The following is a 57671-nucleotide window of genomic DNA, read 5'->3' on the forward strand; positions in this document are numbered from 1 at the left end:
GTTTATAAATACAACCAATTATATTTTAACAGCCCGATAGATCATTATCGGGCTGTTTTTGTTTTTGTAAAACTTGTCAGCTCATTCTTTCAGTTGGGGCACGCTTCTGCTAAGCGAAAAAGTGAATCTTGCAGTGCCTTTTTAGTATCAGGATCAATGATCGTACCTTGTTTGTTGATTTTCATCGTAATATGAGGAATTGTATGTGAGGCATCATCCAGGACGAGGGCATTGATCATGTTTAAAGTCAGCAATATGGATGTATGTGCTTGATTACCGCCCAAAGGGCTGGGGGATGCTGCGATGACCACTGTAGGCTTATTCACCCATTCTCCGGAGGATACAATCCAATCTAAAGCATTTTTTAAGACACCGGGAATACCATTTCCATACTCAGGTGTACAGATCAGGACACCGTCTGCTTGCTTTAATTGGGATCTGAAGTATTGAACGGAAGCAGGACCATCATCTACATCAAGATCAGGATTGAAGTGTGGAAGATCATTCAGTTGATCATATACCTGAAATTTTAAAGTAGTAGGGGCAAGCGCCATCATGGCGTGCATTAGCATAGTGTTTGTGGATTGTTTCCGTAGACTTCCTGAAATTGCAAGGATGTTTATTTCTCTTTCCATTCTGTAATCCCCCATCTTGTCAAATGTCTATCAGTAATATGAATTGATTTATCTATTTTCCATCTTTCCTTACGAAGAGTCTACAGATAACGGCTATTATTAAGGCATTCTTCATACTAAGCCGAGTATGGTTATTCTTCTTCATTGGATCTACATACCAAGTGTGAGGAGAATGGACCAGAGGGGGTGCTTTTGTGTATCAACAGAGAAAACAATAAAAATTTTATCATAAATTAGTACCAAGTACTAAGACTTAGTGCTATAATAATAAAAAACAAAACGAGGTGACTGACACTATGATGCAATCAAAAGCCAGCATTACTGCATTCGGAACCTATGTGCCGGAGCGTATTCTAAATAACGCGGATTTGGAGAAAATGGTCGAAACGAACGATGAATGGATCGTACAACGAACAGGCATGAGAGAGCGGAGGATTGCCGCAGAGGATCAGTTCGTTTCTGATTTGGCAGTTAAGGCTGTGGAAGACATGATTCAGCGTTATGAGGTTGACGTTCATGATGTGGATATGATCCTCGTAGCAACAAGTACGCCGGAGTATGCATTTCCCAGTACAGCTTCTAGAGTACAGGCCCGTTTGAACATTGCTCAGACGGGAGCGCTGGATTTGAGCGCAGCATGCGCAGGCTTTGTCTATGGATTACAGCTGGCCGATAGCATGATTACAAGTGGCATGTATCGCAAAGTGCTCGTGATCGGGGCAGAGACATTATCCAAAATTACAGATTACACTGATCGTACGACATGTATTTTGTTTGGGGATGGAGCCGGAGCGTTTCTGTTGGAACGAACCGAAGGCCAGGGCAGTACTCTGGCAGCACTTTCCGGAACTCAGGGTGATGGTGGGTTACATGTTTATAGCAGTGGGCTTTCCTCCGAGATGAATGGGGTACCTCTTCAAGGTGACGGACGTCTTGTGCAAAACGGCAGAGAAGTATACAAATGGGCTGTACGGCTGATACCGGAGCAATTGCCGAAACTTATCGCTAGCTCAGGCTTGCAGAAGGAGCAAATCGACTGGTTCGTACCGCACAGCGCAAATATGAGAATGATTGAAGCTGTCTGCGAGCGTGGTCCTGTACCGTTGGAACGCACGCTAACCAGCATGGAGTACCGTGGAAACACATCAGCTGCATCCATACCTCTGGCCATTCAGCTGGCCGTCGATGAAGGGAAAGTGAAGCAGGGTCAGCGCCTCGCCTTATTCGGTTTCGGTGGTGGCTTAACTTATGCGGGCCTTGTGTTGGAATGGAGTGTACCAGACGCTGGTTCAACGAATTAACGTAGAAAGTTGAGATTAAGCGGGAAAGACAGTGTGTCTTACTAGGATCATAAAAAAAGTACACTTTCCTCCGATGTGGAGGCGAAGTGTACTTTTTGTTTATTAAGCTCTTTCTAATTCAATAAAGGAGTTATGGCGTAAGTTTAGGAGCTTGGCGGTGGTGGGTTCCCTGCTCATAACTATATGCGAGTTTAATCAATGTTCCTTCATCAAAGGCGCGGCCCAGGAATTCAATACCTACGGGTAGACCCTCTGTAGTGAAGCCAGCAGGTACGGTGATAGCCGGGAACCCGGAGAATGGGCTTAGTCGGTTATTCCCGCCGGAGTTTTGGCCTTCGCCGATCACGGCAGCAGCCTGGGTGGATGTAGGATAAACGATGGCATCCAGGTTATTATCAGCCATCACTTTTAGAATAGCTTCGCGCGTGATTTGAGTACGTTTCAATACGATGTCTTTGTACTCAGTTGTCTCCAGCGTTTCCCGTGCATCGCGTGCCTTCATGGATTGTTCCTGTGTTTTATCAAATTCACCTGAAGCGATGATGTCCGACAGACTGTGGTATGGAGCATCTTCACCAAGTGACTCCAGATAGTCGTTGAGCTGGAATTTGAATTCATATCCGCTCAAGCTCGGGTATTTGTTGATTTCGTCCAGGTTCGGAATACTGATGGGAACAGCAGTTGCACCCAGAGATTTCAATTCTTCCACGGCATTGTTGATCACAACGGCAACGGCTTTTTCTTCTGCTTTGGTGCTTGGGATGAGCTCTGTGGCCACACCAATTCGTGCACCTTTCAAACCGTTCACATCAAGGAAATCGGTATAGCTGGATGGGATTTTCCCTACAGCATAGGCTGTAGCCACATCATCTTTGTCATAACCGGCTGTAGCGTCCAGCATGATCGCAGCATCGCTAACTGTACGAGCCATAGGGCCGCCTACATCCTGAGTCAGAGCAAGCGGGATAATCCCTTCACGGCTGGATAGTCCAATCGTTGGACGAATTCCGACAAGGCTGTTGAAGCTGGATGGAATACGGATCGATCCACCAGTATCGGTACCCATGCCTGCTGCAGCAAAGTTGGAGGCAATCGCTGCCCCTGTTCCGCCGCTGGAACCGCCAGGATAGTGATCCAGTGCGTAAGGGTTCAGGGTTTGTCCACCCAATGAACTGGATGTAGTAATGCCAAATGCAAATTCATGCAGATTTGTTTTACCGAGGATAATGGCACCAGCTTCTTTGAGCTTCTTCACTTGCTCAGCGTCTTGAGCAGGCACGGAGTCCTTCAGACAGATACAGCCGGCAGTGGTAGGCATATCATTCGTATCAAAGTTGTCCTTCACAAGAACCGGAATACCGTGCAGTGGTCCGCGTGCACCTTTGGCTGCACGTTCTTCGTCCAAAGCCTGGGCAAGTTCAAGTGCTTCCGGGTTTAAGGTTAGTATGGAATTAATGCTAACTCCCTGATCATCGTATTTCTCAATCCGATCCAGATACATTTGAACCAATTCCTTGGATGTAAGCTTTCCTTGCGTCATTGCAGCCTGGAGTTCCGTAATCGTTGCTTCCTCCAGAACAAATGGTTTTATGTAGTTATAAATGCGATCTTTCAATATGGCGACATCATATTCCGTCAGGACAGCGTTAGGGAGAAAGAGGGAATCAGTATATCCTTTCATCAACCCTGCAGCATTCAAAGCACCGATGGCACCTGCATAGCTGGATCGGTCCGGTACGTCTTTGAACGACTCTGTGGTGGACTCCAGCTTCAACCAGGTTTGAAGAGCTAGAGCAGCATCCTTACGCTGAACGGTTTTGCCTGAGAGCTCGTCCATTGAAAAAGGCACACCTGCAAGTGTCGCTGCTTCTTCCATGGCTTCAATAAATGCGGCAGACGTGGCAGGTGCCTTCCCTACAGCTGTTGCTGCGACCGTTGTTTTGCTTGATGGGGTTGCTGCTCCGGCTGATGCCAGCGGTACGGAAGCTCCTCCCCAAGTTGTAACCATTACTGCTCCTGTCAGTAACAGAGCTCCACTTTTTTTCAATACAGATCCATGATAAGTCATGCATCCACGCTCCCTTCTGTCGCAATGATGTGTGTGATGAAACGGCTGTATATGCTTTTGTCACATTCTAATAACATGTCAGGTATTCTTACAACGCTCATATTTATCCAAAAAAACGTATACAAGTTGTATAAAGGTGATTATTTCTTTCAGATGCTCTTATTTTCATTCCTAAAAGAAATTTAAGTGTTCACAAATGTGTTATATTATCTTACATGTAATCTGGAGCAGTAATTTATCAGGTTAATAGTTCCCCTGGGATATGCCAAGAAACGATTGGTCTGAAATGATATAATGAAAGGATAGGAACTTGGGTTACAAGGTGTATGAAGAAAGGAAGAGATACGAAGTGAAAACATTGGTACTCGCTGAGAAACCATCTGTGGCACGGGAAATTGCCAGAGTTATGGGAGCGCGTGATAAACATAAGAGTTATTTGGAAGGTCCTAAATATATCGTAACGTGGGCACTTGGGCATTTAGTGGGACTTGCGGAACCAGAAGATTACGACAAGAAGTACGCCACCTGGAATCTTGAAGATCTGCCGATTCTGCCGGAGCGGGCGAAACTCAAGGTGCTAAGAGAGACGAATCATCAATACAAGGCCGTACAACAGCTTATGAAACGCCAAGATGTTGGTGAACTGGTCATCGCGACGGATGCCGCCCGGGAGGGAGAACTGCTTGCCCGTTGGATCATGCAAATGGCGCAGTGGAAGAAGCCCTTCAAACGATTGTGGATTTCTTCTCAGACGGATAAGGCAATCAAAGAAGGATTTGCTTCGCTGAAGCCAGGGAGTCAGTTTGACCGTCTCTATGAATCGGCACGGTGCCGGGCAGAAGCGGACTGGATGATTGGGCTTAATGTGACACGAGCGCTGACCGTTCGATTTAATGCACAGTTGTCTGCAGGACGGGTACAGACGCCAACCCTGGGCATGATCATGGACAGGGAAAATGAAATCAATGGTTTTCGGTCACAGGAGTATGAGACATTAACTGCAGATTTTGGAGGTTTTCAAGCCGTGTGGCGGGCCTCAGGCGGAGATTCACGCATCTTTGATACTCAAGATACCCAGGCATTGAAGAAACGAGTGGATGGACGTAAGGGAACCATTGCTCAGGTCAAAAAGAGTGAAAAAGTCGAGCCGCATCCTCTGGCCTATGACTTGACGGAGCTGCAGCGTGATGCCAACCGCAAGTATGGTTTTTCAGCCAAGCAGACTTCCAACGTCCTGCAGCGTCTATATGAGCAGCATAAGCTGGTTACATATCCGCGTACGGATAGCCGTTACCTGACATCGGACATGACAGATACGCTGAAAGAAAGACTGGATAGTGTAGCAGTTGGACCGTATGCATCATTAGCGCGTCCCTTGCTGCGGAAAAATCTGAATATCACCAAACGAATTGTGGATGACAGTAAGGTAACGGATCACCATGCCATCATCCCAACAGAACAGACCGTGCTGCTGAATCAGCTGAGTCCAGAGGAACGCAAACTGTATGATTTGATCGTACGCCGGTTTATCAGTTTGTTCTATCCAGCTGCCAGATACGATTCAGTAGCGATTACTGTGCAAGTGGGTGAAGATTCCTTCCATGTTAAAGGTACAACGGTAAAAGACAGTGGCTGGCGTGAAGTATACGGCGGAGACTACAGTGACGAAGATGATGAGCGCACAGATGAGCAAGCAGACAATGGCCACACTCTTTTGCCAGACGTACAGCAAGGTCAGTCGGTTACCGTTCAGCGTTGTCATATTAAAAGTGGAAGAACCATGCCACCTAAACGGTACACGGAGGCTGCATTGCTCGCACAAATGGAGAAGCACGGACTCGGTACCCCGGCTACGCGTGCAGATATTATCGAGAAATTGGTCAGCTCGGATACCATCGACCGCCAAGGCAACAGCATGCATCCTACAGGCAAAGGGAAGCAATTGATTGAGCTGGCTGCTCCGCAGCTGCGCACACCTGAACTGACGGCACGTTGGGAGGCTGAACTAGAACGGATTGCTCGTGGACAAGGGAAACCAGGTCCTTTCCTAGAAGGCATACGTTCGATGGCTAAAGAACTGGTGTCCACTGTAAAAGGAAGCAAGGCAGAGTATAAACCGCATAACGTGTCGAGCAGCCACTGCCCGGATTGCAATGCGCGTCTGCTTGAGAAGAAAGGGAAACGCGGCAAGTTTCTCGTATGTCCCACGGAGGATTGTGGCTATCGTCGCTCTGCAGAGAAGCGGTTATCCAACCGTCGTTGTCCGCAGTGTCACAAGAAGATGGAAATGAAAGAAGGCAAAGCGGGCCTCTATGTGCAGTGTCTGCCTTGCGGAATCACGGAAGCGCTGGATAAAGATAAACAGCATGTCAACAAACGCGAACAGCAAAAGCTGGTCAAACAGTATGCCAAGCAGGAATCCATCGGATCCAATCTCGGAGACTTGTTGAAAGCAGCGATGGAGAAAAAAGGGGACTAGTGCCCCTGAAAGAGTTTGGACCAAGTTGAATGGATACCGGCGAGGTCATGCTCAATAAACCGCTTCGCATGGTGTCGTATAAGATCCCTCCTTTTCAGGCAACGTAAGCCAAGGAGGTGACACAGATGCCACACAACAAACCAGAGAAAATTCATAATCAGCAGAATAAGGACAGTATCCGGGAAGAAAGCATCGGAGCACGTCCAACCAAGGCCGGCAAAAGAGTTCCCAGCCTGAACGGTATTCCGAAACAGGAGTCCTAGGTTCTACCCGGAACGGATGATTCCAATAAGCAATCTATGCGGCTCCCTTCTCTCGTTGATCATGTCCCTGCAGAGGACTATAATGGAGGAACAGGGAGATGTCCCGGGATAGGGGGACCGCTAGAATTATATGCAAACCGGACTCATATTGTGGTTTTTATTTATTAACGTGGTAGGTTATCTGGTGATGTCAGATGACAAAAAACGGGCGCAGCGACGTCGTGATCGTACACCCGAACGGACGTTATTCCTGCTGGCGTTTATCGGAGGCGCGCTTGGAGTCTGGATTGCAATGTACCGGAAAAGGCACAAAACCAAACATCCGAGCTTTACCATCGGGATTCCACTTCTGCTATTTCTGAATGCCGTAATCTATGGTTATTTTCTGAAATAGAACTTAGAGGTGGCGACACTGCAAAACCAGGCTAATGGTTCATACTGCATGAAGAACGTTTATAGGGTTACATGGTGCTGGATTTAGTTTTATGTCAGACCGAAGCTTCCAGCTTCGGAGTTTCTACATATACGGAAGGGACGGGATTTACATGTTATTCTCCAAAATTTTAGTAGCTTATGATGGATCAAAAGCTTCAAACAAGGCACTGGATCGTGCCATTGAGCTGGCTAAGGTGTCTCCGGATTCAGTCATTGATGTCATTCATGCCTTTGATTTCCCGCGCGTATTTATTGGAGAAGGACTCGCACCGCTGCCGCCATCTCTGAATAACGATTACTACAACCTGGCTGTGCAAACAACCGATGAAGCAAAAGAACGGATCAAAGCTGCAGGCGTTACAGCCAACGTAGACCTGATTCAAGGAGCCGCAGCTGAAGTGCTGCTTGATTATGCTAAGGAAAATGGATCGGATGTTATCGTCATCGGAAGTCGTGGACTTGGTGGCATTCGTGAATTTGTCTTGGGCAGTGTAAGCCACAATGTGGTGCAGCATGCTCAAGTTCCTGTATTGATCGTTAAATAATGCAATAGATTGTGAATTACAATACGCGGTGAGCCGGCTGTCTTCATTTCATTGAAGAGAAGTCGGCTTTCTTTTATGGGATGAAATGGATATGAAGTTCAAAAGAAACGCCTTAATCACGAACATTATATTTGTCAATATGTTAAATGTTCGTCTTTAAGTTGACATTAGCTGTAGGGGATTGTTAGAATGTTAGATGTGTCGATCAGGTGAGAATAAGGTCGAGTAGGAACGAAAGATGTACCAAGGTTGACCGAAATGAGTCGCTTGGATTGAATAGATATTTGCTCGTATAACGCCGGGGATAAGGCCCGGAAGTCTCTACCCGGAGACCGTAAATTTCCGGACTACGAGGAGATACGGCTGAGAGTCGCATGAATATGGATGCGGACAGCAAGCCCCCTTTTGGCATGCCCAAATGAGGGATACGTATTTCTTGGAGTCCGGTGTCCGGAGAAAATGTGATGTTTTCGCGGGTAGCGGATTTTTTTGTTTCAAAAGGGAACACGTATGGCTAGAGTGGTTGTTATCAAAATAAGCTCAGACGGGAGTTGGATGTATTCATGTCAGTGCAGGTCGCTGTAATTATGGGCAGCAAGTCGGATTGGGAAACGATGAAGCATGCGTGTGAGGTGCTGGATGAACTGGAGATCGGGTATGAGAAAAAGGTTGTATCCGCGCATCGTACACCGGATCTGATGTTTGAATATGCCGAGCAGGCTACTGAGCGCGGATTCAAGGTTATCATTGCAGGTGCAGGCGGAGCAGCACATCTCCCAGGCATGGTTGCTTCCAAAACGATGCTGCCGGTAATCGGCGTACCTGTGCAGTCCAAGGCACTGAATGGTCTCGATTCCCTACTATCCATTGTTCAGATGCCGGGCGGCATTCCTGTCGCAACGGTAGCGATTGGCAAGGCGGGTGCTACCAATGCAGGGCTGCTTGCGGCACAGATGATCGGTGCATTCGATGAGGATGTCCGTAATCGCTGCGAAGCCCGCAGAGAGCGGATCAAACGTGAAGTACTCGAAAGCAGTGATGAGCTATGAGTAAAACTGAACTGAATCTTTCCGGTATGGCTGAACGTGTGCTGCTCCCAGGCAAAACAACCATTGGAGTTCTCGGGGGCGGACAGCTTGGACGAATGTTGACGCTCGCCGGGACAGCGATGGGATACCGCTTTGTTACGCTTGATCCGGCACCAGATTCGCCTTGCGGACAGGTTGCCCGCCAGATTGAGGCCGGATATGACGATGAAGCTGCAGCGCTTGAACTGGCCCGTCAGTGTGATGTGATCACGTATGAGTTTGAAAATGTGGATGCAGGTGTAGCGGGCTTGCTGGAACGTGAATCCTATGTGCCGCAAGGAAGTGCGTTATTGTATACAACTCAGCATCGGTTGCGTGAAAAACGAGCGATCGAAGCTGCTGGAGTAAGAGTAGCGCCTTATAGGGAGATTACAAGTAAGGATACGATGCAAGCAGCAGTAAGCGAGCTTGGTGTACCTTGTGTTTTGAAGACGGTAACCGGAGGATACGATGGTAAAGGCCAGCGAGTCATTCGCGAAGTGAGCCAGGCTATACCGGCTTACGAAGAGCTTGCAGCGACCGGAGCGGAACTGGTGCTGGAGCAATTTATCAAATTTGACTGCGAAATCTCCGTCGTCGTTGCCCGAAGCACGAGTGGAGAGATCAAGACATTCCCGCCAGCGGAGAACATTCATGTGAACAACATTCTGCATGCCTCGATCGTACCGGCCAGAGTGGCTACGGACATACAGATCGAAGCCCAGAAACTTGCAGCGGCTGTGGCCGAATCCATGCAGGCTGTTGGATTGCTGGCGGTGGAACTCTTTGTTGCGGCAGACGGAAGATTGTATGTGAACGAACTGGCTCCAAGACCTCATAATTCCGGTCATTACACGATGGAAGCCTGTGCGACGTCACAGTTCGAGCAGCATATTCGTGCCATCTGCGGGCTGCCATTAGGAGACACAACACTGTTAAGTCCGGTTGTTATGGTCAATGTGCTTGGAGAACATCTGGAAGGAATTATCGCCAGAACGGGTCAACCTGATGCAGAAGCAATGGAACTCGGTGTTATTCCCAAGCTTCACATATATGGCAAAACCGAAGCGAAAACGGGACGGAAAATGGGGCATGTCAATCTGCTCTGTCAGGATGTTGAAGAAGGATTACAATGGATTGAACAAACTAATATCTGGAGGAATACAAATTCATGATCGAACGTTATAGCAGACCCGAAATGAGAGCCATCTGGACGGAGGAAAACAAATTCAAGTCCTGGCTGGAAGTTGAAATCTGTGCATGTGAAGCTTGGGCGGAACTCGGAGTTATTCCTAAGGAAGAAGCAGCATTGCTTCGTCAAAACGCTTCTTTTGATATTGATCGCATCTATGAAATCGAACAGGAAACGCGCCACGACGTTATTGCTTTTACACGCACGGTATCCGAGAGTCTGGGTGCAGAACGCAAATGGGTGCACTACGGACTGACATCCACGGATGTGGTAGATACGGCTCTGGGGTACGTACTGCGCCAGGCCAATGAAATTCTGGAACGCGACATCGTGAACTTTATCGAGATCTTGCGTGAGAAGGCCCTCGCTTATCAGCATACGCCAATGATGGGTCGCACACACGGGGTGCATGCCGAGCCAACAACCTTTGGTTTGAAAATGGCCCTGTGGCATGAAGAGATGAAACGTAATCTGGAGCGTTTCCGCCATGCGGCAGACAACGTGCAGTACGGAAAAATCTCCGGTGCGGTAGGAACTTACGCGAACATCGATCCGTTTGTTGAAGAGTTTGTCTGCGAGAAGCTGGGCACGAAGCCTGCGCCAATTTCGACACAAACCTTGCAGCGTGACCGTCATGCAGAATACATGGCTACCCTGGCATTGATCGCAACATCACTGGACAAGTTTGCTACAGAAGTTCGTGCACTACAAAAGAGTGAATTCCGTGAAGTGGAAGAAGCGTTTGCCAAAGGTCAAAAAGGATCTTCCGCCATGCCGCACAAACGTAATCCGATTGGTAGCGAAAATATCTCGGGTCTGTCCCGCGTCATCCGCGGACATATGGTGTCGGCATACGAGAACGTAACACTATGGCATGAACGTGATATCTCACACTCTTCCGTAGAGCGTGTCATCCTGCCAGATGCAACGATGCTGCTGAACTACATGCTGAACCGTTTCGGTAACATCGTGAAAAACCTGACGGTGTTCCCTGAGAACATGAAACGCAACATGGAGCGTACCTTCGGTGTACCATTCTCAGGACGTGTACTGACGAAGCTGATCGACAAAGGCTTCAGCCGTGAACAGGCATATGATACCGTTCAACCACGTGCCATGCAGGCATGGGAAGAACAGCGCCACTTCAAGGATATCGTGAAAGCGACACCGGAAATCACCGAGGTGCTGAGCGATGAAGAAATCGAAGATGCATTCAACCCGTCCTGGCACTTGAAACATGTCGATACAATCTTCAAGAAACTTGGTTTGACCAACTAATATACTCCAATAAGGCTAGAGAGCAGAATGATGGACCAGCAAGGAACGGAGAGGACAGAGCAAATCTGTAGAAGCGAAGCGCTCGCCTTTATCCCCGGATTTACACTTTGGGAAAAGTGGATCAAAAAAATCCGGGGATAACAGTGATCGAAAGATTGTTCTGTTATCGGAGTGGAGTGTGCTCCATCGCGGTTCTGTCTGTAGCCTTATATCTCCTGAAAGAAGGTGAGCCTCCATGGCACTGTCCACAGCGGCAGATCTCGTTAAAGCACCTCTGTTATATAAAGGAAAAGTACGTGAATTGTACGATCTGGGGGAACATTTTCTGATCGTGGTAACGGACCGGATTTCAGCTTTTGACTACGTGCTGGACCCAGCGGTGCCCGAGAAGGGTAATGTGCTGAATAAACTCAGCAGCTTCTGGTTTGAACTGACGAGTGACATGATGGACAACCACGTGGTTCATACGGACGTCAACCGGCTCGGTGATCTCATTGTGGACCCGGAGCTTCTGAAAGATCGCATTATGGTGACACGCAAAGCGGAACGCATCGATATCGAATGCGTCGTACGCGGATACATTACTGGCGGCGGATGGAGACAATATGAGAATAGCGGAGAGGTGAACGGTATCAAACTGCCGGAAGGGCTTCGCAAAAACGCCAAGCTCGAAAACCCTATTTTCACCCCGGCTGCCAAAAATGATGTGGGTCATGATGAAGACATTCCGATGGACCGCATGAAAGAACTGGTTGGCGATGAGCTGGCTAGCGAGCTTCAGGAAAAAAGCCTGCGACTGTACGAGTTCGCCCGGGATTATTGTGATCAGCGTGGTATTATTCTCGCAGATTGCAAATTCGAGTTCGGTGTCGTCGATGGCAAGGTCATCCTGATCGACGAAATCTTCACCCCGGATGCATCACGGTTCTGGGCGAAAGAGAACTACGCACTAGACATCGAGATCGACAGCATGGACAAGGAGCCGGTGCGCACCTATCTGGCAGGAACCGATTGGGACAAAAACAGTAAGCCTGACCCGCTGCCACAAGCGGTGGTGGAGGCAACAACGGCAAGATACGTCGACATCTATAACCGTTTAACGAAACAATAAATGGAAAGTTTGAGGTGAGCTGCGGGAAAGTTTGGCTTTCGATCGCTGTTGCCCCCGGAATGTATTGATTGGAATCTTTTTTCAAAAGGAAACATTCCGGTTGCAAAGGCGAACGCTCCGCTTCTCCAGCTCAATCTTTCCCTCCGCCAGTATCAAACTGGGGATAAGGAAATTAAGTGCGGAGGCTTCCCACAGGTAGGAAGCCTGAAAAATTACGAGAATTAAATTCTTTGATTACTAAAGTATTTTATAGACCATTTATTATTTAAACGTAATGGTCAGACTATACCATTACACACCGTGTAACGTAACAGAATTAGGCCTTTCAAAAAACGCCGCATGGACAAGCGGAGGGGCGGAGTTGTTCGTGAAGGAACGAAGTGCTCGCCTTTGTCCCCGGGTTTTGACCGCAGAGCGGGCCAAAACAATTCAGAAAAACCCGGGGACAACAGCGACCGGAAGAACAATCCGCCCCGGAGCAAGCTCCCAAAGCCCTTTTTTAACAGCATAAAGCATTTATCCCGTTCATTACTGAGGAGGAACATAGGATCATGATCAAAGCAACCGTCTATGTCACTATTAAGCAAAGCGTTCTCGACCCGCAAGGAGTAGCCGTTCAAGGTGCCCTGCACTCGATGGGATTCAATGAAGTGGAAAGTGTACGGATCGGTAAAGTCATGGAACTGAACCTGGATACAACTGATCGCGCAGAAGCGGAAAAACGTTTGACTGTGATGTGCGAGAAGCTGCTGGCCAACACCGTTGTTGAAGATTACCGCTACGAATTGGAGGGTTAATCCCATGAAATTTGCAGTTCTTGTGTTTCCTGGCTCCAACTGCGACATTGACTGTTACAAGGCAGTGGAAGATGCCATTGGGCAAGAGGTTGATTATGTATGGCACACGGCAACGGATCTTTCGGCATATGACTGTATCCTGGTTCCGGGTGGTTTCTCCTATGGAGACTACTTGCGTTGTGGGGCGATTTCTCGCTTCGCACCTGTAATGAATGAGGTAGCCAAAGCTGCTGAACAAGGTAAATATATTCTGGGGATCTGCAACGGATTCCAGATTCTGACTGAAGCCGGATTGCTTCCAGGCGCGTTAATTCGCAATATGTCACTGAAATTCCGTTGCCACGATACGGTCTTGAAAGTAACGAATACAGATACACCATTTACACGTGACTATGCACCTGGGGAAGAGATTATCATTCCGATTGCTCACGGTGAAGGCAACTATTACTGCGATGAAGAGACGCTCGCGAGTTTGCAAGCGAACAACCAGATCGTATTTACGTACGGCAGCAACCCGAACGGTTCCCTGGGCGATATCGCAGGAATCTGTAATGAGGGTGGAAACGTGGTCGGCATGATGCCGCATCCGGAGCGTGCGGTGGATTCACTGCTGGGCTCAGAAGACGGCAAACGTATGTTTACATCTATTTTGAAAGCATGGAGGGATCGACATGACGCAGCAGCTATCCGCTAAGGAACCGACGGCAGAACAGGTCGCAGAACATAAACTTTACGCACAAATGGGCGTGTCGGACAGCGAGTATGAGCTGATCTGTGAATTCATGGGACGCAAGCCGAACTACACGGAAATCGGTGTATTTAGCGTTATGTGGTCCGAGCACTGTGCATACAAAAACTCCAAGCCGCTGCTGCGCCGTTTCCCAACTAGTGGACCACGTGTCCTGATGGGACCAGGTGAAGGTGCCGGGATCGTTGACATTGGCGACAACCAGGCTGTTGTTTTCAAAATTGAAAGCCATAACCACCCTTCCGCTGTAGAGCCTTATCAAGGGGCAGCAACAGGCGTGGGCGGTATCATCCGTGATATTTTCTCCATGGGTGCAAGACCGGTAGCTCTGCTGAACTCGCTTCGTTTCGGGAAATTGGAGAGCGATCGCGTGAAATACCTGTTTGAACATGTCGTATCCGGTATTGCCGGATATGGTAACTGTATCGGGATTCCAACGGTAGCCGGTGAAGTCATGTTCGACGAAAGTTATGAAGGCAATCCACTCGTTAATGCCATGTGCGTAGGCTTGATCGATCATGACAAAATTCAGCGCGGTGTAGCCAAAGGCGTAGGAAACCCGGTGTACTATGTTGGTCCTCCAACGGGCCGCGATGGAATTCACGGTGCAACGTTTGCATCGGTAGAACTGACAGAAGAATCCGAATCCAAGAAGACAGCGGTTCAAGTCGGCGACCCATTCATGGAAAAACTCGTCATGGAGTCCTGCCTTGAGCTGATCGACACGGGTATCGTACTTGGTATTCAGGATATGGGTGCAGCTGGCCTGACTTGCTCCAGTGCGGAGATGGCAAGTAAAGCCGGTAACGGTCTGGAACTGTATCTCGATCAGGTACCACAGCGCGAAGAAGGCATGACACCTTATGAGATGATGCTGTCCGAGTCTCAGGAACGGATGCTGTTCGTGGTTGAGCCGAAGGATGAAGCCCAAGCGATGGAGATCTTTGAGCGTTGGGGCGTAATCTGTGCGAAAGTCGGTAAAGTTACCGATGATGGACGTCTGAAGCTGTATCACCACGGCGAAGTGGTTGGGGACATGCCAGTGACGGCATTGGTCGACGAGTGTCCGGTGTACAACAAGCCATCCTCTGTACCGGCTTACTACGAGCAAAGCGCTTCAATCGACACGCTACGTTACGATGAAGTGTCGGATCTCGGCGGTGCGTTGAAACAGGTATTGGCTTCGCCAACGGTAGCAAGCAAGAAGTGGGTTTACGATCAATACGACTATATGGTTCGTACAAGTACAGCTGTTCGTCCGGGTTCGGATGCTGCCGTGGTAACGATTCGCGGAACACGCAAAGGTCTGGCGATGACAACGGACTGTAACGGACGTTATGTATATCTGGATCCTGAAGTGGGTGGCCGCATTGCAGTTAGTGAAGCTGCTCGTAACATTGTATGTTCCGGTGCGGAGCCACTGGCGATTACGGACAACCTCAACTTCGGTAACCCGGAGAAGCCGGACATTTTCTGGCAGATGGAAAAAGCCGTAGACGGTATGGCGGAAGCTTGCCGCGTGCTCGACACGCCGGTTATTGGTGGTAACGTGAGTCTTTATAACGAAAACGCCAAAGGCTCAATCTATCCAACGCCAGTAGTCGGTATGGTAGGTCTCGTTCATGATACGGATCATATCACCACACAGGGATTCAAATCCGAAGGCGATGTGATCATCCTCCTCGGAGAGACCAAAGCGGAGCTTGGCGGCAGCGAACTGCAATATGCGGTTCATGGCAAAACGGAAGGCCGTCCGCCGCAACTTGATCTGAACACGGAGAAGGCGCTGCTCAGCACCGTGCTGGAAGCCATCCAATCCGGACTTGTTCGCTCGGCACATGACTTGTCTGAGGGAGGATTGGCTGTAGCTTTGGCTGAATCCTGCATCAGCGGCAACGTGGGTGCACAGGTGAATGTGGAGACTGCACTGCGTGCAGATCATGCACTCTTCAGTGAGAGCCAATCCCGCATTCTGCTGTCCGCTACGCCGGAGCAAGCAGGCAAACTTGAAGCATTTGTACGTGAGCGCGGTGTACCCGTAGCTGTTATTGGACGTGTGGAAGGAAGCAACTTGACGATCGAATTGAACGGAACATCAGCCGTGAACGAACCCGTAGGAGGTTTGGCTCAGGTCTGGGAGGATGCGATTCCATGTCTCATGAACTGACGACAGGACAGTGGTGGACAGGCGATTATTATAACGAAGGGTCCGGTAAGGAAGGACTCGATAAATTGAAGGAAGAATGTGGCGTATTCGGGGTGTTCAGACACCCTGATGCTGCTTCGCTCTCCTATTATGGACTTCATGCGCTTCAACATCGGGGCGAAGAAAGTGCAGGCATGTGTGTGAGTGATGGTACCCAGTTTAACTACCATCGTGGTATGGGTCTGGTGAAGGAAGTCTTCACCAAAGACCTGATGCAGACCTTGTCTGGTGATATTTCCATCGGTCACGTTCGGTATTCCACGAGCGGCGACAGTAAACTGACCAACGCACAACCCCTGGTTTTCAAGTATCGTGACGGGGATCTGGCTGTTGCCACGAACGGGAATATCGTGAATGCACCAACGATTCGCCGTGAGCTGGAACAGAGCGGGTCGATCTTCCAAACAACTAGCGATACGGAAGTTATTGCGCATTTGATTGCACGTTCATCGAAGGGTTTAGTGGAAGCAGCAAAAGATGCATTCCAGCGGATTGTGGGTGGTTATGCATTTCTGATCATGACCAACGACAAGCTGCTGGTGGCTTCCGATCCGCACGGGTTGCGTCCGCTGACGATGGGCAAGCTCGGAGATGCATATCTGTTCGCATCTGAGACGTGTGCACTCGAAACGATCGGCGCAGAATTGATTCGCGATATTGAACCTGGTGAACTGCTGGTGCTTGACGCAGAAGGTCTGCACGAGGATCGCTTCGATCATCACAAACACCGCAAGGCACTGTGTGCAATGGAATATATTTATTTTGCCCGTCCGGATAGTGACATGAACGGAGCCAACCAGCATGCTGCCCGGAAGCGGATGGGTGGACGCATGGCGATTGAATCTTTTGTGGATGCCGACCTGGTAACAGGTGTACCGGACTCCAGTATTTCCGCGGCAATAGGATACGCTGAGCAAACCGGGATTCCGTATGAAATGGGCATGATCAAGAACAAATACACCGGACGTACGTTTATCCAGCCTAGTCAGGAATTGCGTGAACAGGGCGTGAAGATGAAGCTGAGTGCGGTGCGCCGCGTCGTAGAAGGCAAGCGCGTTGTCATGATTGATGATTCCATCGTCCGGGGGACGACTTCGAGACGGATTGTGAACATGCTGCGTGATGCCGGAGCAACTGAGGTGCATGTACGCATAACCTCACCTCCGTTCAAAAACCCATGTTTCTATGGAATTGATACGCCTGACAGCCGTGAACTTATTGCTTCATCCTTGTCAGTAGAAGAGATCTGCCGTGAGATCAACGCAGACTCTCTGGCGTTCCTCAGTCCCGATGGACTGATTGCATCCATTCAGGGAGATAATCAGGATGATTACAAAGGCGGGCTCTGCCTCGCTTGCTTCGATAATGATTATCCAACTAACCTTGACTTCGGTGGCGAAGAGAAATTCGGCTGCAGCTGTTAGGAGACAGGCTTATGGGTAGGAAAAGCTATAATGAGGGCGATATTTTTCTGATTCCGATGCATGATGGACGGTTTGCCGTGTGTCAGGTGATATGTGCACTGAGAGACCGGTTCAAAAAGGCATTTTCGTTCGGCGTGATGAGCATTCAGCGTGACGAAACTGTAAGTTTGGAAGACGGCAAATTCCTTGTCTATTCTTATGGTAAACGTAAGAGCAGCGTGATCTTCACGTCACCCAAGCTGCTGAAAGATGGCACATGGAGCATTGTTGGTAACATCCCGCTGACACCTGCAAAGAAGGAACTGCAAGTATTCCAGTGTGCCGGAGGGGTATACAACGGTGACGAATTCATTCGAATGGTTCCACCAGAAGAGTATAGTCAGTACGTTACAATGGGTGTAGCTGGATTTGAATTGGTACAGAATCATCTTTTAGATATGAGCAAAAATCAATAAATTGTACTACCCATTTACACAAAACGGAGAGGACAGAAAAAACCTGAAGAAGCGAAGCTAAAAGCTTTCTGAAAGAAAGCTACATCGGAAGCATAGGCTTCGCCTTTATCACCGGATTTTCCCTTTGAAAAAAGGGAATCAAAACTCTGGGGATAACAGCGATTGGAAGGTTATTCTGTCATTGGAGTGTTACGGTGTTGTAAATATCTTTAGTTCAATTTATACAAGATACGAAGGGTGCGATGGTAGTGTCAGAAGCATATAAAAAGGCCGGCGTCGATATCGCGGCAGGTAATGAAGCGGTTGAACGGATGAAAAAACACGTGAAGCGTACCTTCCGTCCGGAAGTGATGACAGATCTGGGCGGATTCGGAGCCCTGTTCGGTTTGAACAAAGACAAATATGATGAGCCGGTGCTCGTTTCCGGCACTGACGGTGTAGGAACCAAGCTGAAAATCGCGTTTGCCATGGACCGTCACGATACCATTGGAATCGACGCTGTGGCCATGTGTGTGAATGACATTGTTGTGCAGGGTGCGGAGCCGCTCTTTTTCCTCGATTACCTGGCATGTGACAAAGTCATCCCTGAGAAGATCGAAGCCATCGTTGCCGGAATCGCTGAAGGATGTCACCAGTCCGGATGTGCGCTGATTGGCGGAGAAACGGCAGAAATGCCGGGCATGTACAGCGAAGGGGAATACGATATTGCCGGATTTACCGTGGGAATCGTGGATAAAGCTAAAATCATCAACGGCACGACCATCTCTCCAGGTGACACGGTAATTGGACTGGCTTCAAGTGGTGTACACAGCAATGGATTCTCACTGGTCCGCAGACTTTTGCTGGAGGAAGCCGGGTTGGATCTACATGAGGAAGTATCTGAACTGGGCGGCAAGCTAGGTGATGCACTGCTGGAACCGACAAAAATCTATGTAAAACCACTTCTGTCCCTGCTGGAAAAGGTCAACGTCAAAGGCATGGCACACATTACGGGGGGCGGATTTATCGAGAATATCCCACGGATGCTGCCTAGCAGCGTCAATGTAGATATCGATTACGGCTCATGGCCGATCCTGCCTATCTTCAACTTGCTGCAGCAAAAAGGGTCGGTCTCGAACCGGGATATGTTCACTACGTTTAACATGGGAATCGGACTTGTGCTTGTTGTGAACGAAGCAGACGCAAACGAAGCTCTGGAACAGCTGAAAGCTTCTGGAGAAGAAGCGTACATCATTGGACGTGTGACTGAAGGAGATGCGCGAGTAACCTTCACGGGAGCGGATGTTTAATGGCGGACTACCGGATTGCCGTATTTGCCTCTGGTGAAGGGTCGAACTTTCAGGCATTGGTGGATGCAGCGAAAAACGGAGGGTTGAATGCATCCGTAGACTTGCTGGTGTGCGACAAACCTGCTGCACGCGTTGTGCAGCGGGCCAAGGATGCAGGTATCGACTGCCATCTGTTCACTCCAAAAAATTACGAATCCCGCGAGGCCTACGAGGCTGAGATCGTGGAAGTGCTTGAATCCAAAAACATTGATTTGGTTGTTCTTGCCGGATACATGAGATTGCTGACTTCAGTCGTTGTGGATCGGTATGCCGGACGGCTGATTAACATCCATCCGTCTTTGCTTCCCGCATTTGCAGGTAAGGATGCAATCGGGCAGGCATTGGAGTACGGTGTAAAAATTACCGGGGTAACCGTACACTTTGTGGATGGTGGCATGGATACCGGGCCTATCATAGCCCAGCATCCCGTGCCGATTCTGCCTGAGGATACCGCAGAATCGATCAGCCGTTCCATCCATGCGGCAGAACAGCAGCTGTATCCGGAGGTCGTTTCCTGGTTTGCTCAAGGATTGGTTCGGCTGGAGGGCCGTCAGGTTACGGTTCGGAAAGCGGATTGATATAAGTTGGACTACGTTTACACCTTAACGGAGAGGGCAGAAGTTTGTTCTGACCTCGTAGTGGTCCAGTGTAAAATCATTCGTCTAACTTATAGGGTAGAGTCGAAAATTGGTACGCATTTTGTGATATTTCTCGGGAAATAAATCGCCTGTGTTTCGTCATGAAACGCGGGGCCATGGGACATTAAAGGAGGAGCATATTGTGAGTATCAAAAGAGCTTTGGTCAGTGTGTGGGATAAAACAGGCATCGTGGACTTTTGCCGCGAGCTGTCGCAAATGGGAGTGGAGATTATTTCGACAGGAGGTACAAGCAGCCTGTTGTCGAAGGAAGGCGTACCTGTGATCGGGATCTCGGACGTAACTGGATTCCCGGAAATTATGGACGGACGTGTCAAAACGCTGCATCCAGCTGTTCATGGTGGTTTGCTGGCTGTACGTGACAGTGAAGATCATAAACGCCAGATGGAAGAGAACGGACTGGATTATATCGACCTGGTAGTCGTAAACCTGTACCCATTCCAGGACACCATTGCGAAGCCGGATGTAACCTATGAAGATGCGATTGAGAACATCGATATCGGTGGTCCTACCATGCTTCGCTCAGCAGCCAAGAACCATGCTTTTGTTAGTGTTGTTGTCGACACGGCAGACTATGGCAAAGTTCTGGAAGAAGTTCGCAGCAGTGGGGATACCACGCTGGAAACACGCAAACGGCTTGCGGCAAAAGTTTTCCGTCATACGGCGGCTTACGATGCAGTTATCTCTGATTATCTCTCCAACCTGAATGGTGATCCACTGCCAGAGCGTTTGACGGTGACTTACGAAAAAATCCAGGATTTGCGCTACGGCGAAAATCCGCATCAACAAGCGGCATTCTATCGTAAACCGCTTGCTGCTCAAGATACGTTGACAACAGCCGAGCAACTGCACGGCAAAGAGCTGTCATACAATAACATCAACGATGCAAACGCAGCGTTGCAGATCGTTAAGGAATTTGTAGAACCTGCTGTTGTGGCGGTTAAGCACATGAACCCTTGCGGCGTGGGGATTGGTGAAAGCATCTATGAAGCCTACAGCAAAGCATATGCTGCAGATCCAACATCCATCTTCGGTGGCATTGTGGCAGCAAACCGCATAATCGACAGCGACACAGCTGCCAAACTGAGCGAGATTTTCCTGGAAATCGTGCTGGCTCCTGATTTCACGCAAGAGGCACTGGATATCCTGACGAAGAAGAAAAACATTCGTTTGCTCAAAACGGGTGAGTTGAATGCAGCTCGTGACCGGGCGGGCCAATTCGCGGTGACCTCTATTGACGGCGGCATGATCGTACAACAGAGCGATGTGCATTCCATCGAAGCGAGTGAACTGAAAGTCGTTACAGATCGTGCACCTTCCGAAGAAGAATTGAAACAGCTCCTCTTTGGCTGGAAAGTCGTTAAGCACGTGAAGTCCAATGCGATCGTGCTTGCAGCGAATGACATGACCGTAGGTGTGGGCGCTGGACAAATGAACCGCGTTGGTGCAGCCAAAATTGCCATTGAACAAGCTGGCGAGCAAGCAAAGGGTGCTATTCTCGCATCGGATGCATTCTTCCCGATGGGCGATACGTTGGAACTGGCAGCTAAGGCTGGAATTACAGCTGTTATTCAACCAGGCGGTTCCATTAAGGATGAAGAGTCCATTAAAGTAGCGAATGAGTATGGTATTGCCATGGTCTTCACAGGCGTTCGCCATTTCAAACACTAAGAGTCAAACTCAAAGCTTCACACGTCGATGAACAAGCGAATAGGCTTGTTCATCCTCATTTTCAGCGCATTAAATGATTAATGAGCGAATTCTGGAATTCATGAGGGGGAACGGAACGAATGGATATTCTGGTAGTAGGCGGCGGCGGCCGGGAGCATGCGATTATCTGGGCATTGGCGAAAAGTCCGAAGGCGGGCAAGATTCACTGTGCGCCAGGAAATGCAGGCATTGCACAGCTTGCCGAATGTCACCCGGTGGCAGTGAATGAATTCGATAAATTAAAGGCTCTTGCCGTGGAACTCAAGGTGGATCTGGTGGTCATTGGTCCGGATGATCCGCTCGCAGACGGGATTGTAGATGCATTTGATTCCACAGGCATTCCGGTCTTTGGACCGCGTCGCAATGCAGCCGAGATCGAAGGAAGCAAAACATTTATGAAGGATCTGCTGCACAAGTACAATATCCCAACAGCAGCCTATGAGAAATTCGACAATTATGAGCAGGCTCAGGCTTATCTTGATGCACAGGCAATTCCCGTTGTCATCAAGGCCGATGGCCTGGCAGCCGGTAAAGGTGTAACAGTTGCTTATTCCCGCGAGGAAGCTGATCAGGCACTACGCAGTATTATGGTGGAGAAGGTTTTCGGGGAAGCAGGAGCCAAAGTAATTATTGAAGAGTTTCTGGCAGGGCAGGAGATGTCGATTCTGGCATTTGTCGACGGCGAGACCGTTCGTCCGATGGCCGCTGCACAGGATCACAAGCCAGTCTATGACGATGACAAGGGGCCTAACACGGGTGGGATGGGTACATACTCACCACTGCCACATATTCCGAATTCAATTATTGAAGAGGCTGTTGAAACAATTATCAAGCCAACGGCCAAAGCCATGGTATCCGAAGGACGTCCATTCCGCGGTGTATTGTTTGCCGGACTCATGATCTCACCGGACGGCAAACCGAAAACAATTGAATTTAATGCTCGTTTTGGTGACCCCGAGACGCAGGTTGTACTGCCACGCCTCAAAACGGATTTGCTCGACATTTTCTGGGCCACCGTGCATGGCAAACTGGCAGACATGGAGATTGAGTGGAGCGAAGAGTCTGCTGTATGCGTGGTCCTGGCATCAGGAGGATATCCGGGGCCGTATGCAAAAGGCGTAGCCATCGAAGGTCTGGATCAGGTCAGTGATGCTGTCGTCTTCCACGCAGGAACGGCACGCAGCGAATCCGGAGAATGGGTCACGAATGGTGGACGTATTCTTGGGGTTGTGGGTTTAGGCGCTGATATTGCCGAAGCTAGAAACAAGGCTTATGCAGAGGCGGAACGTATCCGCTTCGAAGGCAAGCATCAGCGATCTGACATTGCTGCCAAAGCTTTAGTGTAAATAGTTATTAGGTAATATGGGTTCCGCCCGACGAATGCCTTCAGATTAGAAGCATGGCATTAATCGAGTGGGCCTTTTTTGCGTTGGATTATTTGATTAAAATATGTTTCAGCTGGATAAAGCCTAGGGTAGTAGTGTTATAAAATCGGTCTATTCTATACATAGCTTTGTTAGGCATATAAGTAACTTATTACATGAATTAAGCCATTTGTGAACAAAATATTCATGAATATACGTGCAAGATAACCCAAACCATGACGTACAACTGGATGGTTTGATTCGGATCATGTTATACTTTTCTGAAACAGGAATGAACAAGAGGGGAGGTGGATATCTATTGGGAAGGCGATATTGTAAACTGTCCAAATGGAGAATTAAGGTGGAGTAGATCGGAGAAACAATCTGACAGCATGGGGGTTAGCCCTGATTACAGTGAAGTGGTTTCTTAAAGTGATTGACTTCATCCTGGATTCCTGTTTTGCAACTTACAAGGTCTGTGTGCAGCATATAGCAATCTGGTCATTATTGAATTTGATTTTATATATGCATACGCCCAATTTAACTACAATCAGCTGTGCAGCCGTTAACGGGGTTAACGAGCGCTGCTGTAACTATTTCTGGAGGTGAATCCCTGAGAATCGGGGAAATCATTGGACATAATTACCATCTTGAATTTAGCATTACTCGTTCTCTTGATTGCTTTGACCGCTTTTTTTGTGGCATCCGAATTTGCGGTTGTTAAGATTCGTACATCAAGAGTGGATCAACTGGTTGCCGAAGGTAACAAAAAGGCTGTACTCGCCAAGAAGGTCGTTTCCGATCTGGATTACTATCTGTCTGCCTGTCAGCTTGGTATTACGGTAACGGCTCTAGGACTTGGTGCATTAGGGAAGCCGACTGTCGAAAGGCTGTTATATCCGGTATTTGAGTACCTGAATATTTCACCGGCCATTTCGTCGGTTGCCTCCTATGCGATTGCCTTTATCCTTGTGACGTTCCTTCACGTGGTTGTCGGTGAGATGGCACCCAAAACCATGGCGATTCAATTTTCGGAAAAATTGACGCTGATGCTCTCGCCATCGTTATACTGGTTCGGAAAGATTATGTACCCTTTCATCTGGGCACTCAATGGGGCATCCCGCGTCCTTCTGCGGATGTTCGGTGTGAAGCCTGCAGGACATGATCAGGCCTATTCCGAGGATGAGATTAAAATCATCATGAACCAGAGTTATGAAGGTGACGAGACGAATCAAACCAAGTTGTCTTACTTGGAAAATGTGTTTGTGTTTGATGAACGGGTCGCGAAAGACATCATGGTTCCGCGGACGGAACTTGTCACATTGGACCAGGAGATGACTTACGACGATATCATCCCCGTGCTTGATGAGCATAACTATTCCCGTTATCCAGTCATTGAGGAAGGGGATAAGGACCGCATTGTCGGCATGGTCAATGTCAAAAAGATTCTGCCGGATATGGTTGCCCAGAAGCAATACCAACTTGCCGACTTTGTCCGTGAGATTCCATTTGTTTCAGAGATTACACGTATCCAGGATGCCATGATTAAAATGCAGCAGGAACGCGTGCATATGGCCGTGGTAGTGGATGAATACGGCGGTACCTCGGGTATTCTGACGATGGAGGATATTCTGGAGGAGCTTGTTGGTGAGATCCGTGACGAATTCGATGCCGATGAAGTGGCTGACATTCAGGAGACCGGGGAGAATCAATATCTGATTAACGGCCGAGTGCTTCTGGACGAAGTGGAGCGGCAGTTCGGATTGATTTTCGAAGGGAATGAGGAGATGGACACCGTCGCCGGCTGGATTCAGTTCCAGAAGGGTGTGCGGGTGGAAAATGGTGATACGGTTGCCCATGGTGATTATGTCTGGACCGTAGTGGATACCGAAAATTATCAGATCAAGCAGGTCCTGCTTGAGCGCGTGAACGCAGCCCCAGTGGAGGAAGCCACAAGCGATCTGGCGAACTAAATCCGTTTGAGTAATTAATCTGGCTACGTAGTAGTAAAGGGGACGGAATCGATTCTGGAGAAGCGCAGCTAAAAGCTTTCTGAAAGAAAGCTACATCGGAAGCATAGGCTTCGCCTTTATCACCGGATTTCCCCCTATAATAGGGAATGAAAAAAATCTGGGGATAACAGCGATCGGAAGGTTGTTCTGGCATCGGAGTGGACCAATGTAAGATTCATCATAAATTTATAACCATTAAAATGTTCAACTTGGAGGTGAATCCCTCACTCGAGGGAAATCATTGGACGGAATAATAGCATTGAATTTATTTTTGGTAGCCGTATTTATAGGGCTTACCGCCTTCTTCGTCGGCGCTGAATTCGCCATTCTGAAAGTACGGATGTCACGAATTGATCAGCTGATTTCGGAAGGCAACAAAAAAGCGGTCATGGCCAAGAAAGTCGCACACAATCTGGACTATTATCTGTCGGCATGTCAACTGGGAATCACAATTACGGCTCTCGTCTTGGGGGCTTTGGGTGAACCGACGGTTGAAAAAATGCTTCATCCGCTGTTCGAGCGACTTGAAGTGCCGGCAGCCGTGTCGACGGTATTATCCTACGGGATTGCCTTGGCGATCATTACGTTCCTGCATGTGGTTATTGGTGAGCTCGCACCCAAAACGCTGGCGATCCAATTTGCAGAGAGAATGACGCTTTTACTTGCACCACCGCTGTACTGGTTCGGTAAGATCATGAATCCGTTCATCTATGCGCTTAATGGTGCTGCACGGGTGCTGCTCGGAATTTTTGGCATCAAGCCAGCCGGACACGATACCGTTCACTCCGAAGAGGAGCTGAAGCTGATTGTAGCCCAGAGTTACGAGAGCGGGGAGATCAATCAGACCGAGCTGGACTATCTGAAAAACATTTTTGCGTTTGATGAGCGTCTGCTGCAGGAGATTATGATTCGCAAAGAAAAAATCGTTACGCTGAATAAGGAAATGCCGCTGGATCAGGTTATTGAAGTGCTGAATCGGCACGAGTATACGAGATATCCGGTCATTGCGAACGGGGATGCGGCTCGCTTTATCGGCTTTATTAATACAAAAGAAATGCTGACAAGTGTGGCTGCAGGAAGAACGTTCAGCATGGATGCCTACATTCATGATATGCCTGGATTTTCGGAGAAGTCTCCGATCAAGGACGTTCTGATCCAAATGCAGCAGAGTCGTGTGCATATGGCCGTTGTGAATAATGAAAAGGGTGCGGCCATTGGTTTGGTTACGATGGAGGACATTCTGGAGGAAATCGTTGGGGATATTAAGGATGAATACGAGCATAAGGATCTGGTGAATCCGCCCAAACGATTGAAATTGACTTAAAGTAGACTGAAGAAAGACAGGTTTCCGATTCATTCGGAGACCTGTTTTTGTGTTGCCCTTTTCTGCTAATCAGGAGTTAACAACATCAACGATGAAACAATCTTAATTTTAAAACAAAAAGCTTGCAATTCAACCAGCGATGGATTAATATAAATTTAAAGAATCTTAAATTAAAGATAAATACAAAAACAACAACGAACAAACAACAATGAATAACAAACCGCTAAATTCAACCATGATAAAATTAAAACCAAGGGAGTGGAGATTATGTTCAGAACTTCAGGAATCCATCACGTAACAGCTTTTGTAGATGACGCACAGAAAAATGTTGATTTTTACGCAGGGGTATTGGCCCTGAGACTGGTGAAAAAAACAATTAACTTCGATGCACCGGATGTGTACCATCTGTATTACGGAAATGAGGATGGGGCGCCAGGTACAATCATCACCTTCTTCCCACACCAAAATGCCATGAGAGGTGTCATTGGTTCCGGACAGACTGGGGTAACTGTATATGCGATTCCGGTAGGAAGTCTGCCATTCTGGAAAGAACGTCTCGCTTCCTTCGATATTCCGTTTGAAAATAAAACCAGATTCGGTGAGCAATATATTCGCTTCTTCGACAAAGGCGGCCTGCTGCTTGAACTGGTTGAACGTGAAGAGGGCCAGCCAAGTAAATGGACATTCAACGGGGTAACTCCTGAGCATGCGATCAAGGGTTTTGGCGGCGCAGTTCTGTTCAGCCAAGTTCCTGAGAAAACCACCGACGTGCTGGTTTCCATGCTCGGCCTGGAACAGGTAGGGGAGGAAAATGGATTGATTCGCCTCCGTGCGACCGGTGACATCGGGCAAATCATCGATGTTCAGTCTACCGGATTCCAGCGGGGGATTGGCGGAGCAGGTACGGTGCACCACATTGCATGGCGCGCAAAAGACTATACAGAACATGAGCAAATGCAGCGCGATCTGGAGAAAGCAGGCTACCATCCAACCCCTGTGATTGATCGTCAGTACTTCAATGCCGTATATTTCCGGGAACCGGGCGGCATATTGTTCGAACTTGCTACCGATCCTCCAGGATTCGCACGTGATGAACCTCAGGAGAGCATGGGAGAGAAACTGATGCTGCCTGAGTGGTATGAACCACAGCGTGAACAGATTGAAAAATTGCTTCCACCAATCGAAGTACGTGAATGGAAAGGAGAGTCCAAATCATGACCACAACCAATACGATGAAACATATTTATAAAGCAGGTGCTCAGCCAGATTCCCCAACACTGCTGCTGCTTCACGGGACAGGTGGAACCGAGAATGATCTGGTAGGTCTTGGCGAATTGATTGCGCCAGGAGCAGGCATGCTGGGTGTACGCGGTAACGTGTCGGAGAACGGGATGCCCCGTTTCTTCCGCCGCTTGGCCGAAGGGGTGTTTGACGAAGAGGATCTGATTGCACGGACAGCGGAGCTGGGTGCATTTGTGGATGCAGCAGCTGCGGAGTACGGATTCGATCGTAACAATGTTTACGCACTCGGTTACTCCAATGGTGCCAATATTGCGGCAAGTCTGATGTTCCACCAGGCTAATGTATTCAAAGGCGCGATTTTGCATCATCCGATGGTACCTCTGCGCGGACTCGAACTGCCGAATCTGAAAGGATTACCTGTCTTCATCGGTGCAGGAGAGAACGATCCGATTGTACCGAAACGGGAAACGGAAGAACTGGCTTCACTTCTTAGTGGGGCAGGCGCAGATGTGAAAACCCACTGGGAGCGTCAGGGGCATCAATTAACCCGTACCGAGGCATTGGCTGCGGCAGCATGGTTTAAAGCCCAGGTGTAAGAAAGCCGTGAATCAATTGCAATAGGTAGTTAATACAATTGTTATTCGCCAGTTTAATATGAACCCGATCCTTGAATGGATCGGGTTTTTGGTTTGCTTTTACAGGAGGAATTATCCTATACTTAAGTAATTGATAATCATTTTCATTTAGAGCGATAGGACTAGAAATGACAACGTTCGTAAACAGGGCAGGGAGGGGACTATGAACGCTATTCATTCCAATCATTCGTATGGTTCAAGTGCATTTATCCACACACGAGATGGCCGCAAGCTTCATTATATGTCCAAAGGAGCCGGTCACCCCATCGTGGTTTTTGAATCAGGCATGGGCTTTTCCAGATCGGCGTGGGGACTCGTGGCGCCTCAAGTGGCTGAACAGACACAGACTGTGGTCTATGACCGTTCTGGTCTGGGACGGAGTGAGGCCGACACGGAGCAGCGGACTCTCCGCAGGCTTACCGAGGATCTGGGCGATCTGCTGACGGCACTTGGGCCAGGCCCTTTCATTCTGGTGGGACACAGCTGGGGAGGGCCGGTCGTCAGAGCTGCGGCAGCTGCGGATCTGTCTCGCATTAGAGGACTGATTCTGGTCGATCCATCCGACGAGAACTGTGAGCTGTATTTTTCCTCCATGGCCAAAATCAGTTTTGGCTTGAACCGTTTCCTGCTTCCTTTGATGGCACGTACAGGACTGTATCGGAAGATGGGCAGCAAGCCGGGCCAGGTTCAACCGGACGATGTTGCACGAGATCACCAGGAGGAAGACTTCACTGTACAAGCGGCACGTACGATGGCTGCTGAATCGGTGGCGTTTCTGGATGATTTGGCCTCAATGCGGGATGCTCCTCCTGTGCTGGGGAATCTGGAAGTCCGGATTATTTCTGGCACTAAGGCAGGACAGGGAGAGCATAAAATTAGACCTGCCATTGTGTCGGCTCACCGCAAGACAGCCCAAGGGCTCGCGAACGGACATTGGATCGAAGCAGGTCAATCGGGCCATATGGTCACTTTTACCGACCCGCAGATTATTATTGATGAAATTTTGCGGATGGCAAATCGTTGAGGCCTTGGCGCAAGCTTAGGTCAAAAGTGATACAATAACAGAAAAAGCAATGCTTGCATTGCCAACCAAGACAAAGCGGAGTGTGGAGAAGAGATGAAACCAGTGGAACAAGAATCAACGGAAAATAAAAATTCCGGCCATGCCGGTGTTGGCATGGAAGATATCGTACGCGCACATCATGTGCTGCGTGAAGTTATTGTAAGAACGCCTTTGCAGCGGGATGCTGTATTGTCGACCAAATATAATTGCAATGTGTATCTCAAGCGGGAAGATCTGCAAGTGGTGCGCTCTTTCAAAATTCGGGGTGCCTACAATATGATCCGCAGTCTGACTCCGGCTGAACTGGAGAAGGGCATTGTCTGCGCAAGCGCAGGGAACCATGCACAGGGTGTTGCCTTTTCCTGTAACGCCCTCGGAATACACGGCAAAATCTTCATGCCGAGCACGACACCGAATCAAAAGGTCAAACAGGTACGACGCTTTGGCGGCAGCAATGTAGAAGTTGTGCTGATCGGGGATACGTATGATGATGCGTATGCAGAAGCCATGCGTGCATGTGACGAACAGGGTATGACGTTCATTCATCCGTTTGACCAACCCAAAATTATTGCGGGTAATGGTACGGTTGCGATGGAGATCATGGAAAGCCTTGATGAGGATGCAGATTATGTTTTTGTTACGATTGGCGGCGGTGGTCTCGCTGCTGGCGTCGGAACTTACATGAAGACGGTAAGCCCGGAAACGCGCATTATTGGTGTGGAACCTCTCGGCGCTGCTTCCATGAGTGAGGCCATGTTCCGCAAACAGGTTGTCACGCTTGATGATATCGATAAATTCGTGGATGGCGCTGCAGTGAAGCGGGTAGGAGACCTGACCTACAACATTTGCAGCAGCACGCTGGATGACATCGTGAAGGTGCCGGAGGGCAAGGCTTGTACGACCATTCTGGAGCTGTATAATGAAAATGCAATCGTGGTTGAACCTGCCGGTTCGCTGGCTGTTGCTGCACTGGAGCAATACCGTGAGCAAATTGTGGGCAAGACTGTAGTCTGCGTAATTAGTGGCGGTAACAACGACATCGACCGGATGCAGGAGATTAAGGAACGTTCCCTAATCTATGAAGGTCTGAAATATTACTTCATGGTGAATTTCCCGCAGCGCGCCGGTGCATTGCGTGAATTCCTGGAGGAAGTGCTCGGACCGAATGACGATATCACCCGGTTTGAATATACGAAGAAGCATGATAAAGAGAACGGCCCTGCCTTGGTAGGCATTGAGCTCATGTACAAGGAAGATTATCAGCCTCTGATTGAACGCATGAATCGCAAAGGCATTGCCTATACCGAGTTGAACAAAAATCTGAATCTCTTTAACATGTTAATCTGATGAGTAATCAGATGAAGCAACCGGGCAGCAGTGAACCCCATCTTCAGCTGCGGCCAGCTTGCAGGGAGGATGCAGCTCAAGTCATTCCGCTGCTCTATCAGGCGATAGGAGACATTGCTTATGCACTGGCGGGTGAGTCCAATCACGAGCAGGCGATGCAGATTCTGAAGCAGTTTTATATGCAGGAGGACAACCGGATCAGCTATCGCCATGTAACGGTGATGGAACATGGCCAGGACATTGCCGGTATTCTCGTAGCCTACGACGGTAGTGAAGCGGATCGTCTGGACCAGCCGATTCTGGATCGGCCTGGACGCAGTCAGGACGAGAAGTATGCAATAATCAAAGAAACTCGTCCCGGTGAATATTATCTGGATACTTTGTCGGTAAGCGAATCCTATCAGGGACAGGGGATCGGCCGGGCTCTGATGGCTGCTTTTGAGCAGCAGGGAAGGGAGCTCGGGCATGACCGGGTGGCTCTTATTGTCGAACGCGACAATGGTCGTGCCTTGATGCTGTATGAACGGCAGGGCTATACGAAGGATGATGTCATTGTCATTGCAGGACATGAATATAACCATATGATCAAGCCGATTCAGCAGGGCTGATCGCACTGAAAAACCGCCATGGGAGCGTATCCTGTGGCGGTTTTGTATTTTTGCAGCGGATGCATCCTTAATGGGATGAATGGTTTTAGAAGCCGGTGTAGCTGCCTGTTGGAACTTTTTGATCCAGCCACTTTTCCACAGCGGAAGTCTTTTGGTATTTGGCATCGGTTACGACGTCCATGAAGGCACCCAGTTTAGCCAGCAAGTCACTATCCTCGGATGAATTCCGTTGCAGCACAGCCTTGTACCCTTTTTGGGCATTGACCACCATGGTGTTGGTTTCGTAATCAAACAATGGTGTATTGTTCAGGCCATAAAAGGTATACAGCGTATAATTGTTCAGCAAATTTCGTACCTGTTTGACCCGATTAGACTTCGGATAATCCTGCAAGAAACGTTCCTGATTCAATGCCCGATTCAGAATTTCCTGATAGCCAATGATGAGTGCGCCATCCTCAGCAGCCAGGTTGCCTGTCTCGACCGCCATGATGTTGATGTACTGTTTGATGTCCGGTTTAACATGTGAATTATATTTTTGAAAAGCCATATAATTCATGATCGGATAGAGGGAGCCTTCCAACATCACAAGGCGGTAGCCGCTGTCCCGGGCTTCCTTCAGCAATGCGCGGAGTTCAGAGTCTTTGGTGCGCTCCATCAGCTGGGTGAAACTGTCGTTCCACTTGTATGCTTTGATCATCTTATCCTGAACATTGGGAACCAACATGCGGTCCGTCATGGCTGTTAATCCCTTGATGCGGGCATTCTCCAACTGCAGCACCATTAGGGTCGCATGATGGGTGGTTACTTTATCGATATTGGATTCCAGATAGGTGTCAGCGGCGGATAAGCCGTTCTTTTTTTGGAGTGTGGATTGAAATGTGTTATAGATGGCGGTCGAACTACTGGTGGTTACTTTCGCTTGGGAATCGGAGGGGGCTGCTGCAGCCATTCCCGTGATCCCCGCGGCACCGGTCTGCATCAAGACAGCAACGGCTGTGACAGTCATGAACATACGGAGCCCTTGGCGTCTGGCAGATGAGTACAATGATGTCATTGTTGTAAACCTCCCGTGAATTTTGAAAATCAAACGGATTGATTCTTTATACATTAACCCAATTTTCTGCGGATGTTGTTTCGGAATAATGACAAAATGTTCTGTTATTTTTAACCTTTGGCAGGTAGATGGTGGAAGAACTTTTCTGCGAAAATATTTTTTGAGCGATTGGAAACTTTTGATCAGGTTCAGACGTCTTAGATGTGCACAGGAAATTATAGGAATAAAATCAAGTGAAATCCGCTCTAATACAATTCAATTCATCTAAAAAGAGAATGGGGATATTCAATATGAAAAAAGCCGGAGGACGTCAAGTTAAAAAGGTCATGTCCGCACTGGCCGTATCAGCCATGCTGATGTCAGCCTTGCCAGCAACAGTAATTGATGCAGCAGCAAGAATCAGTATCTACATCAATGATGCCGAGCTGTCTTCTGCACAAGCGCCTGTCATGAAAGCCGGACGGGTATTGGTTCCGCTGCGGTCCATTTTTGAAGGACTGGATGCTAAAGTGGGATATACGAACAAAACCAAAACCATTACAGCGACTCGCGGAGATCAGGAGGTTTCACTGACACTGGGGTCCAAGACAGCTTACATTAACGGGGAAGCGGTCTCGCTGGACGTGCCTGCAAGTACGATCAAGGGTAACACGATGGTTCCCATTCGCTTTGTGAGTGAAGCGTTTGGAGAGAAAGTATTCTGGAACTCCCGCAATCAGCGGGTGGATATCAAAACAACGTCCACGCCTCCTGTCGATGACACGAAAGCTGCGGCATGGAACATCTACGGATCCGTTTCTGGAAGTAATGGAGATGGTCGAGATCTGACGGTCAGCTTCACGCGCCCTACATCCGAAAAGGCTGTATCCGAATACCGCATTATGCTGGTGAAAACCCGTGATGTGAACAGCTTCAACGAATCAGCGGCTTCGGTGGTGCCATCTGGCAACTATACTTCGGTGTCTCCAAATGGCAGCAACCCGAAATTGACCCTGAATGCGCAGACACGTGACGTTAACGGAGATCCGCTGAATACGAGTGAAACCTATCGTTTGTATGTCCTGACTATGGGCAACAGCAGCAATAGTTACAAAAATGTACTTGCATGGTCTGCTCAGTCTTTGAAATTAAACAATGTGAAAACAACAGTTCAGCCTGTCACCAGTCTTCGCATTGCCGATATCAGTGACTACGGGGATGGCCGTGACATGGAGATTAACTTCAATCAGCCAAGCAGCACGTCGAATATTACGTATTATCGTGCATTTGTCGTCAAAGCGAAGGATGCTTCATCATTCAATCTGACTGCGGCGAATAAAGTATCCAGCTCGAATTCAACGATTATCTATAAAGGAAACAACACAGCGGTCAAAAGTCAGCTTACCTCTTCCACGCGTGATACATCCGGGGAATTAATTCGCAGCGGCACCGCCTATGTCGTATACGTCATGTCGGTCAGCTCCAATGCGGCAGCTGCAGACCACAAGCTGTCTTCCGTATCCTCTTCACTGACACTTAGCGTGAATAAGGCAACGGCACCAGTTATTACGCAAGTCAAGGATAATTCGGACTATGGAGATGGCCGTGACATTCTGGTGAGCTTCAATCGTTCTTCCGACGAATCCAAGGTAGCGAGCTACCGCATCTTCGTTGTACGCAACTCCGTGGCCAGCAGCTTCAATCTGGCGACAGCAAGCAATCTGTCTTCCAGCCTGTACTATACCGTGAACAAAACAGGCAGCAATATCACCACAACGTTACCTTCATCAATGAAAGATACAAGTGGGTATAACGTAACGAATCTGCAGGATTATCGGATTTACGTCATGGCTGTGGGCAATCAGCAAAACAACTATACCAATGCCTTGTCCTCTTCATCCACGTTATTGAGATTGGCGACGAATGGAAATGCAGGAGCTGTTAATAACCTGGCAGTCTCTGATGTGAGTGACTATGGTGACGGACGGGATCTGCGGGTATCTTTCAACAGAGCATCGGATGAGTCTAGAGTTTCGGCTTACCGGGTGTACGTAGTTCGTTCCGGTAACGCAGGAAGCTTCACACTGAGCGCGGCTAACGCTTCAAACAACTACTACCAAGTGAACAAAACGGGTGGCAACCTGTCAGTTACGCTACCAAGCAGCATGGTAGATACGAATGGATACAGAGTTTCCAATAACGTGACTTATCGTGTGTTCGTCCTGTCGGTAAGCACAAGCGGCAACTCCAGTCAGAACGCATTGTCTTCGTACTCGTCACAGATTACATTGAGTCCAAATGCAGCGATAACAGCTCCGAGTAACGTAGCGGCAAGCGATATCGGCGATAATCAGGACGGACGCGATCTGCGCGTAACGTTCACCAAGTCGGCGGATGAGACCAATGTGAACCACTACCGGGTGTTTGTTGTGAAATCCACGAATACCAGCTTCAATCTGTCGGCTGCAAATGCAGTAGGCAGTGCGAATTATACGTATGTCAGCAAGAATGGAAGCAATCAGACGGTGAACTTCAACAGTAATTCGAAAACAGTGGATGGGGAGCTCATTCGTAATGACGTTAGTTACAGGGTGTATGTCATGGCGGTGAACGGTAACTCTTCTCTTGCTAATGCATTGTCCTCGGCCTCCAATGTAGTTACACTTTCCTCCAATACGGCTGTAGGCGCAGTGAATAATGTGAATGTAACGGTGAAAAATCAAGGGCAAGCAGGAAACGCGTCAGATGTCACCGTGAATTTCAGTAAACCAACAACAGAAAATGGTATTGCGAATTATAGAGTATTAATCGTTCCATCTGGTCAAGTAACTGGATTTGACCTGAATTCGGCTCTCGGCATCAGATCGTATGTTCAAATTTCCAAGAATGATGCTGGTAATCCGATTCAGCTCAATAATGGTCACGTTGATATTAATGGTAATGCTCTTGCCGTGGGTCAAAAGTACAGAGTCTTTGTTTTGTCCGTATCCGATAGTGGTACGCGTGCTTCCAATCTATCCGGTGCGTCCAACGAATTCAGTATCCTGGCCAAACCAGCAGAGCCTGTTGCTGTTCAGACAGCAAACATAACGAAAGTTGAGAATGCCAGTACAGCAACGGATGCAGGCCTGAAGGTTACTTTCACTAAACCATCCGACGATAAAGGGATAGGCCAATACCGTTTATTTGTAGTAAAAGCTCAAGATAATCTGGATTTGCCTTCTGCTAATTCAAATAATAATTTTAAAGTAGTTACTCCAGGAGAAATTTCCTTATCCAAAGATACGCTCGATTCAAGTGGAAAGGCGATCGAACTAGGAGCTGATTACAAAGTGTATATCCTTTCTGTATCCAGTGATCTGACGTTGTACACAAGTGTTCTCTCTGCTCCGTCCGGTGCAGCTAGACTTGATGCAGCTCAGGCTACCCCGGTGGTACCCACTCCAGATCCGGCAGTTCCAACGACTGACCCCAATGCCGGTTCGGCTGATTCTGCTCAGGGCACCAGCAATTCAGCGACAAACTAACTTCGTTTATGAACTGAATCATTGTAATGAGAGGGCTCCCTTACCAAACTTAATTGGAAGGGAGCTTCCTTGTTATTAGCTCAATTCTTGTCGTCAAAAGGGTTCTCCAGGCCGTTGCAGGGGCCGGGTCAGCAGGGGGATAATGGAGGGAAGAAGCGCATGATCCGGAAAGGAATGATGGGATGCTTGCATTTCGCTTGACCGGGCTGCCGGATTCCCGGCTGCCTCTGTATCTGTATTGTATTGGAACACACGAGCAGAAAGTGCAGCTCAGGCCGGAAGGGTTCCCGGTGCATCAGCTCTTCCTGTCTCGTAGCGCCGCAGGCGAACTCAAGATTCCGGGTAAGGGGTCATGGCCTGTAGGAGCAGGCCAATTGTGGGTAGGCGAACCAGGAGTAGCCCATGAATTTTACCCGCATTCCAGAACAAACGGGGAACTTGGATATATCGGTATTGGTGGCAGTTCAGCCGGATCGGTGCTCCAATCAGCCGGGTTAATGCATGAGGGACCGAGAGCCCTAACCGACTTTGAACAGTTCTGGTCGCGAATGGCGGACCTCTGGCATGGGTTGGACGATGGGAAGTCTGGTATCTGGGATACGTCACTTATCGTCTATCAGTTCATTTTGGACATCGCCAGGTCCGTATCGACGCAGGAGAGAGCGGATTTATCTGAAACGAGTCGTATTTCTGTGGCGTCTGAACAGCGCGAGTCCGATCCGGGAAGTGAGGCATTTACCCGTGCGGTTGCATTGATGCATGCCCACTACCAGGATGATCTGTTATTAAAGCATGTGGCCGAAGCCGTGGGATACTCCGTGCAGCACCTCAATCGTTTGTTTCATCAACGCCAGGGCGTGACCGGACATCAATATATGCAGCGTTTGAGATTGCAAAAAGCATCCGAATGGCTGGACAAGCATCCACGTGCAAGTGTGAGAGAGGCGGCAGAGATGGTTGGCATGGAGGTTAACTATTTTATCCGCATGTTCAAACGGGAATTCGGTGAGACGCCTGGCAAGGGGATTAGACAGCGGAACCAGTTCAGTGCTGAAAAAGGCGAACCCGATGTGACGCCAACGCTTTGAAAGGTAACTTTCGAGGATAGGTGTGAAAAAAAGATGAGTAATGAAGAAAGGGGCCATCATGGCCCCTTTTTGGTTTATTTCTTTTTCTGCCCGAAGAGCGGCCTCAGTAGAGCTAGCCCCACGATACCAATCACGAGACTCACCCACGGGGCTAAGTAAAATATCGGAAGACTGTCCCGCAGCGGATAACCGACGAACAGGACAAGCACAACAATGACGATATAGATCGCAATGCCTTTCAGGTTAACCTGGGGCTTGGACGTCATATCCTTGCCTTGATCATCTGGCCGTTCCGCCAGGCGGCGAAGCATCTCAACCAGGGCAATCCCGCCAACGGCTGAAATGATAATCGAAAACAGACTGATATGGCTGAATGGTTCCGTATCTCCACCGCTCCAACCGATAAATAGCCCGGCTGCGCCCTGAATGAGCATGACAAAGGAAATGGCTGCCCAAGCAATCATCACATACCACTTGGGTGTACGTTTGACTGGACCGGAAGCTTCTCCGTTCACATCTTCATCGTCCTTAGATGCTACAGCTGGCTTAGCTGGTTTATCGGCTTTCGCTTTTTTGGATGAGTCTCTACCCACAGATACAGACGAAGAACGGGGTGCTCCTGCATTTGCGTCCAGGCGTGCGTGGATATCCTGTTCCAGGTCCGCTCCATATCGTTCCCGTGCGGATTGTCCATCCCGCTGGGCTTGTACAATGGCTTTTCCTTCAGCCAAAATCCATTCTTCCTGAGTTCTTTCATCCGCGTCGGTACGGCGGGCAATGCCGCTAATCTGGTCGAACAATTTTACATTTTCGGGCGTCATCCGGCTCATTTCGGTCATTTGCCGGTTTTGTATTTCTTTAAGCTTCTTATAGGAAATCCCCAATGATTGCTCCCCCTGTCTGAACACGTTACAGATCCCCAGTTTCCTGAAGACCCTGACGGTATTTTAGTATACGGGAAGGGCTCTCGTTTCGCAAAGTCATTCCTTATAAAAAAGCTGAGTGTGATGTATCCACAAGTACACGCAAGCCAGAATGACACAGGTGCATAACAACACCAGCTTGCCGTGTGCACGTATCCAATCGATTAGAAATTCCATGAATTCAACCCTTTCGGCGGAAGGAATCCGAGGTCCATTTGCATGAACATATTGTCGGTTAATTTCCCCATTTTCCCTGTGGAATATACATAGACTGAGCCCATATCCAACGATTGTGTGAAGGATGAATAAAGGTTGACCGATTCCAACACAATAGTAGCATTTCAAACGAAAAAAACAGTAATGGGAGTGTGCAGACATGAATCAAGCCAATCATAATAACAACGAATTAACACGGAAGCTGCTGCTGAACAGCAACTCCCGTGGTGTGAAGGATGAAGTGGTTCCCATGGGTCAGGGAGCGGCAGAGGATACCGAATTTGCAGTTGAGCTTGGCGAGGGGCCCGACAAGACGGGCAGCTTCTGGGAAAGTTCCGAGTTTGCCCGTGAGCATCGCTGGGAAGGTCAAGTAGAGACCCATGAGATGTTTCGCCGGAGCTATGAATAGTACATGGACTCCATGATTACCCTGCCGTATCGAGTGTAAAAGAGATACAGGCACCACCTTCAGGCAGGTTACTGGCGCGTATGGTTCCACCGTGCTTCTCTATAATTCGTTTGGCGGTGAACAGGCCCAGTCCGGTTTGCCCTTGGTAGCCGTGATAGAATTGGTCAAACAAATGCGGCAGATCCGCTTCGGTAAAACCGGGGCCTGTATCGCAGACAGTGACCTGCATGATATGAACATCCTGTATATCCACATGTAGTCTGATCTCCCCTCGCGGGGGTACATAACGTAAGCTGTTAACCACCAAGTTATCCAGCACCTGCCCCACCCGTTGTACATCCAGCTGAAGGGACGAAGAACTGTCCGGCCTTCGATCCACGAGTTTGAATTTCAAATGCACACGTTGACTGGAACACAGGAAACCAATCTCCCGCCGCTTCATCTCCCAGAAGGAGGAAGGATCCACTGGTTCTCGGCGAAGCGGAAAATAATCAAAATCGGTACCTGCGGCTACCGTCATATCCTGAATGAGCCGATTAATTCGCTTCACATTATGGTCAATGACGTCCAGATGGTTGCTCATGCTTTCGGCAGTATGTACAACATGTGCGGGTGAATCCTTAAGCAGTTCCACATGCCCCTGAATCACCGTCATCGGCGTGCGGAAATCATGGCTGATCGCACCCATCAGCTCACTCCGTTCCTGCTGAAGCTTCCATTCCCGGGTTAGGGCGCTTTTCAGTTCCTTGCGCATTTCCTCGAAGGAGGCGGAGAGAAGTCCGAGCTCATTCGACGCGTGGTTATCCAAAATAAAGTCCAGATCCTGCTCCTTGATGCGTTTGGAAGCCAGAATGAGGTCCTGGATCGGCCGGTTCACGTTGCGACCCACTCTTCCAGCCACAAACCAGGTCGCTGCCGCGATGTATACGAAGGGAGAAGCCAGCATAAGTACGAGAAACGTATTTGTCCAGACGGGCGATATGGATGGAGAAGGGCTGGTTTCCAATCGGTACTGGAGCACCAGAGCTCCTGAATACATTCCGTGATCTCCGCTTAGAGGCGAGATGAGTGTAACCAATCCGCCTAACCCAAGTGTACTATCTGTGATTGTTTTGCTGTTCAGCCTGCTCAGCAGATCCACTTCATTCTCCACGATCTGCTCCTGAATCGTTCCGTATCTTCTGCTTCCACGGGTATCCACAATCTGATAGGTGATGCCTTCCGGAGGGAGCAGCTTTTCCAGCTTGGCCTGATTGGTGGTGTCGGTCCACTTGATCTGCTGCTTCGCCTGATCCTGCACAGTGTGCTGAATATCGGGGATTTGAGATTCATAATAGTTGGCAGGCTGCAGCCATTGGCTGGAGAAGAGGAACGTTATCCCCGCTGCCCAGGTCAGAAGTGTCAATACGATGCTAATCCCCATCACGAGTGCAAATGCCCAGACGAGTTGTTTTTTGATCGGCCAGCGTTCCTTAATCATCGTACGGGCTCCCATTTGTACCCGACACCCCATACCGTCGAGATATACGCATGATCCGGGTCAGCTGCTGCCAGCTTGGCCCTTATTTTTTTGACATGTTCCGTGATTGTGGTTGTATCCCCCGTTGCTTCGAGACCCCAGATGCGGTCATACAGCTGTTCCTTGGAGAAAACCTGCCCTGGATGCGTGGCCAGCAGTTCCACCAGATCATACTCCTTAAGCGTGAGCGGGATGGCATGCTGCATAATCATCACCGTGCGCCCCTTCAGGTCCATTTGCAAAGATCCGTATCTGTAAAACGCAGGCTCATTCCCGCGCGGCTGAACGCCATCGCGGCGGGAACGGCGCAAGTGGGCAGCCACTCTTGCCTTTAATTCCCCAAGACTGAACGGTTTCGTCATATAATCATCGCCACCGATGGATAACCCTTGAATCCGGTCCATTTCGGCCTGCCTCGCACTGAGAAAGAGGATGGGGCAGCTCACCTCATCCCGAATCAGCCGGCAGAGCTCGAACCCGCTCATGCCGGGCATCATAATGTCCAGCAGAATCAGATCCGGCGGATTACCGAGAAGCTGTAAGGCCTCGGTGCCGCTTGATGCCGTGGACACGTTATATCCTTCCTGCGTGAGCGTCTGATGAATCAGCGCCACAATATCCTTTTCGTCATCTACAATTAAAATCGTCTCGTTCATGTTGATTTCCTGGCAGTTGTGTTCAAGGCTGTTACTCCTTACTGCCGTCTCCGTTTCCTTTAAATAGTTGAGTATATATTGTACCTAAAATTTCCATGGTCGTAAAAACAAGAATGCATGGAGGAATTCAATTTCTTTTCATTCACTCAGGGCATGTTTTTGCCGATACATTGAAGATACACGCGATATCTAAAGATTTCATAACGTTCTTTTTCCAAATGAAAAATAGTCCCTTCAACAGGGGTTTCCTCACGTTGACTTGAGGTTCGCAGGATGATATTATACTAATAACATCTTAATACACATTAAACTTATCGGATTTATATACAATCAAATGAATGAACGAGTAACGGCAAGAATGGAAAGGGGAAATTAGCATGGAGCGTCAGATCAGTATCCGTCATGGACAGGAAGAACTAACAGCCACGATTCATTATCCTGTGGTTAAGGATATCAAGGAGGGGAACCACCAGCAGCGTGTGCCTTTGGCGGTCATTTGTCATGGTTTTGTTGGCAGTCGGATTGGCGTGGACCGCCTGTTCGTGAAGACCGCACGTGAACTGGCTGAGGATGGATACCTGGTGCTGCGCTTCGATTACATCGGCTGCGGGGAGAGCAGTGGTGAATATGGAGCTGAAGGGCTAGATTCCATGATCGCACAGACCCGTTCAGTCCTGGATTACGCGGTGAACTGCAGTGATGTAGACCCGACCCGTGTAACATTAATCGGTCACAGTCTGGGCGGAGCAGTTGCTCTTCTCACAGCCATTCGTGATAAACGAGTCAAGAATCTGGTGATGTGGTCTGCCGTGGGATATCCGTTCAATGACATCGTGAAGATTACGGGACGTGAGGTGTACGATCTGGGCGTGAAGCAGGGCTCGGCTGATTATCTTGCCTACAAGTTCACGCCGGCTTTCTTCGAGTCTCTGGCTGAGCATCAACCGTTCCAGGAAGCCGTTAAGTTTAACGGCGATGTTCTGGTCGTGCACGGAACGTCGGATGATATCATTCCTGTAGACTATGCTTTCCTGTATCAGAAGGTATTCTGGATGCGTCAGGAAGGGCGCTGCGACAAAGAGATTATTTTTCAGGGGGATCATACCTTCTCTTCCGGCAAAGAGCGGGAACAGCTGATCTCGCGTACCCGAGAATGGCTCGGTGAACGTCAGAAGATCGAACAGGATTGGCAGCACTGGATGATCTAACGGCTTGGATGGAGGTGGGCTGGTAGTTGTAACTCAACCATAGAGCGGAGAACCACCGGATTGCGTGATTGGGCCGTTTCGGGATGTCAGCTTGGAAAAGCGTCTTCTAAGCGGTAGAATAGAGGAGTAGTATAGAAGCATGACCATTCTATCCGTGTCTGGAGGTTGGCAGCAATGACATTACCCGCATTTTTCATTGCGCATGGTTCTCCCGCTATGGCGGTAGAGAGCAATGACTACACTCAATTTCTGAACCAGCTTGGAAACAGGCTGCCGGCTCCAAAAGCCATTGTCGTATTTACGGCGCATTGGGATTGTCCCGAGCCATCCGTGACGATGGACGATACACATCAGACGTTGCATGATTTCTACGGATTTCCCTCTAATATGTATACAATCGATTATCCGGCGCCAGGACAATCTGAACTCGCGAGTGAGATTTGTGCCCTCTTTACCCGCAGTAATCTACCGCATCAGCCTGTTCGAGGCAGAGGTCTGGACCACGGAGTCTGGGTGCCGCTGCTGCATATGTATCCGCAGGCGAATATCCCTGTCGTTGTCGTGTCTGTAGATTCCCTGCGTTCACCGCAGGAGCAGTACGATATTGGCCGGATGCTTGAACAGCTGCGTCATGACAATGTACTGATCATAGGCAGTGGCGGTACCGTTCATAATCTGCGACTACTCGGTAGTGACGAAGATGCACCCGAGGATTGGGCGGTAGAGTTCGATGATTGGATGGAAGAGCGGCTGGAGAAGTGGAACACGAGAGAGCTGTTTCAATATGACAAAAAAGCTCCGAATGCCCGGACTGCGGTACCTTCTTATGGAACGGAGCATTTGGCTCCCCTGTTCTATGCCATGGGCACAGCAGACATGTCCCGAAAAGCGAAGCGCTTGTTCCAGTCTTATCCGTATGGAACACTTAGTTTAAACTGCTGGCAATTCGGTGACGACGTGTAACTTGGAGCAGACAAGAGGGATACCTGTACAGTAAGGTACTAACTATACGATGACATTCAGACATGAACCACTTATGAATAATAAAAACAAAAGGTTCCTTTACCCAGTAATATTCTGGGCAGAGGAACCTTTTTTGGTGCAAGCCTATATCTATTTTCGAATTTCGAAGAACTCACAGTCGGTGCGGGAATGATAGGCAAGTTCACTGACACTGGACTGGACAACAATCATTTTGCTGTCAAAACGGATAATGATACCACCGGAATCAATCTGGTGGTTATCCTGAAAAACCCGGACTTTGTACTTCATATCCATGGCTTCCTGGAAGTCGGCTTCAGTCTCAAGACGGCGTTGAGTGGGCATTAGAAGTACTCCTTTGGTCATAATCTATGTGTTCATCATAATACGTGATTCTGTGCAGGGGCAAGTCAGGCATGAAAAAGCCCTGTTCCCCGGGGGATGGGGAGCAGGGCTGATATGGTATTCTGAACGTTACGCTGTTTTTTGAGCTGTATTTATCGTTGGTGTACCTTTGGGATGATTCCCTTTGTTACGGCTGAACAATCCGCGAAGGTAAGGCAGTACCCAATGATCCAGACCGATTTTACCAGCATTGGCACCAGCAACGACGAGGAAGATTTGCATCAGAACCAGTTGTGCATTCGTGCTCACTGTACCCGAGAAGAGGAACGCGAAGTTCATCACGAGGGCCATCAGTGCAGCCAGTGTTGTGAAGCAGCCAAGGATGAGACCAAGACCTACCAAGAATTCGCCGAGAGGGATAAGGAAGTCGAACAATCCGGCATTCGGTACTGCGAATTTCTCAAGGAACGTTGCCCACCAAGCCTGAACTGCGGGGTGATCACCTGTTGCTTTTTCTACTGCCCCGGCAAGAAAGCCTCCAGCCTCGAAGCCGCCTGTCAGTTTGCTCCATCCGTGAGTCATCCAGTCATAACCGATATACACCCGAAGTACTGTCAAAATCCACATTGCCACTTTGTTTTCTCTAAGCCATTGGTTGAAGCTGAACATATAAACCACTCCTTCATGGAATCTAGTGTGTGTTGTTTGTTTTGGTTTTTCTAAGTGATCACCTTTGATGTCTTTATTGTATAGTTCAAAAGTCATTTTGTTTGTGATAAAAATCACAATCTAGTTCAAATTTTAAGTAAGCTTTGATGAGTTCACATTTAAGACATAAATGAATTCCGATTCATCGTTTCAATTCCTTGACTCCGGGGTAGAAAATCGCCTTTATATCGAAGACAAATGGTGGCGCGTGTGATTAAATGGAAAGAAAAACGTGAAATGGTTATCCACATCCAGAAATCATCACACCTTAGACCTAGGCCATTGTACAGGAGGTACAACGATTGAAGTCATTAAAATGGAATAAGGCAGCCTCTGCTGCATCATTGCTGATTTTCGCCATAAGCCTGGTAGCTTGTCAAAGTAAGGAGGCAACGCAGCCGCCGGAGCCGGAAGCAGTGCCTGCGCCTGTAGAAGAGCAGCAAGAGACACAAGAACCGGAAGCTCCGCTGTTCACCGCCCCGCTGACTGGCTTGCCGGTTGAGGAGGCTGTTACGCAGAGACCGCTCGCAGTCATGATTAACAATGCACCTGCAGCCCGGCCCCAGTCCGGTCTGAGCTCGGCAGATATCATTATTGAGGTGCTCGCAGAGGGCGGAATTACCCGGTTCATTGCGATCTTCCAGAGTCAGGGCGGTGCAGAGACTGTAGGACCTGTACGCAGCATTCGTCCGTATCTGATTGAGCTGGGCGAGAGTTACGATGGTGTACTTGTACATGCGGGCGGCAGTCCGGACGCTTATTCCATTTTGCAAAAGCAGCAGAAGCAGCACATGGATGAAATTTCGAACAGCGGGCCTTACTTCTGGCGATCTTCGGACCGTAAGGCACCTCACAATCTGTATACTTCAGCGGACAAGCTTAGAGAGGGAGCGGATATCAAGGGGTATAGCCACGATACCGAGTCTCCCGTCTACATCTATAATGAGGAAGGCTCCACTTCAGCAGGAGAACCTGCAGCTCAATTCGATATTCATTATTTATTGGATAGTTACCGGGTGACGTATGATTATGATGAAGTTAGCGGACGATATATGAGACTGGTGAATGGCAAGCCCGATCAGGATCAGGATAATGGAAAGCAGATTGGAGCAGCGAATATTATTGTAGCGGGTGCAGATCACAAGGTGCTCGACAGCGTTGGCCGTTTGTCCGTCAATGTGGATCAGGGCGGAGAAGCAATGCTTTTCCAAAAAGGGAAGATGGTTCGGGGTCAGTGGGTGAAGAAACCGGGTGATATTATTCGTTTTGTGCAAAATGGGACAGAGGCAGCTCTGGTTCCAGGCCAAACCTTTATCAGTATTGTTCCAAACCAACCCGACTTTGCCAGCCATATTGAAGTCCAAAATCAAGTTCAAAATTAAGATCTTATTAAGATCAATTTCCTTCGCTTGCTTCATTGAATATGCTGATCAAAAACAAAAGTCGAATCCTGTCGGTATATGAAATGTAAACGCAGTGTAAAATTTCAGTATCATTTTTCCATCGATTCCAATTAATTAAGATTCATTTCAGATTAATGTGATAAGAATATAAAAAAGGATCGCACCTTTTGTACAAACCATGAAACAAATATGATAAGATATCAAAGGTTGTCATTTCATGTTTCAAGGTTATCAGCAATTTCTCGTAAAGGGGATAGAACGATGAAGTTTAAGAAGAAGGATATATTTTTCGAAACATTAGAGAATATGGCGGATACTGTCGTACAAGCAGCTGACTATTTCTCTGAGCATGTTTCCAACCTTCAGGATGTAACTCTGTTTACTAATGAAATGAAAAAATACGAGTCCAAGTGTGATGACTATGTGCATACGATCATTATGGAACTCAACAAAACATTTATTACGCCGATCGAGCGTGATGACATCATGGAATTGACAACAACTCTAGATGACGTATTGGACGGGCTTGAAGCAACGGCTTCCCGATTCTATATGTACCAATTGACTGATCCGGATGAATTCATCGTGCAGTTCGCTGAGATTTTGCGCCAATCGGCTTACGAAATTCAAAAAGCGATCCATTTGCTGTCCCAGAAAAAATTGCTGGCGATCCGCGAATATACGATTCGTCTGAATGATCTGGAAAACCAGGGAGACGAAGTATTGCGCATGTGTATCAAGCATCTCTTCGCTACCGTGTCTGATCCGATTGAGTTGATCAAGCGCAAGGAGATTTACGAGCGTCTTGAGACGACAACGGATGCTTGTGAAGACGTAGCCAACATGCTGGAATCCATCATTATGCGTAATTCTTAAGGAGCCAGAGAATAATGGAAACAACGATTTGGGTATTAGGTATAGTCGTCTTCCTGGCATTGGCGTTTGACTTCATTAATGGTTTTCATGATACAGCGAATGCCATTGCAACTTCGGTCTCCACACGGGCGCTGACTCCAAGACGTGCCATTATCATGGCTGCGGTGATGAACTTTGTCGGTGCAATGATGTTTACAGGAGTGGCGAAGACGATCGGAGGAAGCGTTACAGACCCCACGAAGCTGGATAACGGGATCGAGGTCGTCATAGTCACCTTGATTGCCGCAATTATCTGGAACCTCGTGACCTGGTGGTTTGGTATTCCTTCTTCTTCCTCACATGCATTGATTGGAGCACTTGCCGGGGCAGTATTCGTCGGTGCAGGTTCCGATAAAGTGAAATGGGGCGGATTCATTGAGATTGTCGAGGGACTTTTGCTATCCCCGCTGATTGCATTTGCCATAGGTTATGTGGTCATGACCATTCTCAAATATATTTTCGCTAAACGCAGTCCTCACACCGTGAACAAGGGTTTCCGGACGGTACAGATTTTCACGGCGGCACTACAGGCGTTCACGCATGGTACAAATGATGCTCAGAAAGCCATGGGGATTATTACTTTTGCACTCGTAGCAGCAGGTGTACAGGATCATCTTGATGTTCCGCTGTGGGTTAAAATCTCTGCGGCAACGGCGATGGCACTGGGTACTTCCATCGGTGGTTGGAAAATCATCAAAACGATGGGAACCAAAATCTTCAAAATTGAACCGATCAACGGTTTTGCTGCCGATTTGTCTGCGGCTTCCGTTATATTCACGGCAACATTGCTGCATCTTCCAGTAAGTACAACGCACGCCATTACATCCGCTATTCTGGGTGTAGGTTCAGCGAAGCGTTTCTCTGCTGTCAAATGGGGCTTGGCCGGACGTATCATTATTACGTGGTTCATAACCATTCCGATTACGGCTGTACTGGCAGGCTTGCTGTACTGGATTATTTTCTAAGAAAAAGCCGACTAAGGACCGACGGACACAACTGTTCATAACTGTGTGAATATCGGGATATGTGGACAATTTTATAATCATAAGATAGAGAAGCCTGTGCATGAACGTGTGGACAGGCTGGATATGTGGATAGCCATCCGTGGAATGATAAACCAAACGTTAGATTATCCTGTGGATACAGGGAACTGTGGATAGGGAATGAGAGAAGCCAACAGGGTTGGCTTTTTTTGTTGTCCTTGCAGCAAGTGATTTTGTGGATAATAAGGGGTTATGCGATGGCAGGAGACGGTTCGAGGATTAAGTTATACAATAGCGTAAAGGATATAGGACAAGGACGTGGTCTAATTTATGATTCGTACACTCGCCATCACACGAGATCATCAGGTCTCCATTAACATACCCCTGACACAGCTGGACCTCCAGGATTATGCCTGGGTCTGGGCAGATTTTAACCAGCCTTCGGAGGAAGAAAGCCGATTGCTGGATACATATTTTCATTTTCACCCCTTGGCGATCGAGGATTGTCTGCATGTGCTGCAGCGCCCGAAGCTGGATTACTACGATAATTTGCAGTTTCTTGTGTTACATGCGCTTAATCCAACTACTCTGGAAGCGGAAGAAGTGGATTTGTTTCTGGGATCGAACTTCCTTGTTTCCTTTCATCATGGTGTACTGGAAGAAGTGGACGAAGCATGGGAACGCATACTGCATCATGCACATGAACGGACCATCTGGGCGCGTGGACCGGTGGCTGCAGCGTATACTGTGATGGACAAGCTTGTCGATCATTATTTCCCGTCGCTGTTTGCGATTGAGGATGAGCTTGCAGAACTGGAAAACCGGGGCAGTCAGGAGTCGGTAGAGGACCTGATGAATCAGGTGTTTGACCTCCGCAGCCGGCTGCTGAAGTTAAGACGAACCGTGGTACCCATGAGAGATCTGCTCTACAGGGTCATCAACTCGCAGCATGTGCAGCGGACGGGGGAACATACCGCGTATTTTACGGATATCTATGACCATCTGCTGAAGCTGACGGACATGATCGAGGCGGACCGGGAAATGACCTCAGACCTGCGGGACAGTTATATTTCCCTGAACTCCAACCGGATGAATCAGATCATGAAGACACTCACCGTTATTACAACGGTATTCATGCCGCTGACGCTGATCGCCGGAATTTATGGCATGAACTTCGCCTATATGCCGGAGCTCCAGTGGAAGTTCGGGTATGGTGCCGTGCTGCTGCTGATGTTTGTGCTCGGTGGGAGCATGGTGGCCTGGTTTGTGAAGCGCGGATGGTTCAAATAAAGGATTTATTATAGAAAATCTAATATGGATAAGTAAATAAAATGTGAACAAGCGATGATCTTCTTTTGTCTGTTGTAGCAGCGCAAAAGGGATCATCGCTTGTGTCTTCATAAATGGAGTGATTATTGGGAGCGATTTAGGCACCGGTGTCGCAGTTCGTATCTTCAAGATCAGGATGTTCTGAAAGCTCCTGGTAATGCTGAAGCTTATAGGCTATAATCTCTGATGTTTCTTTCAAATTAGATATGTCTTGTTGAATCTTACGCTGGTGTTCCTCCAGGATCGCATACCTGGTTGCAAGGGTATCGGCACCTTGCTCAGACAGCTCGCGGTAATGCTTCATCTGTTCGATGGTCATCCCTGTGGATTTGAGTCTGGTCAAAAAAATAATGCCGAGAATCTGGTCTTTACTGTATTGCCGATGGCCGTTTGTTTTGCGTTCTGCATAGGGGAGCAGACCTACCTTTTCATAATAGCGTATTGTATCTTCCGTTAGACCCGTATGCAGGGCAGCTTCGCGAATCGATGTAACGATGTCGGGTATGTCATGCATGTCATGCAACTCCTCAGTATTGAATTTACCAAGGTATTTCTCCATTATTCCCATAGAATCCTCCTGTTGGGCCATCGCTTCCGAGAACAGCCAGTTGCACAATCGTAGCAGCTGCTTGCTGCACGGTATTGGTTCCTGTGAAACCGTTTAGATCGGTTGCTGTAAAACCCGGGTCGACAGAGTTAATCTTAAGAGACGTATCTCTGAATTCCTTGGCAAGAGTAACGGTAAACATGTTAACGGCTGCTTTGCTGCTGTTGTAAGCGAGCAGATTGAATTGTGCATGTTCATGCTCGGGATCACTATTATAGGCGAGTGAGCCCAGACCACTTGTCAGGTTAACGATTCGTCCTGCAGGAGACCGCTGCACTAAGGGTAACATGGCCTGGGTTACGGATATCATGCCGAAGAAGTTCGTGTTATAGGTTTCTCGTATATCATCCACAGCGATTAAGCTTGGTGGGGTAGCTCCACCCACAGAGATCCCTGCGTTATTGATCAGAATGTCAAGCGAGCCATACGTTTGTTCAATGTGATTGACCGCTGTATCAATGGTTTTTTGACTGGTAACATCAAGCTCGATTCCATAGGCTTCGATGCCCTCGTTGAGTAATCTCTGTGCGGCTTCCTCGCCTTTGCGCATATCTCTCGCTCCGAGGAGAACAGCATAACCCATAGTTCCCAACTGCCGTGCCGTTTCGAATCCGATTCCTTTGTTTGCTCCCGTAATGAGGGCGGTCTTTTTCATTTGCATCGTTTATTCCTCTTTTCACTAATAATGGTGAAGCATGTGGGTGATGATCTCCGAATGGTACAACTTGGAGTATGCTCCAAGTCAACAGATGATTTTGGAGACGTACATAGGGGAAATGAGGGGAAAAATAAATAACCGAAGCGCGTCTGTGACCAGACATGCATTCGGTTAAGGGGAATATCAAGGATATCCACATGTGAATATCTTTTTATCCGGTGTTGTGGGCTGTGAATAACTCATTGACGTAATCGGGTTGTTATTCAAGCACAAAAGTTGCCGAAGCAGTGGGTTGTCCATTGACCACGATTGTCAAAGTATGAAGCCCGGCATAGTAACGTCTGGTGGTGATCACCTTGAACGATTGCTTCGTAGCGACCTTATTTCTCCCCGCAGGATATGTTTTATCCGAGCATTTGAAACGTTTGGGAGCCTGCTTGCCACTCGCCTTCATATATCCAATCTCATATTCAATCCGCAGCATCTGAGGCTGCCCACTCTCATTGACCACATCGAACGAGAATTCCAACTCTTCACCAACGGCAATTGTATCCCGTGCAAGCTGAAGCTGCTCAATGTGTACCGCGTCCTGTTCATTATAGCCAAAGAGGGCAAGTGCTTTGGGATGCCCCTTTTTGAGCAGCGAGCGGCTTGCGTGGCGGACAATCCAGTCGGTATGTGGATGCTGACCGAACCAGGTGGAGGCGAGATCCAGAACCAGATCAGGATGATCTTTTGAAATATCATTCAGATGGTTTGCTACGCTTTTCCGTACATAGAGGGACTCGTCCTGCTTCAAGGCATGGAGAATGGGAAGGGCTGGCGTTGGATCTGCAATCAAACTGCGCAGCTTGGAACCCCATGGCAGACGAGGGCGACTGCCTTCGCTGGCAAGTCTGCGAATATGCTCATTCTCACTGCTTGTCCATTCCATCATTCGTTTCATCGTCTCAATCGGATATCGTTCAATAAACGGGCGCACCGCAAACTCCGAGCTGGAATAAGGTGTGAAGACCGTCAGGTACTTCATGGACAATTCATAATGTTCAGGCGAAAGTCCGTTTACCTCGATAAAATCAGGGACAAATAAAAACTCGACCCCTCGCAGCTGCGGTGCCACCTGTTCGAGGACATGCAGCGCCTCCTCATAGGAAGAGGGAAGTACTTCGGTCAGCGCCAGTGTAATGCGCCGAATACGTGCCTTGAATTCTGCCTGTTCCCAGCCTTCGGCAAATACGAGATCACGAAAGTGTGCCTTGTCCAGGGCAGGGTAAAATTGAAGCAGCAGTTCGCCGGTCCGATCAATTAATGCGGGCGTATATTTATCCTTAAACAGTTCCATGGTCCGCCTCCTTTATCTACTACTCAGTATACCTTAATTCACAGAAATAGGAACATAGGTTCCTGAATTTTTTTGTTTGAGATACTTTATATCGGATAGGAGTGTTCAGCTAAGGCAATAAGTGGGCATGCTCGTAAAAAAGGTGAAGGCACCTTCCTTATTCAAGGAGAGGTGCCTGAGGAAATGGTTAACGTTTGCTGCTTGAGGGACGGCGCTTGGTGGAAGTTGTTTTGCGACGAGTGGTATTACTACTGCGGCGACGTGGCGTAGTCGTATTAGACTTCTTGCGGCGTTTGCGCGGGCGAGACCGGGGCGGCGTATATTCCTCATAGTCGGCCTCGGCGGGACTGCTCTTGTTTTTCCCTTTTCCAAAAGGCAGGATGCCCATAACAAGCTTCATCATGGGGGCCATTTGCTGAATGCCGCCAACGACCTTCTGCATCTTACCAATTCCACTCATGATACCGTCGATTCCGCCAAAGCGGTCGATCATTCCTTTCAACTCACCGAGATTAGCCAGCGAGAACCCGGAACTTCCTGAAGCTGCAGGCGTCTCTACTGGAACTGGAGCAACCGGAGCGCCGCCCCCCAGAAAGTTTCCGCCAGGTGCCCCTTGCCCGTAAGGTACAAGTGCAGATGCCTCTACTTCACCGTAGCTTGGATAGTAGGGTTCTACTCCGGGGTACATCGGCTGAACTGGGGTTTCATTCAATGAACGCTGTACCGCACCGGGCGGAGCATAGGCAGAAATATGCGCCTGTCGCTGTGAATAGGAAGACGGACGCTGCCGTGGTGTGGGCTGGCGATGATAATAATGCTGTGGCATGAACGATCACGTTCCTTCTATATTGGATTTCGGAAATGCGTTCCTTCAACTGTCAGGTCCAATAGGCGTGAACAGACCTTGATGGAACTCCCTTTTGCTATACTGTATGTCATTCGCGGAGAGACGGCGTAGGCGGGTGTCACGGAAAACGGGATATTTGCGGAATTGGGCGCAGGGGACAAGGGAGGATCATAATCATCGAAAAGGGAAGTTTGTACACAAAATTGTAACAATTATAAGGGTTAAATCCCTACATAAGTAATCGGGAATATACAGGTGAAAAATGGGATATATCGCAGGAATTACGGTTGGTGTCCACGTGTGGAGGACAATAGTGCCTAATGTAAGCGGTAACATGTATTTTTATTCTGTAGTGCGTGAAATCGTTAACGCTTGAAATACCAACTCAGTGTGAGTACAATGAAGGTACACAGTAACCGCTAGGGGATGATGATGAAATGCAGCTGAAAAAGCTAAATGATAAAAGTATTGAACAACTATTTGAGGCCATTCTCACTCTGAAAGATATTGAGGAGTGCTACGTGTTTTTTGATGACCTCTGCACGGTAAACGAGATTCAATCCATGTCCCAGCGGCTGGAAGTAGCTCGCATGCTTGGCAAAGGCAACACGTATAATCAGATTGAAGCAGAGACAGGAGCTAGTACAGCTACGATCTCCCGTGTGAAGCGCTGCCTGAACTACGGCAATGATGGCTATAAAATGACATTAGAACGTCTGGGTCGCTAAGATGAAGAAACCGGGTGTACTGATCATTAGTCACGGTTCTCAGGAGCAGACCTGGGTAGAATCCGTCGATGACGCGGTCTCCCGGCTTAATCTGCCTGACGATCTGCCTATTGAAGCTTCATTTCTTGAACTTGTGGAAGGACGCCTGATCCAGGACGGTATCAACCGACTGGAAGCACAGAGCGTAACCGATATATTGGTCGTACCGCTATTCGTTTCGTCTGGCAGCACTCATGTGGATGAGATTGAATATGCGATCGGCGCGAAGGAAGCACCGGAACGGGAAACGGATCTGGAACCCTTTCAGGTAACTGCAAGGGTACACTTCGGTTATCCTGTGGATAACGACCCGGATATTGCCGTGATGGTGTGGGATAAGGTGAAATCGCTGTCCCGAGAGCCGAAGCAGGAGACGATTCTACTGGTTGGGCACGGGAGCATTCACGATGGATTCCGTCAGCGTTGGGAGACAGGCATATCCTCACTCGCGCAGCGGGTACAGGATGTCAGTGGCGTTGCCCATACGGATTACGCACTCCTCAATCCGGAGAGTGTATATGACAAGGCAAAATACTGGAGCCAGGAGCAGGGAACCCGCGTTATTGTGGCGCCGCTGTTTTTGAGTGCTGGTTATTTTACCATGAACGTCATTCCAGGCAGGCTGAAGGAACTGGACTATGCTTACAGCGGTGAGACGCTGCTGCCGCATCCGCTCCTTGGGAACTGGCTCGAGCGTCAAATTCAACTTTTACTGGACAAATGTAATGAGGGTAAGGCCCTTTCTTAAGAAGGGGACGAGCACTTTAAAATTATAGACAAGGAAACCACGTCCGCCGGACGTGGTTTTCTTATTGCTGGTGTTGCTTGAGGTGGAGCTTATCCTTGAACCACGAGTGCAGGCAGGCTCAGATGGAGCTCCAATAACGCAATTAATTGGTCGACCATATCCTCTGCAGAATAAGGCATGGCATTCATAATCCACCATTCCAGCAGACCCACGGCAGCAGAAGCCAGAAACTGTATAGTGATCTCTTTGCTCATGCCTCCCTGAACGCCGCACGCATCCATCTGTTCCTCGACGCCCTGAATCATAATCGTCATGAGTTTGCTCCGGAAGGCGGGAATTCCTTTTTTCGTAAGGAGGGTGGTATAGATGGATGCATGTTCCTCGAGATAAAGGAAGGTTCGCAGCAGCGCGTCCTTTGCCGTCATTGGCGTTGGATAATGATCGATCATGCAGCTGTCCACCAATTGCTGCAGGTACGTCTCGATACAGCGGTCCAGCAGATCATACTTGTCTGTATAATGCAGATAGATCGTTCCCCGGTTAACATTGGCGCGATCTGCGATATCATTGATCGTCATTTGCTCGAAATCATTCTCATCCAGCAATCCGACAAAAGCCTCCATGATGGCCTTTCTGGTTTTAAGTACGCGTCTATCCATGGCGCCTCCTCTACATGTTTCTTCGTTTTCTGCATATCTCTCTATAAATAGCTTACGCTTTTCAACAAAAAGGAGTATTTCGTTGATTATTCAACGAAAGCGGGTTTTTTAGCGATTGAAGCCCGAAAGCGGCTTTGATACTCTTATTTTATCAACAACTGTTCATAAAGCAACGATTATTCATAAATTACGAAACTGAGGAGAATCGAATGAAAGTATTGGTCTATGGTGCGGGTGTGTTAGGCAGTCAGCTGGCCCACGTTCTGGTACGTGGAGGAAATGATGTTACCATTCTGGCGAGAGGGAAACGGGCTAAGGAATTGGAGAGGGATGGCGTGGTCATTCGGCATGTATTTCAGTTTAGAACGACGGTTGATCCGGTTCGGGTAACAAGAGAATTAAAGGCAGAAGATGTTTACGATCTCATTTTTGTGGTCATGAAATATAATGATTTTCCATCAGTGTTACCTATTCTCGCGAATAACCGGAGCACCAACATCGTGATTGTAGGAAACAATGCAGATGCACGAAGCATGCAGACCTATCTCGAAGACAACAGCCCAGTGGATAAGCAAGTTGCGTTTGGTTTTCACGTTAGCGGCGGGAAGCGTCACCAAGATCGAATGATGTCCATAGGCGGAGGAAAGGGGCTAATGGTGATTGGCGCACTGGACGGTAAGATTTCTTTTCAGCCTCTGCTGAATCAGGCCTTTGCGCGAGCAAAGTATAAGCTGGATGTGAGTGAGGATATTGACGCTTGGCTGAAGAGTCACCTCATCCCGATTCTGATGTTGAATGCAGTAAGTTTCAATAAAGAGCGAGAGTTGAAGAAGCTGGAGGGAAACCGAGAGCAGCTCCTGCACATGATCGGTGCCTTGGATGAGGGAATTGCTGTACTGGAGGCAATGGGCATCGCCATGATTCCGCGAGCACAGGCGAAGCTGATCCGCAAGCATAAGCGGCTGCTGTACCTTTTGCTGAAGATCTACAGCATGCTTCCGGTGCATAAGCTGGTTGCAGGTTCTTTTGGTGAAATCGAGGCATTAGACCGGGCTTTTACCGATTGGAAAAGCGTAACGAAAGTTCCTACACCCCATTGGGATGCACTCCGAAGGGATTATACCATCCTGTAATAAGATATGCACATGTTCAAATCATCTTTCTGTTGCTCAAAACTTCAATCCCGATTACAATAAAACCAACTAATAAAATGGGAATAAGGAGATATGAGGATGCGGGAAGTGCCTATGCGTTATGTCAAAGCGAATCAGGTCGGGATCGTGCTGTTTGTACTTCTATCGTTTGGGTTCAATCAACCGCTGATCTTGGGTGCGTTATGGATCATTCAGGTGGTCGGGCTCGCCTCTGGCGGGAAGCTGAATCTGTTTGTCCAGATCGGGAAGGCTGTGCTTAAGGGAAAAGGTACGGAAACCCAGGCGGTGGAGCTGCAGCGCTTCAATAATATTTTGGCCATCGTGTTCCTGTCTCTTGCTCTCATCTCCTTCTCCTTGAGCTGGCAGGTAGCCGGTTATCTGTTCTCCGGAATGCTTCTGCTTGCCGCAAGTGCTGCGTTGCTCGGTTATTGTGTGGGCTGCACCGTGTATTTCTGGTACAAACAGCTTCGAGCTGGCAGACGAATCGGCTTCTAAACCGATGATGAATGTAAAATATAAGGTAACGTGGATGCGGCTTCGTGATTCGGAGCCGTTTCTTTGTGCTTTTTGAAGGAGATAAAGGTTAAATTCTTGTCAGACGGGCAGAATGGGTGTCTATGAAATGGGTTAAATACAGTTGAAGAGAAAATCGTTGGCTGTGTAAAATAAGATGGTATATGCTTGCGGGAAGGCTTAAATCCGTTACAGGCTAGGACATCTTCACATTTGATGATATGATAGAATATAAAGGCTTTGGAATCAGATGGAATTCCTTATGCATAGATATAGATATGGATGAAGATTCGGGCAGGATTAACGGACGTGGGTGATCATGTAAAATGTTCCCCGGTTGTGGACGCTCGCAAGAAGAAAGAAAATGGGGTCGTTCAGACTCATGGATAATGTGGAATAGGTGGCGTATGAGATGAAAAAGGCTCGCTTAATATATAATCCGACCTCAGGCCGGGAAGAAATGAAGAAACGTCTGGCTGATGTTTTGCAGCGTTTGGATCAAGGCGGAATTGAAGCTTCAGTACATGCAACAACGGGTGAGGGAGATGCAACCCGGGAAGCAGAGCTCGCGATTGAACGTGGGTATGACATGATTATTGCCGCTGGCGGCGATGGTACGCTGTACGAAGTCATCAACGGCATGGCCGAGCGGGAGAATCGTCCGCCGCTGGGTGTATTCCCTTTGGGAACAACGAATGATTTTGCGCGTGCGCTAGGGATCCCGAGACAGTGGGAGGATTATGTGGATCTGGTCATTAATCAGCAGACTCGTCCGCTCGATCTAGGGAAGGCAAATGATAAATACTTCATTAATATCGCAGGCGGTGGCTCGTTGACGGAACTGACATACGAGGTGCCAAGCCGTCTGAAAACGATGATCGGACAGCTCGCCTATTATATGAAGGGCATCGAGAAGATGGCAAGCCTGTCACCGCAGGAGCTGATTATCCGCGCGGCAGGCCAGGAAGAAATTCATGACGAATTCATGCTGTTCCTGATCGCCAACACGAATTCTGTCGGGGGCTTCGAGAAGCTTGCACCAGGGGCGACGATAGACGACGGGATGTTCGATGTCATCGGTGTGCGCAAATGTAATCTGGCCGACATGATCCGCCTCGTTACACTCGCGCTGCGCGGGGAACATCTGAACGATAAGAAAGTGCTTCATTTCCAGACGGATTATATGGAAGTGACATCGCCGGGATACGTACAGCTGAACCTGGATGGGGAGCTTGGCGGCACATTGCCTGCGACGTTCCAGAACCTCCAGCATCACCTGCTGCTGTATCGTTAAGAGAATAGGTGGTGGCGCGGTGGCAGTGCGTTTTTCCAGTTGCCGTCTGCGTGGGGATCACGTATAATCTCAGGGTGAAATTGAAAAGATGAAGTGGAATGAACTCCCCATGCGTGGGGTGATATATAAGAAGAAAGAAGTGAATGTACGTTGTCTAATACGAACCGCAGCGGTCGTGGAAAAAACCGCCGGAATTCGGCTGCCTCTCAGGAGCAAGGGAATGCGATGGCATCCCGTCAGCCAGGTAAATCATCTCGTCCATCATCACGTCAGCAAGGGAAAGAGGTGCGGCCACAAGGCGCATCTCTTTCTGCCGTTCGTCCGAAGGGAAGTGGACGTGAATCCGCGCCAATCGAAGGACTTCCGGTCAGCAAAAACGAAGAGACCGTCATCGACATCATTGGCATGAACCATGACGGTGAGGGTGTAGGCCGTGCGAACGGGTACACGTTGTTCGTGCAGGGTGCACTTCCGGGTGAAACCGTGCGCGTGCGTGTGATGAAGACCAAGAAGCAGTACGGCTACGCCAAATTGCTGGAGATCGT

Annotated in this window: 53 protein-coding genes and 1 riboswitch (1 of these 54 running past the window's edge); of the genes, 40 read left to right on the forward strand and 13 right to left on the reverse strand. The window is 48.6% G+C overall.

Annotation, left to right across the window (positions count from 1 at the left end):
• Positions 1–89: 89 nt before the first annotated feature.
• Positions 90–635 (reverse strand): NADPH-dependent FMN reductase, encoded by a 546-nt coding sequence (locus CHH60_RS20565; RefSeq protein ID WP_095360910.1) that lies wholly within the window; start codon positions 633–635, stop codon positions 90–92.
• Between the two features lie 296 nt (positions 636–931).
• Here CHH60_RS20565 and CHH60_RS20570 point away from each other — a divergent pair, with 296 nt between their 5' ends.
• Complete coding sequence (locus CHH60_RS20570; protein ID WP_095360911.1) at positions 932–1936, forward strand: ketoacyl-ACP synthase III; 1005 nt, start codon at positions 932–934, stop codon at positions 1934–1936.
• A 130-nt stretch (positions 1937–2066) separates the two neighbouring features.
• Here CHH60_RS20570 and CHH60_RS20575 read toward each other — a convergent pair whose 3' ends face one another.
• Positions 2067–4004, reverse strand: a complete 1938-nt coding sequence (locus CHH60_RS20575; RefSeq protein WP_095360912.1) for an amidase family protein — start codon at positions 4002–4004, stop codon at positions 2067–2069.
• A 349-nt stretch (positions 4005–4353) separates the two neighbouring features.
• Between CHH60_RS20575 and CHH60_RS20580 the strand changes: the two genes are divergently transcribed.
• The 24 genes from CHH60_RS20580 to CHH60_RS20690 all read left to right on the forward strand — a co-directional run bounded on the left by CHH60_RS20580 (position 4354) and on the right by CHH60_RS20690 (position 31294).
• Complete coding sequence (locus tag CHH60_RS20580) at positions 4354–6483, forward strand: DNA topoisomerase III (RefSeq protein WP_095360913.1); 2130 nt, start codon at positions 4354–4356, stop codon at positions 6481–6483.
• 125 nt (positions 6484–6608) lie between these two features.
• Complete coding sequence (locus tag CHH60_RS29920; RefSeq protein WP_167301682.1) at positions 6609–6746, forward strand: hypothetical protein; 138 nt, start codon at positions 6609–6611, stop codon at positions 6744–6746.
• Positions 6747–6876: 130 nt separating this feature from the next.
• Positions 6877–7140: a DUF1294 domain-containing protein gene (locus CHH60_RS20585; RefSeq protein ID WP_095288452.1), complete on the forward strand. Its 264-nt coding sequence runs from the start codon at positions 6877–6879 to the stop codon at positions 7138–7140.
• Between the two features lie 151 nt (positions 7141–7291).
• The gene (locus CHH60_RS20590) at positions 7292–7726 is read left to right on the forward strand and encodes a universal stress protein (protein WP_095360914.1); all 435 of its coding nucleotides are present in this window, start codon (positions 7292–7294) and stop codon (positions 7724–7726) included.
• A 268-nt stretch (positions 7727–7994) separates the two neighbouring features.
• A riboswitch (purine riboswitch) is annotated at positions 7995–8096 on the forward strand.
• Between the two features lie 193 nt (positions 8097–8289).
• Positions 8290–8775 carry a 5-(carboxyamino)imidazole ribonucleotide mutase gene (gene purE / locus CHH60_RS20595; protein WP_095288499.1) on the forward strand — a complete coding sequence of 162 codons (486 nt, stop codon included), beginning with the start codon at positions 8290–8292 and terminating at the stop codon, positions 8773–8775.
• Positions 8772–9968 carry a 5-(carboxyamino)imidazole ribonucleotide synthase gene (purK, locus tag CHH60_RS20600; protein WP_255248026.1) on the forward strand — a complete coding sequence of 399 codons (1197 nt, stop codon included), beginning with the start codon at positions 8772–8774 and terminating at the stop codon, positions 9966–9968. Before purE ends, purK begins: the two co-directional genes overlap by 4 nt.
• On the forward strand, positions 9965–11263 hold the full coding sequence (gene purB / locus CHH60_RS20605) for an adenylosuccinate lyase (RefSeq protein WP_095360915.1): 1299 nt from the start codon (positions 9965–9967) through the stop codon (positions 11261–11263). The genes purK and purB overlap by 4 nt, the downstream gene beginning before the upstream one ends.
• Before the next feature lie 235 nt (positions 11264–11498).
• Positions 11499–12374: a phosphoribosylaminoimidazolesuccinocarboxamide synthase gene (locus CHH60_RS20610; protein WP_095360916.1), complete on the forward strand. Its 876-nt coding sequence runs from the start codon at positions 11499–11501 to the stop codon at positions 12372–12374.
• Positions 12375–12925: 551 nt separating this feature from the next.
• Entirely contained in the window at positions 12926–13171 is a 246-nt protein-coding gene (gene purS / locus CHH60_RS20615; protein ID WP_090904903.1) for a phosphoribosylformylglycinamidine synthase subunit PurS, read from the forward strand.
• Positions 13172–13175: 4 nt separating this feature from the next.
• On the forward strand, positions 13176–13865 hold the full coding sequence (gene purQ / locus CHH60_RS20620; protein ID WP_095360917.1) for a phosphoribosylformylglycinamidine synthase subunit PurQ: 690 nt from the start codon (positions 13176–13178) through the stop codon (positions 13863–13865).
• Positions 13843–16086 (forward strand): phosphoribosylformylglycinamidine synthase subunit PurL, encoded by a 2244-nt coding sequence (gene purL / locus CHH60_RS20625; protein WP_095360918.1) that lies wholly within the window; start codon positions 13843–13845, stop codon positions 16084–16086. The genes purQ and purL overlap by 23 nt, the downstream gene beginning before the upstream one ends.
• Positions 16071–17549 carry an amidophosphoribosyltransferase gene (purF, locus tag CHH60_RS20630; RefSeq protein ID WP_095360919.1) on the forward strand — a complete coding sequence of 493 codons (1479 nt, stop codon included), beginning with the start codon at positions 16071–16073 and terminating at the stop codon, positions 17547–17549. Before purL ends, purF begins: the two co-directional genes overlap by 16 nt.
• Before the next feature lie 11 nt (positions 17550–17560).
• A complete protein-coding gene (locus tag CHH60_RS20635; RefSeq protein ID WP_095360920.1) occupies positions 17561–18004 on the forward strand; it encodes an immunity 26/phosphotriesterase HocA family protein in 444 nt (147 codons plus the stop codon).
• Between the two features lie 248 nt (positions 18005–18252).
• Positions 18253–19293, forward strand: a complete 1041-nt coding sequence (purM, locus tag CHH60_RS20640; protein ID WP_095360921.1) for a phosphoribosylformylglycinamidine cyclo-ligase — start codon at positions 18253–18255, stop codon at positions 19291–19293.
• A complete protein-coding gene (gene purN, locus CHH60_RS20645) occupies positions 19293–19910 on the forward strand; it encodes a phosphoribosylglycinamide formyltransferase (RefSeq protein WP_095360922.1) in 618 nt (205 codons plus the stop codon). Before purM ends, purN begins: the two co-directional genes overlap by 1 nt.
• A 202-nt stretch (positions 19911–20112) precedes the next feature.
• Positions 20113–21660, forward strand: coding sequence for a bifunctional phosphoribosylaminoimidazolecarboxamide formyltransferase/IMP cyclohydrolase (gene purH, locus CHH60_RS20650; RefSeq protein WP_095360923.1), 1548 nt, complete (start codon positions 20113–20115; stop codon positions 21658–21660).
• A gap of 119 nt (positions 21661–21779) precedes the next feature.
• Positions 21780–23045 carry a phosphoribosylamine--glycine ligase gene (gene purD, locus CHH60_RS20655; protein ID WP_095360924.1) on the forward strand — a complete coding sequence of 422 codons (1266 nt, stop codon included), beginning with the start codon at positions 21780–21782 and terminating at the stop codon, positions 23043–23045.
• A 650-nt stretch (positions 23046–23695) separates the two neighbouring features.
• Positions 23696–25036: a hemolysin family protein gene (locus CHH60_RS20660; RefSeq protein ID WP_095360925.1), complete on the forward strand. Its 1341-nt coding sequence runs from the start codon at positions 23696–23698 to the stop codon at positions 25034–25036.
• 280 nt (positions 25037–25316) lie between these two features.
• Positions 25317–26399, forward strand: coding sequence for a hemolysin family protein (locus tag CHH60_RS20665; RefSeq protein ID WP_095360926.1), 1083 nt, complete (start codon positions 25317–25319; stop codon positions 26397–26399).
• Positions 26400–26666: 267 nt separating this feature from the next.
• A complete protein-coding gene (locus CHH60_RS20670; protein WP_371859966.1) occupies positions 26667–27617 on the forward strand; it encodes a ring-cleaving dioxygenase in 951 nt (316 codons plus the stop codon).
• 14 nt (positions 27618–27631) lie between these two features.
• Positions 27632–28237, forward strand: coding sequence for an alpha/beta hydrolase (locus tag CHH60_RS20675; protein WP_095361017.1), 606 nt, complete (start codon positions 27632–27634; stop codon positions 28235–28237).
• A gap of 202 nt (positions 28238–28439) precedes the next feature.
• Positions 28440–29300, forward strand: coding sequence for an alpha/beta fold hydrolase (locus tag CHH60_RS20680; RefSeq protein WP_095360927.1), 861 nt, complete (start codon positions 28440–28442; stop codon positions 29298–29300).
• A 93-nt stretch (positions 29301–29393) separates the two neighbouring features.
• Positions 29394–30686, forward strand: coding sequence for a threonine ammonia-lyase IlvA (ilvA, locus tag CHH60_RS20685; protein WP_095360928.1), 1293 nt, complete (start codon positions 29394–29396; stop codon positions 30684–30686).
• Positions 30686–31294: a GNAT family N-acetyltransferase gene (locus tag CHH60_RS20690; RefSeq protein WP_255248027.1), complete on the forward strand. Its 609-nt coding sequence runs from the start codon at positions 30686–30688 to the stop codon at positions 31292–31294. Before ilvA ends, CHH60_RS20690 begins: the two co-directional genes overlap by 1 nt.
• A gap of 85 nt (positions 31295–31379) precedes the next feature.
• Here CHH60_RS20690 and CHH60_RS20695 read toward each other — a convergent pair whose 3' ends face one another.
• Positions 31380–32348, reverse strand: coding sequence for a hypothetical protein (locus tag CHH60_RS20695; protein ID WP_095360930.1), 969 nt, complete (start codon positions 32346–32348; stop codon positions 31380–31382).
• 290 nt (positions 32349–32638) lie between these two features.
• Between CHH60_RS20695 and CHH60_RS20700 the strand changes: the two genes are divergently transcribed.
• Together CHH60_RS20700 and CHH60_RS20705 are read left to right on the forward strand one after the other, a co-directional pair.
• Positions 32639–35854, forward strand: a complete 3216-nt coding sequence (locus tag CHH60_RS20700; RefSeq protein WP_176476148.1) for a copper amine oxidase N-terminal domain-containing protein — start codon at positions 32639–32641, stop codon at positions 35852–35854.
• Between the two features lie 182 nt (positions 35855–36036).
• Complete coding sequence (locus CHH60_RS20705; RefSeq protein WP_095360932.1) at positions 36037–36942, forward strand: AraC family transcriptional regulator; 906 nt, start codon at positions 36037–36039, stop codon at positions 36940–36942.
• Positions 36943–37016: 74 nt separating this feature from the next.
• On the opposite strand, the gene CHH60_RS20710 is transcribed toward CHH60_RS20705, so the two are convergent.
• Positions 37017–37850, reverse strand: a complete 834-nt coding sequence (locus CHH60_RS20710; protein ID WP_217990002.1) for a DUF1129 family protein — start codon at positions 37848–37850, stop codon at positions 37017–37019.
• 391 nt (positions 37851–38241) lie between these two features.
• Here CHH60_RS20710 and CHH60_RS20715 point away from each other — a divergent pair, with 391 nt between their 5' ends.
• Positions 38242–38490, forward strand: coding sequence for a hypothetical protein (locus tag CHH60_RS20715; protein WP_095360934.1), 249 nt, complete (start codon positions 38242–38244; stop codon positions 38488–38490).
• Between the two features lie 16 nt (positions 38491–38506).
• Here CHH60_RS20715 and CHH60_RS20720 read toward each other — a convergent pair whose 3' ends face one another.
• Complete coding sequence (locus CHH60_RS20720) at positions 38507–39970, reverse strand: HAMP domain-containing sensor histidine kinase (protein WP_176476149.1); 1464 nt, start codon at positions 39968–39970, stop codon at positions 38507–38509.
• Entirely contained in the window at positions 39967–40665 is a 699-nt protein-coding gene (locus CHH60_RS20725) for a response regulator transcription factor (RefSeq protein WP_095360936.1), read from the reverse strand. Before CHH60_RS20725 ends, CHH60_RS20720 begins: the two co-directional genes overlap by 4 nt.
• Positions 40666–41042: 377 nt before the next feature.
• Between CHH60_RS20725 and CHH60_RS20730 the strand changes: the two genes are divergently transcribed.
• Both CHH60_RS20730 and CHH60_RS20735 read left to right on the forward strand, forming a co-directional pair.
• The gene (locus CHH60_RS20730) at positions 41043–41873 is read left to right on the forward strand and encodes an alpha/beta hydrolase (RefSeq protein WP_095360937.1); all 831 of its coding nucleotides are present in this window, start codon (positions 41043–41045) and stop codon (positions 41871–41873) included.
• Between the two features lie 174 nt (positions 41874–42047).
• Positions 42048–42836 (forward strand): DODA-type extradiol aromatic ring-opening family dioxygenase, encoded by a 789-nt coding sequence (locus tag CHH60_RS20735; protein WP_095360938.1) that lies wholly within the window; start codon positions 42048–42050, stop codon positions 42834–42836.
• A gap of 150 nt (positions 42837–42986) precedes the next feature.
• Here CHH60_RS20735 and CHH60_RS20740 read toward each other — a convergent pair whose 3' ends face one another.
• Both CHH60_RS20740 and CHH60_RS20745 read right to left on the reverse strand, forming a co-directional pair.
• On the reverse strand, positions 42987–43199 hold the full coding sequence (locus tag CHH60_RS20740) for a hypothetical protein (RefSeq protein ID WP_095360939.1): 213 nt from the start codon (positions 43197–43199) through the stop codon (positions 42987–42989).
• 129 nt (positions 43200–43328) lie between these two features.
• Complete coding sequence (locus tag CHH60_RS20745) at positions 43329–43868, reverse strand: DoxX family protein (protein ID WP_095360940.1); 540 nt, start codon at positions 43866–43868, stop codon at positions 43329–43331.
• A gap of 341 nt (positions 43869–44209) precedes the next feature.
• Here CHH60_RS20745 and CHH60_RS20750 point away from each other — a divergent pair, with 341 nt between their 5' ends.
• The 4 genes from CHH60_RS20750 to corA all read left to right on the forward strand — a co-directional run bounded on the left by CHH60_RS20750 (position 44210) and on the right by corA (position 48498).
• A complete protein-coding gene (locus CHH60_RS20750; RefSeq protein ID WP_095360941.1) occupies positions 44210–45289 on the forward strand; it encodes a DUF3048 domain-containing protein in 1080 nt (359 codons plus the stop codon).
• Between the two features lie 282 nt (positions 45290–45571).
• On the forward strand, positions 45572–46186 hold the full coding sequence (locus tag CHH60_RS20755) for a DUF47 domain-containing protein (protein WP_095360942.1): 615 nt from the start codon (positions 45572–45574) through the stop codon (positions 46184–46186).
• A 14-nt stretch (positions 46187–46200) separates the two neighbouring features.
• The gene (locus tag CHH60_RS20760; protein ID WP_095360943.1) at positions 46201–47190 is read left to right on the forward strand and encodes an inorganic phosphate transporter; all 990 of its coding nucleotides are present in this window, start codon (positions 46201–46203) and stop codon (positions 47188–47190) included.
• A gap of 348 nt (positions 47191–47538) precedes the next feature.
• Positions 47539–48498: a magnesium/cobalt transporter CorA gene (gene corA, locus CHH60_RS20765; RefSeq protein ID WP_095360944.1), complete on the forward strand. Its 960-nt coding sequence runs from the start codon at positions 47539–47541 to the stop codon at positions 48496–48498.
• Positions 48499–48634: 136 nt separating this feature from the next.
• Here corA and CHH60_RS20770 read toward each other — a convergent pair whose 3' ends face one another.
• The 4 genes from CHH60_RS20770 to CHH60_RS20785 all read right to left on the reverse strand — a co-directional run bounded on the left by CHH60_RS20770 (position 48635) and on the right by CHH60_RS20785 (position 51970).
• Positions 48635–49051 (reverse strand): MerR family transcriptional regulator, encoded by a 417-nt coding sequence (locus tag CHH60_RS20770; RefSeq protein WP_095361018.1) that lies wholly within the window; start codon positions 49049–49051, stop codon positions 48635–48637.
• 25 nt (positions 49052–49076) lie between these two features.
• The gene (locus tag CHH60_RS20775) at positions 49077–49805 is read right to left on the reverse strand and encodes an SDR family oxidoreductase (protein WP_095360945.1); all 729 of its coding nucleotides are present in this window, start codon (positions 49803–49805) and stop codon (positions 49077–49079) included.
• 256 nt (positions 49806–50061) lie between these two features.
• Positions 50062–51144 (reverse strand): DNA alkylation repair protein, encoded by a 1083-nt coding sequence (locus CHH60_RS20780; protein ID WP_095360946.1) that lies wholly within the window; start codon positions 51142–51144, stop codon positions 50062–50064.
• Between the two features lie 187 nt (positions 51145–51331).
• Entirely contained in the window at positions 51332–51970 is a 639-nt protein-coding gene (locus CHH60_RS20785) for a tyrosine protein kinase (protein ID WP_176476150.1), read from the reverse strand.
• 458 nt (positions 51971–52428) lie between these two features.
• Between CHH60_RS20785 and CHH60_RS20790 the strand changes: the two genes are divergently transcribed.
• Both CHH60_RS20790 and CHH60_RS20795 read left to right on the forward strand, forming a co-directional pair.
• Positions 52429–52719, forward strand: coding sequence for a YerC/YecD family TrpR-related protein (locus CHH60_RS20790; RefSeq protein ID WP_017690665.1), 291 nt, complete (start codon positions 52429–52431; stop codon positions 52717–52719).
• 1 nt (position 52720) lies between these two features.
• Positions 52721–53506, forward strand: a complete 786-nt coding sequence (locus CHH60_RS20795) for a sirohydrochlorin chelatase (RefSeq protein ID WP_095360947.1) — start codon at positions 52721–52723, stop codon at positions 53504–53506.
• 89 nt (positions 53507–53595) lie between these two features.
• On the opposite strand, the gene CHH60_RS20800 is transcribed toward CHH60_RS20795, so the two are convergent.
• Positions 53596–54165, reverse strand: a complete 570-nt coding sequence (locus CHH60_RS20800) for a TetR/AcrR family transcriptional regulator (protein ID WP_095360948.1) — start codon at positions 54163–54165, stop codon at positions 53596–53598.
• Between the two features lie 209 nt (positions 54166–54374).
• On the opposite strand from CHH60_RS20800, the gene CHH60_RS20805 reads away from it, so the two are divergent.
• The 4 genes from CHH60_RS20805 to rlmD all read left to right on the forward strand — a co-directional run.
• Positions 54375–55298, forward strand: a complete 924-nt coding sequence (locus CHH60_RS20805) for a ketopantoate reductase family protein (RefSeq protein ID WP_095360949.1) — start codon at positions 54375–54377, stop codon at positions 55296–55298.
• Positions 55299–55397: 99 nt separating this feature from the next.
• Entirely contained in the window at positions 55398–55814 is a 417-nt protein-coding gene (locus CHH60_RS20810) for a DUF4395 domain-containing protein (RefSeq protein WP_095360950.1), read from the forward strand.
• A gap of 430 nt (positions 55815–56244) precedes the next feature.
• The gene (locus CHH60_RS20815; protein ID WP_095288492.1) at positions 56245–57126 is read left to right on the forward strand and encodes a diacylglycerol kinase; all 882 of its coding nucleotides are present in this window, start codon (positions 56245–56247) and stop codon (positions 57124–57126) included.
• A 150-nt stretch (positions 57127–57276) separates the two neighbouring features.
• Positions 57277–57671, forward strand: partial view of a 23S rRNA (uracil(1939)-C(5))-methyltransferase RlmD gene (gene rlmD / locus CHH60_RS20820; protein ID WP_095360951.1) — the 5' portion only. Its footprint extends 1345 nt past the window's final position; only the first 395 of its 1740 coding nucleotides appear in the window; its start codon is at positions 57277–57279; its stop codon lies beyond the right edge, outside the window.

It is taken from the genome of Paenibacillus sp. 7523-1, assembly GCF_002276415.1.
GTDB lineage: Bacteria > Bacillota > Bacilli > Paenibacillales > Paenibacillaceae > Paenibacillus > Paenibacillus illinoisensis_A.

What these genes read in the sequence shown, in the direction of transcription:
- CHH60_RS20565 (WP_095360910.1), bottom strand. Translation starts at nt 635, where the DNA reads ATGGAAAGAGAAATAAACATCCTTGCAATTTCAGGAAGTCTACGGAAA.
- CHH60_RS20570 (WP_095360911.1), top strand. Translation starts at nt 932, where the DNA reads ATGATGCAATCAAAAGCCAGCATTACTGCATTCGGAACCTATGTGCCG.
- CHH60_RS20575 (WP_095360912.1), bottom strand. Translation starts at nt 4,004, where the DNA reads ATGACTTATCATGGATCTGTATTGAAAAAAAGTGGAGCTCTGTTACTG.
- CHH60_RS29920 (WP_167301682.1), top strand. Translation starts at nt 6,609, where the DNA reads ATGCCACACAACAAACCAGAGAAAATTCATAATCAGCAGAATAAGGAC.
- CHH60_RS20585 (WP_095288452.1), top strand. Translation starts at nt 6,877, where the DNA reads ATGCAAACCGGACTCATATTGTGGTTTTTATTTATTAACGTGGTAGGT.
- CHH60_RS20590 (WP_095360914.1), top strand. Translation starts at nt 7,292, where the DNA reads ATGTTATTCTCCAAAATTTTAGTAGCTTATGATGGATCAAAAGCTTCA.
- purE (WP_095288499.1), top strand. Translation starts at nt 8,290, where the DNA reads ATGTCAGTGCAGGTCGCTGTAATTATGGGCAGCAAGTCGGATTGGGAA.
- purK (WP_255248026.1), top strand. Translation starts at nt 8,772, where the DNA reads ATGAGTAAAACTGAACTGAATCTTTCCGGTATGGCTGAACGTGTGCTG.
- purB (WP_095360915.1), top strand. Translation starts at nt 9,965, where the DNA reads ATGATCGAACGTTATAGCAGACCCGAAATGAGAGCCATCTGGACGGAG.
- CHH60_RS20610 (WP_095360916.1), top strand. Translation starts at nt 11,499, where the DNA reads ATGGCACTGTCCACAGCGGCAGATCTCGTTAAAGCACCTCTGTTATAT.
- purS (WP_090904903.1), top strand. Translation starts at nt 12,926, where the DNA reads ATGATCAAAGCAACCGTCTATGTCACTATTAAGCAAAGCGTTCTCGAC.
- purQ (WP_095360917.1), top strand. Translation starts at nt 13,176, where the DNA reads ATGAAATTTGCAGTTCTTGTGTTTCCTGGCTCCAACTGCGACATTGAC.
- purL (WP_095360918.1), top strand. Translation starts at nt 13,843, where the DNA reads ATGACGCAGCAGCTATCCGCTAAGGAACCGACGGCAGAACAGGTCGCA.
- purF (WP_095360919.1), top strand. Translation starts at nt 16,071, where the DNA reads ATGTCTCATGAACTGACGACAGGACAGTGGTGGACAGGCGATTATTAT.
- CHH60_RS20635 (WP_095360920.1), top strand. Translation starts at nt 17,561, where the DNA reads ATGGGTAGGAAAAGCTATAATGAGGGCGATATTTTTCTGATTCCGATG.
- purN (WP_095360922.1), top strand. Translation starts at nt 19,293, where the DNA reads ATGGCGGACTACCGGATTGCCGTATTTGCCTCTGGTGAAGGGTCGAAC.
- purD (WP_095360924.1), top strand. Translation starts at nt 21,780, where the DNA reads ATGGATATTCTGGTAGTAGGCGGCGGCGGCCGGGAGCATGCGATTATC.
- CHH60_RS20670 (WP_371859966.1), top strand. Translation starts at nt 26,667, where the DNA reads ATGTTCAGAACTTCAGGAATCCATCACGTAACAGCTTTTGTAGATGAC.
- CHH60_RS20675 (WP_095361017.1), top strand. Translation starts at nt 27,632, where the DNA reads ATGAAACATATTTATAAAGCAGGTGCTCAGCCAGATTCCCCAACACTG.
- CHH60_RS20680 (WP_095360927.1), top strand. Translation starts at nt 28,440, where the DNA reads ATGAACGCTATTCATTCCAATCATTCGTATGGTTCAAGTGCATTTATC.
- ilvA (WP_095360928.1), top strand. Translation starts at nt 29,394, where the DNA reads ATGAAACCAGTGGAACAAGAATCAACGGAAAATAAAAATTCCGGCCAT.
- CHH60_RS20690 (WP_255248027.1), top strand. Translation starts at nt 30,686, where the DNA reads ATGAGTAATCAGATGAAGCAACCGGGCAGCAGTGAACCCCATCTTCAG.
- CHH60_RS20695 (WP_095360930.1), bottom strand. Translation starts at nt 32,348, where the DNA reads ATGACATCATTGTACTCATCTGCCAGACGCCAAGGGCTCCGTATGTTC.
- CHH60_RS20700 (WP_176476148.1), top strand. Translation starts at nt 32,639, where the DNA reads ATGAAAAAAGCCGGAGGACGTCAAGTTAAAAAGGTCATGTCCGCACTG.
- CHH60_RS20705 (WP_095360932.1), top strand. Translation starts at nt 36,037, where the DNA reads ATGCTTGCATTTCGCTTGACCGGGCTGCCGGATTCCCGGCTGCCTCTG.
- CHH60_RS20715 (WP_095360934.1), top strand. Translation starts at nt 38,242, where the DNA reads ATGAATCAAGCCAATCATAATAACAACGAATTAACACGGAAGCTGCTG.
- CHH60_RS20720 (WP_176476149.1), bottom strand. Translation starts at nt 39,970, where the DNA reads ATGATTAAGGAACGCTGGCCGATCAAAAAACAACTCGTCTGGGCATTT.
- CHH60_RS20725 (WP_095360936.1), bottom strand. Translation starts at nt 40,665, where the DNA reads ATGAACGAGACGATTTTAATTGTAGATGACGAAAAGGATATTGTGGCG.
- CHH60_RS20730 (WP_095360937.1), top strand. Translation starts at nt 41,043, where the DNA reads ATGGAGCGTCAGATCAGTATCCGTCATGGACAGGAAGAACTAACAGCC.
- CHH60_RS20735 (WP_095360938.1), top strand. Translation starts at nt 42,048, where the DNA reads ATGACATTACCCGCATTTTTCATTGCGCATGGTTCTCCCGCTATGGCG.
- CHH60_RS20740 (WP_095360939.1), bottom strand. Translation starts at nt 43,199, where the DNA reads ATGCCCACTCAACGCCGTCTTGAGACTGAAGCCGACTTCCAGGAAGCC.
- CHH60_RS20745 (WP_095360940.1), bottom strand. Translation starts at nt 43,868, where the DNA reads ATGTTCAGCTTCAACCAATGGCTTAGAGAAAACAAAGTGGCAATGTGG.
- CHH60_RS20755 (WP_095360942.1), top strand. Translation starts at nt 45,572, where the DNA reads ATGAAGTTTAAGAAGAAGGATATATTTTTCGAAACATTAGAGAATATG.
- CHH60_RS20760 (WP_095360943.1), top strand. Translation starts at nt 46,201, where the DNA reads ATGGAAACAACGATTTGGGTATTAGGTATAGTCGTCTTCCTGGCATTG.
- corA (WP_095360944.1), top strand. Translation starts at nt 47,539, where the DNA reads ATGATTCGTACACTCGCCATCACACGAGATCATCAGGTCTCCATTAAC.
- CHH60_RS20770 (WP_095361018.1), bottom strand. Translation starts at nt 49,051, where the DNA reads ATGCATGACATACCCGACATCGTTACATCGATTCGCGAAGCTGCCCTG.
- CHH60_RS20775 (WP_095360945.1), bottom strand. Translation starts at nt 49,805, where the DNA reads ATGCAAATGAAAAAGACCGCCCTCATTACGGGAGCAAACAAAGGAATC.
- CHH60_RS20780 (WP_095360946.1), bottom strand. Translation starts at nt 51,144, where the DNA reads ATGGAACTGTTTAAGGATAAATATACGCCCGCATTAATTGATCGGACC.
- CHH60_RS20785 (WP_176476150.1), bottom strand. Translation starts at nt 51,970, where the DNA reads ATGCCACAGCATTATTATCATCGCCAGCCCACACCACGGCAGCGTCCG.
- CHH60_RS20790 (WP_017690665.1), top strand. Translation starts at nt 52,429, where the DNA reads ATGCAGCTGAAAAAGCTAAATGATAAAAGTATTGAACAACTATTTGAG.
- CHH60_RS20795 (WP_095360947.1), top strand. Translation starts at nt 52,721, where the DNA reads ATGAAGAAACCGGGTGTACTGATCATTAGTCACGGTTCTCAGGAGCAG.
- CHH60_RS20800 (WP_095360948.1), bottom strand. Translation starts at nt 54,165, where the DNA reads ATGGATAGACGCGTACTTAAAACCAGAAAGGCCATCATGGAGGCTTTT.
- CHH60_RS20805 (WP_095360949.1), top strand. Translation starts at nt 54,375, where the DNA reads ATGAAAGTATTGGTCTATGGTGCGGGTGTGTTAGGCAGTCAGCTGGCC.
- CHH60_RS20810 (WP_095360950.1), top strand. Translation starts at nt 55,398, where the DNA reads ATGCGGGAAGTGCCTATGCGTTATGTCAAAGCGAATCAGGTCGGGATC.
- CHH60_RS20815 (WP_095288492.1), top strand. Translation starts at nt 56,245, where the DNA reads ATGAAAAAGGCTCGCTTAATATATAATCCGACCTCAGGCCGGGAAGAA.